General features: G+C 50.8%; 42 protein-coding genes and 1 other annotated feature (2 of these 43 cut by a window edge). Of the genes, 19 read left to right on the forward strand and 23 right to left on the reverse strand.

Annotation, left to right across the window (positions count from 1 at the left end):
* On the reverse strand, window positions 1–351 hold the start of the coding sequence (locus ACFWUL_RS09175) for an ISLre2 family transposase (RefSeq protein ID WP_416176748.1). The gene continues 1,143 nt to the left of window position 1, outside the view; the window shows 351 of its 1,494 coding nt (coding positions 1–351); its start codon is at window positions 349–351; the stop codon falls past the left edge of the window.
* Window positions 352–529: 178 nt separating this feature from the next.
* Here ACFWUL_RS09175 and ACFWUL_RS09180 point away from each other — a divergent pair, with 178 nt between their 5' ends.
* Window positions 530–2,020 carry an ISNCY family transposase gene (locus tag ACFWUL_RS09180; protein ID WP_416176766.1) on the forward strand — a complete coding sequence of 497 codons (1,491 nt, stop codon included), beginning with the start codon at window positions 530–532 and terminating at the stop codon, window positions 2,018–2,020.
* 1,276 nt (window positions 2,021–3,296) lie between these two features.
* Here ACFWUL_RS09180 and ACFWUL_RS09185 read toward each other — a convergent pair.
* The gene (locus ACFWUL_RS09185; protein ID WP_416177067.1) at window positions 3,297–4,535 is read right to left on the reverse strand and encodes an S-layer homology domain-containing protein; all 1,239 of its coding nucleotides are present in this window, start codon (window positions 4,533–4,535) and stop codon (window positions 3,297–3,299) included.
* Between the two features lie 702 nt (window positions 4,536–5,237).
* Between ACFWUL_RS09185 and ACFWUL_RS09190 the strand changes: the two genes are divergently transcribed.
* Window positions 5,238–5,624 (forward strand): endonuclease domain-containing protein, encoded by a 387-nt coding sequence (locus ACFWUL_RS09190; RefSeq protein ID WP_297023344.1) that lies wholly within the window; start codon window positions 5,238–5,240, stop codon window positions 5,622–5,624.
* Between the two features lie 435 nt (window positions 5,625–6,059).
* Here ACFWUL_RS09190 and ACFWUL_RS09195 read toward each other — a convergent pair whose 3' ends face one another.
* Both ACFWUL_RS09195 and ACFWUL_RS09200 read right to left on the reverse strand, forming a co-directional pair.
* Window positions 6,060–7,637 (reverse strand): IS1182 family transposase, encoded by a 1,578-nt coding sequence (locus tag ACFWUL_RS09195; RefSeq protein WP_297020808.1) that lies wholly within the window; start codon window positions 7,635–7,637, stop codon window positions 6,060–6,062.
* Between the two features lie 868 nt (window positions 7,638–8,505).
* Window positions 8,506–13,419, reverse strand: a complete 4,914-nt coding sequence (locus tag ACFWUL_RS09200; protein WP_416177068.1) for an S-layer homology domain-containing protein — start codon at window positions 13,417–13,419, stop codon at window positions 8,506–8,508.
* 68 nt (window positions 13,420–13,487) lie between these two features.
* On the opposite strand from ACFWUL_RS09200, the gene ACFWUL_RS09205 reads away from it, so the two are divergent.
* The gene (locus ACFWUL_RS09205) at window positions 13,488–14,708 is read left to right on the forward strand and encodes an ISAzo13 family transposase (RefSeq protein WP_416176873.1); all 1,221 of its coding nucleotides are present in this window, start codon (window positions 13,488–13,490) and stop codon (window positions 14,706–14,708) included.
* 723 nt (window positions 14,709–15,431) lie between these two features.
* On the opposite strand, the gene tyrS is transcribed toward ACFWUL_RS09205, so the two are convergent.
* Entirely contained in the window at window positions 15,432–16,682 is a 1,251-nt protein-coding gene (gene tyrS / locus ACFWUL_RS09210) for a tyrosine--tRNA ligase (RefSeq protein ID WP_416177069.1), read from the reverse strand.
* 731 nt (window positions 16,683–17,413) lie between these two features.
* A complete protein-coding gene (locus ACFWUL_RS09215; protein WP_416177070.1) occupies window positions 17,414–18,946 on the reverse strand; it encodes a hypothetical protein in 1,533 nt (510 codons plus the stop codon).
* 351 nt (window positions 18,947–19,297) lie between these two features.
* Here ACFWUL_RS09215 and upp point away from each other — a divergent pair, with 351 nt between their 5' ends.
* Window positions 19,298–19,921, forward strand: coding sequence for a uracil phosphoribosyltransferase (gene upp / locus ACFWUL_RS09220; protein ID WP_416177071.1), 624 nt, complete (start codon window positions 19,298–19,300; stop codon window positions 19,919–19,921).
* 146 nt (window positions 19,922–20,067) lie between these two features.
* Here the strand turns inward: upp and ACFWUL_RS09225 are convergent, their stop codons facing one another.
* The gene (locus ACFWUL_RS09225; RefSeq protein WP_416177072.1) at window positions 20,068–21,558 is read right to left on the reverse strand and encodes a hypothetical protein; all 1,491 of its coding nucleotides are present in this window, start codon (window positions 21,556–21,558) and stop codon (window positions 20,068–20,070) included.
* Window positions 21,559–22,196: 638 nt separating this feature from the next.
* Here ACFWUL_RS09225 and ACFWUL_RS09230 point away from each other — a divergent pair.
* The 3 genes from ACFWUL_RS09230 to ACFWUL_RS09240 all read left to right on the forward strand — a co-directional run bounded on the left by ACFWUL_RS09230 (window position 22,197) and on the right by ACFWUL_RS09240 (window position 24,410).
* Window positions 22,197–22,598, forward strand: a complete 402-nt coding sequence (locus tag ACFWUL_RS09230; RefSeq protein ID WP_297020996.1) for a pyridoxamine 5'-phosphate oxidase family protein — start codon at window positions 22,197–22,199, stop codon at window positions 22,596–22,598.
* A 147-nt stretch (window positions 22,599–22,745) separates the two neighbouring features.
* Window positions 22,746–23,636, forward strand: a complete 891-nt coding sequence (gene rarD, locus ACFWUL_RS09235) for an EamA family transporter RarD (RefSeq protein WP_297020991.1) — start codon at window positions 22,746–22,748, stop codon at window positions 23,634–23,636.
* 219 nt (window positions 23,637–23,855) lie between these two features.
* Window positions 23,856–24,410, forward strand: coding sequence for an NAD(P)H-dependent oxidoreductase (locus ACFWUL_RS09240; RefSeq protein WP_416177073.1), 555 nt, complete (start codon window positions 23,856–23,858; stop codon window positions 24,408–24,410).
* A gap of 304 nt (window positions 24,411–24,714) precedes the next feature.
* Here the strand turns inward: ACFWUL_RS09240 and ACFWUL_RS09245 are convergent, their stop codons facing one another.
* The 9 genes from ACFWUL_RS09245 to ACFWUL_RS09285 form a co-directional block, all read right to left on the reverse strand.
* Window positions 24,715–27,849: an efflux RND transporter permease subunit gene (locus ACFWUL_RS09245; RefSeq protein ID WP_416177074.1), complete on the reverse strand. Its 3,135-nt coding sequence runs from the start codon at window positions 27,847–27,849 to the stop codon at window positions 24,715–24,717.
* Entirely contained in the window at window positions 27,846–28,913 is a 1,068-nt protein-coding gene (locus ACFWUL_RS09250) for an efflux RND transporter periplasmic adaptor subunit (RefSeq protein ID WP_416177075.1), read from the reverse strand. The genes ACFWUL_RS09245 and ACFWUL_RS09250 overlap by 4 nt, the downstream gene beginning before the upstream one ends.
* The gene (locus ACFWUL_RS09255; protein ID WP_416177076.1) at window positions 28,910–29,500 is read right to left on the reverse strand and encodes a TetR/AcrR family transcriptional regulator; all 591 of its coding nucleotides are present in this window, start codon (window positions 29,498–29,500) and stop codon (window positions 28,910–28,912) included. Before ACFWUL_RS09255 ends, ACFWUL_RS09250 begins: the two co-directional genes overlap by 4 nt.
* 734 nt (window positions 29,501–30,234) lie before the next feature.
* On the reverse strand, window positions 30,235–31,368 hold the full coding sequence (locus ACFWUL_RS09260) for a tyrosine-type recombinase/integrase (RefSeq protein WP_416177077.1): 1,134 nt from the start codon (window positions 31,366–31,368) through the stop codon (window positions 30,235–30,237).
* Window positions 31,369–31,387: 19 nt separating this feature from the next.
* Window positions 31,388–31,663 (reverse strand): hypothetical protein, encoded by a 276-nt coding sequence (locus tag ACFWUL_RS09265; RefSeq protein ID WP_416177078.1) that lies wholly within the window; start codon window positions 31,661–31,663, stop codon window positions 31,388–31,390.
* A 488-nt stretch (window positions 31,664–32,151) separates the two neighbouring features.
* Window positions 32,152–32,598 carry a hypothetical protein gene (locus ACFWUL_RS09270; RefSeq protein ID WP_416177079.1) on the reverse strand — a complete coding sequence of 149 codons (447 nt, stop codon included), beginning with the start codon at window positions 32,596–32,598 and terminating at the stop codon, window positions 32,152–32,154.
* A gap of 366 nt (window positions 32,599–32,964) precedes the next feature.
* A complete protein-coding gene (locus ACFWUL_RS09275) occupies window positions 32,965–35,259 on the reverse strand; it encodes a VapE domain-containing protein (protein WP_416177080.1) in 2,295 nt (764 codons plus the stop codon).
* Between the two features lie 20 nt (window positions 35,260–35,279).
* Entirely contained in the window at window positions 35,280–35,474 is a 195-nt protein-coding gene (locus ACFWUL_RS09280; protein WP_416177081.1) for a polyprenyl synthetase solanesyl diphosphate synthase, read from the reverse strand.
* A gap of 122 nt (window positions 35,475–35,596) precedes the next feature.
* The gene (locus ACFWUL_RS09285) at window positions 35,597–35,911 is read right to left on the reverse strand and encodes a hypothetical protein (RefSeq protein WP_416177082.1); all 315 of its coding nucleotides are present in this window, start codon (window positions 35,909–35,911) and stop codon (window positions 35,597–35,599) included.
* Between the two features lie 203 nt (window positions 35,912–36,114).
* Between ACFWUL_RS09285 and ACFWUL_RS09290 the strand changes: the two genes are divergently transcribed.
* From ACFWUL_RS09290 to ACFWUL_RS09315, 6 genes are all read left to right on the forward strand, one after another.
* Window positions 36,115–36,912, forward strand: coding sequence for a helix-turn-helix domain-containing protein (locus ACFWUL_RS09290; RefSeq protein WP_416177083.1), 798 nt, complete (start codon window positions 36,115–36,117; stop codon window positions 36,910–36,912).
* Window positions 36,913–37,786: 874 nt separating this feature from the next.
* Window positions 37,787–38,521 (forward strand): LytR/AlgR family response regulator transcription factor, encoded by a 735-nt coding sequence (locus ACFWUL_RS09295; RefSeq protein WP_416177084.1) that lies wholly within the window; start codon window positions 37,787–37,789, stop codon window positions 38,519–38,521.
* 192 nt (window positions 38,522–38,713) lie between these two features.
* Entirely contained in the window at window positions 38,714–40,042 is a 1,329-nt protein-coding gene (locus ACFWUL_RS09300) for a GHKL domain-containing protein (RefSeq protein WP_416177085.1), read from the forward strand.
* Window positions 40,043–40,156: 114 nt separating this feature from the next.
* The gene (locus ACFWUL_RS09305) at window positions 40,157–41,527 is read left to right on the forward strand and encodes a sensor histidine kinase (protein WP_416177086.1); all 1,371 of its coding nucleotides are present in this window, start codon (window positions 40,157–40,159) and stop codon (window positions 41,525–41,527) included.
* Window positions 41,528–41,644: 117 nt separating this feature from the next.
* Window positions 41,645–42,997: a sensor histidine kinase gene (locus tag ACFWUL_RS09310; protein WP_416177087.1), complete on the forward strand. Its 1,353-nt coding sequence runs from the start codon at window positions 41,645–41,647 to the stop codon at window positions 42,995–42,997.
* 253 nt (window positions 42,998–43,250) lie between these two features.
* On the forward strand, window positions 43,251–44,324 hold the full coding sequence (locus ACFWUL_RS09315; RefSeq protein ID WP_416176725.1) for an IS630 family transposase: 1,074 nt from the start codon (window positions 43,251–43,253) through the stop codon (window positions 44,322–44,324).
* Window positions 44,325–44,423: 99 nt separating this feature from the next.
* On the opposite strand, the gene ACFWUL_RS09320 is transcribed toward ACFWUL_RS09315, so the two are convergent.
* Complete coding sequence (locus ACFWUL_RS09320; protein WP_416177088.1) at window positions 44,424–45,065, reverse strand: CpXC domain-containing protein; 642 nt, start codon at window positions 45,063–45,065, stop codon at window positions 44,424–44,426.
* Between the two features lie 265 nt (window positions 45,066–45,330).
* On the reverse strand, window positions 45,331–46,122 hold the full coding sequence (locus tag ACFWUL_RS09325; protein ID WP_416177089.1) for a sigma-70 family RNA polymerase sigma factor: 792 nt from the start codon (window positions 46,120–46,122) through the stop codon (window positions 45,331–45,333).
* A gap of 936 nt (window positions 46,123–47,058) precedes the next feature.
* On the opposite strand from ACFWUL_RS09325, the gene ACFWUL_RS09330 reads away from it, so the two are divergent.
* Together ACFWUL_RS09330 and ACFWUL_RS09335 are read left to right on the forward strand one after the other, a co-directional pair.
* Entirely contained in the window at window positions 47,059–48,189 is a 1,131-nt protein-coding gene (locus ACFWUL_RS09330; RefSeq protein ID WP_416177090.1) for a trans-sulfuration enzyme family protein, read from the forward strand.
* A gap of 222 nt (window positions 48,190–48,411) precedes the next feature.
* On the forward strand, window positions 48,412–49,587 hold the full coding sequence (locus ACFWUL_RS09335; protein ID WP_416177091.1) for a MalY/PatB family protein: 1,176 nt from the start codon (window positions 48,412–48,414) through the stop codon (window positions 49,585–49,587).
* A gap of 66 nt (window positions 49,588–49,653) precedes the next feature.
* Here the strand turns inward: ACFWUL_RS09335 and leuB are convergent, their stop codons facing one another.
* The 3 genes from leuB to leuC are packed head-to-tail and all read right to left on the reverse strand — an operon-like array spanning window position 49,654 to window position 52,480.
* Window positions 49,654–50,727 carry a 3-isopropylmalate dehydrogenase gene (gene leuB, locus ACFWUL_RS09340; protein ID WP_416177092.1) on the reverse strand — a complete coding sequence of 358 codons (1,074 nt, stop codon included), beginning with the start codon at window positions 50,725–50,727 and terminating at the stop codon, window positions 49,654–49,656.
* A gap of 1 nt (window position 50,728) precedes the next feature.
* Window positions 50,729–51,220 (reverse strand): 3-isopropylmalate dehydratase small subunit, encoded by a 492-nt coding sequence (locus ACFWUL_RS09345; RefSeq protein WP_416177093.1) that lies wholly within the window; start codon window positions 51,218–51,220, stop codon window positions 50,729–50,731.
* Complete coding sequence (gene leuC, locus ACFWUL_RS09350) at window positions 51,221–52,480, reverse strand: 3-isopropylmalate dehydratase large subunit (RefSeq protein WP_416177094.1); 1,260 nt, start codon at window positions 52,478–52,480, stop codon at window positions 51,221–51,223.
* 42 nt (window positions 52,481–52,522) lie between these two features.
* Window positions 52,523–52,733, reverse strand: a binding site (T-box leader).
* 453 nt (window positions 52,734–53,186) lie between these two features.
* Here leuC and ACFWUL_RS09355 point away from each other — a divergent pair.
* From ACFWUL_RS09355 to ACFWUL_RS09365, 3 genes are all read left to right on the forward strand, one after another.
* Window positions 53,187–53,516 carry a hypothetical protein gene (locus ACFWUL_RS09355; RefSeq protein ID WP_416177095.1) on the forward strand — a complete coding sequence of 110 codons (330 nt, stop codon included), beginning with the start codon at window positions 53,187–53,189 and terminating at the stop codon, window positions 53,514–53,516.
* A gap of 126 nt (window positions 53,517–53,642) precedes the next feature.
* On the forward strand, window positions 53,643–54,230 hold the full coding sequence (locus ACFWUL_RS09360) for a hypothetical protein (protein WP_416177096.1): 588 nt from the start codon (window positions 53,643–53,645) through the stop codon (window positions 54,228–54,230).
* A gap of 36 nt (window positions 54,231–54,266) precedes the next feature.
* Complete coding sequence (locus ACFWUL_RS09365) at window positions 54,267–54,521, forward strand: TIGR03905 family TSCPD domain-containing protein (protein WP_416177097.1); 255 nt, start codon at window positions 54,267–54,269, stop codon at window positions 54,519–54,521.
* A gap of 94 nt (window positions 54,522–54,615) precedes the next feature.
* Here the strand turns inward: ACFWUL_RS09365 and ilvB are convergent, their stop codons facing one another.
* Entirely contained in the window at window positions 54,616–56,280 is a 1,665-nt protein-coding gene (gene ilvB / locus ACFWUL_RS09370; RefSeq protein ID WP_416177098.1) for a biosynthetic-type acetolactate synthase large subunit, read from the reverse strand.
* Complete coding sequence (gene ilvN, locus ACFWUL_RS09375; protein WP_416177099.1) at window positions 56,277–56,816, reverse strand: acetolactate synthase small subunit; 540 nt, start codon at window positions 56,814–56,816, stop codon at window positions 56,277–56,279. The genes ilvB and ilvN overlap by 4 nt, the downstream gene beginning before the upstream one ends.
* Before the next feature lie 158 nt (window positions 56,817–56,974).
* Between ilvN and ACFWUL_RS09380 the strand changes: the two genes are divergently transcribed.
* Window positions 56,975–57,671: the 5' portion of a LysR family transcriptional regulator gene (locus ACFWUL_RS09380; RefSeq protein WP_416177100.1), read on the forward strand. 233 nt of this gene lie beyond the right edge of the window; only the first 697 of its 930 coding nucleotides appear in the window; it begins with the start codon at window positions 56,975–56,977; its stop codon lies off the right edge, out of view.

Below are 57,671 nucleotides of genomic sequence, written 5' to 3' on the forward strand. Positions count from 1 at the left end.
GCTATAGTGACGGGAAGGCAGAAATCCAAATTTCTTATCTAATGGGTAAAATCCCTGCTTTCCGGCCATCTCCAGCCGCCTCCGCTTGTAGGTGACAGGACCAAACAGGCAGTATATGGTTCTGGAATCCCGCCGGGAAATCCGCCACCCCTGAGGCTTGTAGACCCTCTCATACAGCTCGCCATCGATCATTTCGAAGGCCGTCGCCACAAGAAGGCCAAAGAGTTCCGTGAAGAGGTGCCAGAGAACCTGCTCCATGGCCAGTGAATCCTTGGAGTCCTTGATACTCTTGAGAATTTCCTCCTGAATAAAAGGTTTGAAAAGTTCGATATTCTCTGATAAAATGCTCATTGGGAAGAGTCCTTTCTTTTGATTTGTTGCAAGGAAATTATAACATTTCCATCAAAGGGGACTCTTCCCTTTTCTATCCAGCAGGGGAGAAATCCTCTACCGAGAAACATTTTACACTAAGCACCGCGAAGGCCATCGGCCTATGAACCACAAGTGATATTGTCTCAAGTAACCACAAATGAAAATGTCCCAGTCATGGTACAATCTCATCACAATCTTAACGCAAGTGATGGGAGGAATTTTTATCAGAAAGGTTGAATTAACGATGGACGAGCAGTTCAAATATGAAACAATCAAATCTCTTGTTAATCATCCAGATGGCAACAAGCTCGCAGCAGCAGTCCGGCTGGGGTGCACTGTCCGCACCGTGAATCGGTTAATCCTGCGCTATCGTCAGGAAGGTAAAGCAGCATTTGTCCACGGGAACAGGGGCAGACAGCCCGTAACAACACTTCCAGCCTCACTCAGAGAAAAAATTGTGGCCCTTTACCAGAATGAGTACTATGGCGCCAATTTTACCCACTTTACCGAACTTCTGGACAGACATGAGAATATCCATGTCTCCGTTTCCTCTGTAGCCTCCATTCTTGAGGCAGCCTTTATTCTCTCTCCTAAGGCTACACGGGCCAAAAGAAAACGGATCAGGAGAAAATTGGAAGCAATGAAAAGCAACACGAAATCCAAGAAAAAGCAGATGGAAATACAAGTCAATCTTGTGGCTGCTGAAGATGCCCACAGCCGGCGTCCACGGCATGCTTACTTTGGGGAACAGCTGCAGGGTGATGCCACTCCATATGAATGGGTTCCCGGGAAGATCTGGCATCTCCACCTCTTCATTGATGATGCTACCGGCATCGTGACTGGCGGCTATTTTGACACCCAGGAGACCCTGAACGGCTATTACCATGTCCTCTGGCAGACTCTCAAAGATTACGGAATCCCTGTGGAAATCTTCACGGATAAACGCACTGTGTTCATTTACAAACAAAAAGGATCCCCGTCCATCGACGAGGATACCTATACGCAGTTCGGTTACGCTTGCAGGCAACTGGGGATACACCTTGAGTCAAGCAGCGTACCGCAGGCCAAAGGCCGGGTTGAGCGGCTCAATGAGACGCTGCAGTCGCGCCTGCCGATTGAGCTGAGACAGGCAGGCATCACGACTATTGCAGACGCCAATGAATTCCTCAAGTCCTACCTAAAAGAATTCAATGCGAAGTTTGCACTTCCTCCCAATAGTACCAAATCAGCTTTTGTGACGCAACCGTCAGATGAGAGGATCAACCTGATACTGGCTGTACTTACAGGCCGTACGGTAGACAGAGGCCACTGCATCCGTTTCCAGCGTCAGTACTATCGTATGCTTGATTCAGAAGGCCATCAGGTGCATTATGCCAGCGGAACCAAAGTACTAGTCATACGGGCTTTCAACGGCGAACTCTACTGCAGTGTTAACGATACCAGTATCTACGCACTGGAAGCCATCCCTTTGCGCCAGAAGAAATCTCCTGAGCTTGATGCTGACTATACCAAGCCAAAGCCTCAGAAACACTGGATTCCACCGATGAGTCACCCATGGAAGCAGGCATCTTTCCGTCATTACGTCCTTACAAGACCGCATCATTCCAGACAAGATCCAGAAGAACTTGCATCGCGTAACATATTTTAGTAACATACTGGCCTAACCACTCAAAATAGCCCCACTATTGCGGGGCTATTAAATGACAATTCTCGGGACATTTTCAAAAATGCTTGACAAAGGACCCACCGCGAAGGCCATCGGCCCAGACTTCGGAAATCCTCCCGCAGCGGGGCCTGTCATTTCCTCATTTTCCCCCGCCAATGCAGCAGAAAGCCCCGTCTCTCCGGGGGAGAAGAGACAGGGCTTTCTATATTCTGAATCACTGTCCGGTGTCATGATGGAACACGGGGATATAGGAGCAGAGACAGTGGCTCAGGAGGCGAGTCCATGAAGGGAGTGATATTTCCCTGACCCATGCGGCACACCCACATCACAGAGGGGATCTTCATTTCCTCTGCCATAAGAATAGCAGACCCGGAGGTGCTTTGCCATTTTTTATGCAAAAGTGGTCGTTTTTGTGCAAAAGTGGTCACTTTTTGCAGACTTTAAAGTGGTGAAGAAAAGCAGGATTTCCCTACTTTCCGGATTCTCCCTCTTCGACGCGGATCCGTCTCCCGCCCTTCTCTAAGGGGGCACTTGCTTACCGATTTCCTCAATATGTAGATAACCAATTGCATGCAGCTTTTGCGGCGAAGCCGCAGGGCCTCAACTCTCAACTCTATCCCAATCATACAGGCCCTGGGAGAAGGGCCGCGCCAAAGGCGCAGGATGGATGCGGCGCTGCCGCGGGGTCTCTATTTCCTTCGCTCAAATCCCGATTCTGCTTTTGCTGAATCTCTCTGCTTCGCTGAACCCGCCTCTTCGAGGCGGATCCATCCCCCACCCTTCGGGCTGCCCCCTTCTCTAAGGGGGCACTTGCTTACCGATTTCCTCAATATGTAGATAACCAATTGCATGCAGCTTTTTGCGGCAAAGCCGCGGGACCTCAACTCTCTTTCCTCAGCTCTCAACTCTATCCCAATCATGCAGGCCCTTGGAGAAGGGCCGCGCCAAAGGCGCAGGATGGATGCGGCGCTGCCGCGGGGTCTCTATTTCCTTCGCTCAAATCCCGATTCTGCTTTTGCTGAATCTCTCTGCTTCGCTGAACCCGCCTCTTCGAGGCGGATCCATCCCCCGCCCTTTGGGCTGCCCCTTTTCTAAGGGGGCACTTGCTTACCGATTTCCTCAATATGTAGATAACCAATTGCATGCAGCTTTTCGCGGCGAAGCCGCGGGAGCTCAAAGCTCAACTCTTCCTACGGAGCTCCCATAACAAAAAGAAGCCCCCTCGCGAGAGCTTCCCTTTATGTTCGGAATCCGAATATCAGAACTTATAGTTCAGGGAGACGGTCCATGCATCGTCCAGGTCTTTGTTGTCTGCCTTCACATCGAAGTCGTATTCGCCGTGGAGGTATACGTTCTTCTGGAGAGCCACTTCACCGGTAACGTTCCAGAACTTCACCTTTTCAACGTTTTCATTTTTCTTGAAGGAGTTGTTCATGAAGTCCCTTGCCTGGTTCGTGTAGAGACCCAGGTATGCGTTGTCGCCGACCTTGTTGTAAGTGGCATCCAGTTTCCAGGTGCCCGGTTTCCTGTAGTTGATCTTGCCGCAGCCCAGGCCTGCGTTCCAGGAAGTATCGCCTTTATCGGCGTTGGACTTCCAGTATTCCCCTTCTACCCGGAAGTCCTGGATTGGGATCACCGTATTAATGCCCCACATATCATCGAAGTGGTAAGCCTTCTTGAAGTCATCGCCAGCGAAGTTGATATAAGCGGCTCCGATTTTTGCAAAGCTGCCGTTCCAGCCGGCCTTGGTGAAGAAGAAGTCATAGTCGTTGTATGTGCGGTCTGCGAAGTTACCGCTCTTCAGACGGCCATAGCCTGCGGTAATATCGAAAGCATCCTTCGCGTAGGAAATCTGGGCGCCATCATAGAAATCATCATAAATGAGGCCATTGCCGAAAATTACGTCCTGGCGGCCGAGGCGGGCACTGACATCACCAAAGGAATGGTTCACATAAAGCCGGTCCATGAATGTATCGCTGGTGTCATTTCCTTTGAACTTCATGTTGTTCACCAGGCGGCTCTGGACGTAGGTGCTGTCATTGACCTGGCCATGGACATTGATACGCATACGGCCATCCCATGCTTCGTGGCTGCCATTCTTTTCATAGGAGTTATTGATGTACCGCATACGGGCATCGCCGGACCAGGATATGTTGCCGATCTTCTTTTCCAGGTTCGAAACCCGGACACCCAGGTTAGCCAGTTCATCAGCATATTCACCGGCCAGTTTATCGAGGGTAGCCTTCTGCTGTGCATTCAGCTGGTCTTCCTTAGCCATGAGGCGGGCAATGATCTGGGCCAGTTCGTAACGGGTCATGTTCCGTTCGCCTTTGAATGTGCCATCGGGGTAGCCTTCTACTACGCCCTGGTCAGACAGGTCGGATACGGCCTGGTAAGCCCAGTCATTGGGGGTTACATCAGAAAAGGGGTTTGCTGCGTAAGCGGATACGCCAGCGGCGAGTGCTGCCATGGCAGCGATTGCGAGGATCTTTTTCATGTTCCTGCTCCTTAAGAGAAATATAGGGAATCGATGGGCTGCCCATAATTTCCGGAGCCTGCATCCTGCCTGCGCGAGTGACCGTGTTTCCTCTGCCGCCGTCCGCCTTCCCCGAGGCCCGGGCCTTGACCTGAGTCCAAGGTACCATAGTGCAGTGTATGAATCAATCGTTCGTCGAGTAAATGTTCTGTATTGTTTGTCAGGAATATTGGTCTATATGGTCAAAAAGCTGTCAGTTTTTAATCTTTCATTTACATACTTCCCCTTTCTTCCGATTCTGTAAAGCCCACTAGATTTTTACAATTGACAGTTTTCCAATGAAGGTCATACAGAAAAGTCAGTTTTTCATATTCCTATAAAAAGATTCAATAGCGTGTAAGCAGGTAGAATTCGTTTGTGTACACAACCTTGGCATGACATCTATCTCAACACAAGCCTCCCCCCAAGCACGTAGTGCACCAGGGGGGAGGTGGCCGAAGGCCGGAGAGGGGCCTTCAGATAGATTCTTTCCGTTCATGTAGAATCCCTATCTACTCACTTTGCATAATTTTGTGTATAGGCAACCACCCTAACCAAACCTTCCCCTCAAAGGGAAGGCTTCCTGTTGGCTTCGCCGCCAGTGAAAAAGGTCCTTGCCTCAACCAGTATTTTTAAAATATAATTTATACAAAGCCCCTATGTCCCCAATGAAAGGAGCCTGCCATGAAACGCCCCCTCACCCCTGCCAGTAAAGATCTTCTCCCGATTGCCCGAAAGCTTCGCAAGGAAATGACAAAGGAGGAAAGACACCTGTGGTACGATTTTCTCCTTCACTATGATGTCAAATTTTACCGGCAAAAGATCATAGGCCGTTATATCTGTGATTTCTACTGCCCTAAAGCCCGCCTTGCCGTTGAACTGGATGGCAGCCAGCATTATACAGAAGAAGGCAAGGCCTACGATGAAAAAAGAACTAACTTCTTCCACGAATATGAGATAGAAGTACTTCGAGTATATAACGGAATCGTCAATAATAACTTCCGAGGCGTCTGTCTGGCGATAGACAAAGTAGTCAAAGAAAGAATACAGAAACTGAGCAAAAAGAGATAACAACCCATTCTGCCTTTTCTGTTTTTCTCACTTTGCATGCCTTATGTGCACAAGCAATCACCCTAACCCTGCCCTTCCCCTCAAGGGGAAGGCTTTTTCGGCTTCGCTGCAGGTGGGATTCATTAGAGAATATACCTATTGCATGTCCATTGCCTCTTTACAAGCCTCCCACCAGGCACGCAGTGCGCCAGGGGGGATGTGCCCGTAGGGCGGAGAGGGGCTACCGGTATGGCTCTTTCCGTCAATACGCGTTTCTCAGTTCTCTCACTTTGCATGCTTATGTGTATAGGCAACCACCCTAACCCTGGGGCTGTGAAAAAATGAGAAATCATTTTTATTCACAGCCTCCTTTTTTGTATTCCAGTTAAATATCCATTTATTTTGCTGAAATTGAGTATACTTCCCCCTTTCCCCAGTCATCCCAATTATTTTATTTTATGCTGCTCTTCGCATTCTCATGCGTTTATGGTAATGTTTATTCAGATTTTGGCCTATCGCCATGAGGTAAATCTCTACTTTTACAGGATTCGTACCTCTTCTGACGATTCTCTTGTATCCGTGGTCGTTTTTTATGATTCCAAAAGTACCTTCCGACTGGATGGAACGGTTCATTCTGAGCAGGGCTCCCTGAATACTTTCCAGGTTGGCGATGACTTCTTTATGCATGGAAGTCAGTTCCTGATTAATCTGAACTGTCCGGTTTCTTGGTGTCCTTTTACATTTCTCGGCATAGGGGCATCCGCTACAGTCTTCACACTGGTAAATCTCTTCCTGGCGCCCGTAGTGGTTACCTGGAATCGACTTTCTGTATTGGAGCCTGAATGCCCTGCCGAAGGGGCAGCGCATGATTCCGTTGGCATCAATTGTAAAATTCTCCGCCCGGAATGGGTTATCCCTGTACTTGGCATCGCTTGTCTGTTTCTTAAACATGGGGAATTTCATGAATTTTTTCATGCCATGCTGTTCGCAGTAGATATAGTTGTTAAATGAGCCATATCCCGCATCTGCTACCGGGTATTTCGGATAAAAATGATAGGTCTTATGGAACTTTTCTATCAGGGGAATGAAGCAGTCCATATCTGACCGGCACTGGCTGACATCCAAAACGGCAATATATTCGTCGGCGATGCCAAACTGCACGTTGTATGCAGGAAGAAGCTGGTCATTACCTACATAATCCTTCTTTACCCGCATAAATGTAGCTGAAGGATCAGTTTTCGAGTAGCTGTTTCGATTAGGGCCGCAGATCCTTATCTTTTCTCCATATTCCCTGAGTTTATCCGTATATTGCTTTAGCTTTTCACACATACGCTGGTGTGGAGTCTTGCGATGTCCCGGACCATGGACAAATTCCTTTTCATCCAGATTCCAGAAGCGTTCAAGAGCTTCCAGCTTTTCCTCCAGATAATCCGGAACGTATTCGGTGCTCGTTTCTATTGTTGCTCCTTCTGTTGCCAGCTCGCAGTTAATTTCATTCAGCAGTGACGTAATCTTCTCATACAGGTGATACCGGGATTTTATAGTTGTTTTTTTCCACACCCAGCTGTATTTATTGGCGTTGGCCTCCATTTTGGTGCCATCAATATAAAGATGGTTGAGATCGACGTGGTCTTCCTTGAAGATTTCTGCATTAACCGCATTGAAAATGTCCTCAATACAATTGGCTAGAACTTTGTTGATAAAGTTTGCAAAAGTGCGGTAACTGGGAGCCTGACCGTCTGAGAGGTAAATAAATCGCAGATCTGTACGGCAGGCCTTCTCCAGGCTGCGTAAAGAACAATACCCCAGCATAAATCCGAAAAGCACGAGTTTAAGTAAAATGACCGGATTGTATCCGATGCGGCCTGCAGAGCAGTGGGACTGTACCGGAAGATATTTTCTTAATCCTATAGCCTCCATTAAATGGTCAAATTCAAAAACAGGGTCATCAATTGGCAGATAAGATGCAATAGACAGTGGCAAAAAGCCCTGCCGTGGGGTACAATGATAACTGGTATTTTTGCATTTCATCATAACACTATAATACCACTGAAAAAGGTGTCCGGCTCGCTTGAGTCAGACACCTTTTTTGGCGACTGTTTTAATTCAATTATTTCACAGCCCCTTTTTCGGCTTCGCCGCAGGTGGGATTCGTTAGAGAATATACCTATTGCATGTCCATTGTCTCTTTACAAGCCTCCCCCCAGGCACGCAGTGCGCCAGGGGGGGAGGTGCCCGTAGGGCGGAGAGGGGCTACCGGTATGACTCTTTCCGTCAATACGCGTTTCTCAGTTCTCTCACTTTGCATGCTTATGTGTATAGGTAACCACCCTAACCCTGCCCTTCCCCTCAAGGGGAAGGCTTTTTCGGCTTCGCCGCAGGTAGGATTCGTTAGAGGATATACCTATTGCATGTCCATTGTCTCTTTATAAGCCTCCCCCCAGGCACGCAGTGCGCCAGGGGGGAGGTGCCCGTAGGGCGGAGAGGGGCTACCGGTATGACTCTTTCCGTCAATACGCGTTTCCCAGTTTTCTCACTTTGCATGCTTATGTGCATAGGTAACCACCCTAACCCTGCCCTTCCCCTCAAGGGGAAGGCTTTTTCGGCTTCGCCGCAGGTAGGATTCATTAGAGAATATACCTATTGCATGTCCATTGTCTCTTTATAAGCCTCCCCCCAGGCACGCAGTGCGCCAGGGGGGAGGTGCCCGTAGGGCGGAGAGGGGCTACCGGTATGACTCTTTCCATCAATACTCGATTCCCTTTCTCCTCCTTATTTTCCCCAAGTGAAAACCCCGTCTCTCCGGGGGGAAGAGACGGGGTTTTCTATATCCTCAAATCACTGGCCTTTGTTAAGGTAAATCATCCGGCTTTGGAGGGACAAAGGCCAGTAATGGTTGAGGTCAAGCCTTTTTCTGGGCTGCCATTGCCTGGAGTTCCGGCCGGAATTCTTCGACCAGTTTCTTTTCAGCCTTAGCGCCCTTCGAGAGTGCGTTGTAGATGATTTCAGCCATTTCGTAGCGGGTCATCTGGCGTTCACCGTGGTACTTGCCATCTTCATAGCCTTCCACGAGCCCGTTGCCTGCGAGGCGGGATACCGCTTCGTAAGCCCAGTGATTAGCCGGTACATCCGGGAATTCTTTGGACATATTCGGATTCAACACGGAGAGAAGGGCATCCATTCTTGCGGTGAGTTCGTTCACCTGGGCACGGAGTTCCTTATTCTCTGCGGCCGCTGCCTTCATCTGGGCTTCCTTGGCTTTGTTGCCGCCGTGGCCCAGTCTGACGGATACGCCGCCGCCGAACATGTTCTCGCCGGTACCCATGGAAGCGGAGGCATTGACCATCACGTTTTCATTGGGCCGGTAGAATACGCCTACCGCACTTGCGGTTTCGCTGCCGGAGTTGCCTACGGCTGCTGCGATGTTCCACTTGGAGTCCGCATCGAATTCCAGCGGGTGCAGGTTCGCCATGGCTGCTGCGTTAGCGCCGACCTTATCGATCTTGTTGTCCAGCTTGTCTACCCTGGTTTCTACCTGGGTCACGCGGTTTTCCACGTTGGCAACTCGGGTATTGGTTGCATGGAGCTGGCCGCCGTTCACTGCATCGGTGCTGCCTTCAGAAATGTCTCCAGCGGCTACGTTGGTGATCTTCTGGTTGTTCGCATTGATGCCGTTCGCATCGATATAGGTCTTGTCGCCTACCTTGTAGGAGTCTGCGGTGACCGTATCAGCCGTTACGCCGCCTTTGACAGTAAGCCCTTTGTTCATGTTCACAATGTCATTGAAGGTAGCTGCGCCATCAAATTCAGAGGTCTCGGTTACCTTCAGGGTCTTTGTGGTGGTAGCGCCTTCTACGGTGAGATCCTTCTTCACGGTAGCGTTGCTTTCCATGGTCACATCGCCCTTCAGGTCAGAGGTGCCATTGACGGTAGCACTTCCGCGTACGCCCAGGTCCTTCAGGACTTCTGCGTAATCCATCTGGGTCTTGTGATTGCCAGCTTCATTGGTGAGTTTGGTGAGTCCATCTGTGGTAGTCACAGTAGTGGTGCCCACTTTGTCTTCAATGGAGCTGGTGCTCATGGTACGGCTTACCTTATCGCCTACCTTGTCGGTGATAGAAGTGGTTGCGGTATTGGCAATCTTGTCAGCGGTATTGCTGATGGTGCCGCCGGTTGCGGTATTCGCAATGCCATCTGCCTTCATGACTGTCTTCACAGCTGCATTTTCCCCTTCGCCGATCTGGCTGGTGATGGATTTCTTGCCGATGGCTTTCACGTTTTCAGCGGTGAGTTCGCTGTCTCCGGTGACTGTGGTCTTCTGGTTTCCGCCCACTGTGGTGGTCAGATCCTTGCCAATCGTGTTAGTCATGCTGCCGGAAGCGGTGTTACTGATATCGCCACTGGTAGTATTGGTAATACCCTTTGCATCCCAGGTGGTGGAGGTATCGGAGCCATAGGCTGCCTTGACGCTGTCCGTCTTCACGGCCACCTGGTTCTTACCCACTTCGTTAATGACACTGTTGGTTCCTTTATTGAGGACATCCTTTGCATCATTGGTGATAGTACCGTCCTTAGCGGTATTGGTGATGCCGCCTGCGGTCATTTCGCTCTTTACTTTGGAGCCATCGCCGATTTCATTCACAATGGATTCGGCTGCGCTGTTTGTGATACCCTTAGCGGTCATTGTGGAACCGGTGAGGTTTGTGCCATCGGTGACTGCCGCGCTGATGGTTCCGGTGCTGGAATCTTTCACAATGTCCAGGATGGTGGAGCCATTCTTCAGGGCTTCCTCAGACCTGGTCGCGGTCTTTGTAGATGCGCTGTACTGGGTATCGCTGGCTTTGATGACCTGTGCACTCTGGTCCACGGTGTTGCTGGAACTGTTGGACTTGGTGCCATCGGTGATGGAGGAAGCAATGCTCTTTGCATTCTGGTTCACTACGGTGGTATTGGTACCGTCGGTGACAGAGGAGGCAATCTGGTCTGCTTTCTGCAGGTCATTGGAAGTATTGGTTCCATCGGTGATGTTCGTATTGGTCTGGTCTGCGATGGTATCGATGGTGGTCTTCGTATTTCCGTTTACAAGCTGGGATTTTTCTTCTGCAGCGCCGCGGATGTAGGACGCCTTCTTGCCATCGGCCTGGCTCATTTCTTCCTGGGTCTCACTGGAAGTCTGGGTGGAGGTATTGGTGCCGTAGTCATTGGATACTCTGTTCACAATGGAGCTGGACGCATCGGTTTCCACATCGAGGGCCCTGTTGGTAATCTTGTTTCTTGCGGTGTTATTGATATTTTCAGCGGTGAGGCTGCTGTCATTCTTCACATTGGTTGTGAGGCTGCCATAGTTCTCGTTTACAGATCCTTTGACAGATTCTGTCTTGTTACCGCTCACTGTATTGGTCTGGTCACCGGCTACGACTGTGGACTGGCTGCCTCCGATGTTGGTACTCTGGTCCCCATCGATGGTGGTTGCCTGGCTGCCGTATTTCTCGGTTACTACGCCTTTAACGGTTTCCAACTTATTGCCGCTTACCGTATTCTGCTGGTCGCCGCCTACGATGTTGGTCTGGTTACCACCGACAGAGGTCTTCTGGTCAGTCTTGATGTTGGTGATCTGGGCATTGAAGTTTTCCGTTTCCGTTCCCTTCACATTGACTGTCCGGTCTCCGGATACAGTGACGGTCTGGCTGCCTGTTACCGCATGGGTCTCATTACCGCCCACCTTGGTGGAGAGGTCGCCGCCTACGGTGGTGGTCATGTTGCCGGAAGCTTTGTTCACGATATCCTTTGCATCGTTGGTGATGGTACCATTTTTAGCGGTGTTGGTGATATCTCCGGAAGCGGTATTGACAATGTCTTTCGCTTCGTTGGAGATAGTACCGCCGATGGCCGTATTGGCGATGCCATTGGCATCCATTACGGTCTTCACGGCAGAGCCGTCACCGATCTGACTGGTAATGGAAGTAGCGCCTTTGTTCAGGATCTTGTCCGCATCGTTGGTGATGGTGCCATTGGCTGCGGTGTTGGTGATGTTATTGGCATCCTGCTCGATGGTTGTCTTGCTGTCTCCTTCTTCCACACCCTGGAGAATCTTCTTCAGATTCTGGGTGATATAGGACTTGTTGAGGACATTGCCATTGTCATCTTTCAGGGTAATCTGGGAATCCGTTGTATCCGCGGTGGTCTTTGTAACATTGGACTGGCTGCCTTCCACTACGGAGTCCGTCATTTCGTATTTATTTTTACCATTCTGGGCAATTTCCCGAGAAGCATAATTCGTCGGATTGTCGCCGGTGTCGGAGAGGGACTGCTTCACGCTGTCTGCTGTGATGGTGCTGGTACCGATGGATTCATCATCCCTTGCCCATACGGTGCTTCCGGTTTCATCCATCTTGGAGGAGCTTGCCTGGAGTTCGCCGGTATCGGAGTACTTCAGGTTCTTGGAAGTCACATTGCCGCCGTGGATTTCGGTGTAGTTATTTTCATCGAGCTTGCTGGAAAGGGTCTTCGCGTTGAATTCGCCATTGACAGTCAGGTCCTTTTCAACGGTCAGGTTTCCGCCAATCGTAGCATCGCCGGTAGTTTCCAGGGTACTGGTCTTCACATCCCCAGCCTGTACCGTGCCGGTGGTCCGGATGGTGCCGCTGCCTGCATCAAGACCGGTGGAGGTAATCTTGCCATTGGTATCAACGGAGAACTGACCGTTCGCTGCACTTACGGTTCCCTTGGTGGACAGGTTGCCATTGCTGTCGATGGTAGTATTGCCATTGGCTGCGCTGACTGCGCCGTTGCTGTCAACGGTGAACTTGCCATCCGCCGCCTTGACAGCGCCATTGCTGTTAACCGTGAATTTGCCATCTGCCGCTTTGACAGAGCCGTCAGAGCTCAGGGTAATCTTGCCGTCCGCTGCTTTCACGCCACCGTTACTGTTAACCGTGAATTTACCGTCTGCTGCTTTGATGGAGCCATCGGAAGCAAGGGTGGTCTTGCCGCCGGCTGCGCTGACGCCGCCGTTGCTGTTGACTTTGAAATTGCCATCGGCTACGCTCAAGGTTCCAGCAGACTTGATGTTGCCATTGCTGCTGACAGTCATATTTCCATCGCCCACGTTGAGGCCATTGGATTTGACTACGCCGGTAGCACCGTTCAGTTCGATCTGGTCGTTGACGTTCACCGTGCCATTCGCGCTGTTGACGGTGAATTTGCCGTCCGCCCCTTTGATGGAGCCGTCGGACTTCAGGGCAGCCTTGGCTTCGCTGTAGGTATCGCCGCCGGTGTAGACACCGTCTTTATCCATGACCGTACTGTTTGTGCCGACCATGATACCATTTTCGTTCATGGTAATCTGATTATCGTTCCCTTTGTTCAGGATCATTTCGTTGGCGTCGGTCTTGGAAGTAGTTACATTGCCCTTGGCATCGATGGTGGTGGTGTTTTTCTGGAGGACATTATCATCGCTCAGGCTGAGGCCGCTGTTGACGGCTTCCACCAATTTTGTATCCGCTGCAATGCGGGATTTCTTTTCCGCAGTAATCTTCTTATTCAGTTTCTGGTCTTCCGCTGCCCGGGTAGCTGCTTCGGCATCAATATTTTCCTGCAGTTGTGTATCGGCTGCTTCACGAGCCGTTGTTTCAGTCTGCAGCCCCTGGTCCAGAGCATTCAGGTTCTGTCCCACATAGTTATCCATCTTGACATACTGGCCATCCTGCGTGGTGCCATCAGTGATGCCTTCGGTGGCAGTGAGTTTGCCGTCCACCATGACAGTCTTGGAGTCTTTATCATAGGTAATGGCTTCGGTCTTAGGAATTGTGCGCAAACAATATTTACATTTTAATTGATTAAAAGTGTAAAAAATGCTATGCTGATGCCAAGGAGGAAATCAGCATGGTTAAAGAAGTCCCTGTAGATAAAATCAATAAGATGCTTCCACTGCTTAACGAGGCGCAGAAACGAGTATATCTGGCCTCTGAAGCCGAAGCACTCGGCCACGGTGGAATTACTGCTATCAGCAAAGCCACTGGCGTATCCCGGGTAACCATAACGAATGGCATAAAAGATCTGAATTCTGAACATCCCTATTTATCTCAAGATGCACCTTCCCCTCGTATCCGAAGGGAAGGCGGCGGTCGTAAGCCCATAGAGGTTACTCAGCCGGGAATTATAGAAGCACTTGAAAGCCTTATGGAAAATTCCACTTTTGGAGATCCCCAAGGACCTTTGCGTTGGACGACAAAGAGCCTGCGTAACCTCGAAGCGGAAATGAATGCCCGTGGTTATAAGATTAAATATCGTAAAATCGGATACCTCTTGAAAGATATGGGTTACAGCCTCCAAATCAATCAAAAAATGAACCAGGTTGGAAGCCAGCACCCAGACAGGGACGCACAGTTCCGGCACATCAACGAAACTGCTGAAGAATACATGGAAAACGGGTTTCCTGTTATTTCCATAGACTGTAAGAAAAAGGAAAACATTGGAAATTTCAAAAATAGCGGAGCCGAATATGCCAAAAAAGGAAATCCGGTAAACGTTCTTGACCATGACTTTCCTCTTCCTGACAAGGGAAAAGCTGCTCCTTACGGCGTTTACGATATTGCAGCCAATGAAGGGTTTGTGAATGTGGGAGTAAGCTCAGATACTGCGCAGTTCGCAGTGAATTCGATCCGCTCCTGGTGGGATGAGATGGGTAAACCACGATATCCTGAAGCAACCCGTCTGTTAATTACGGCAGATGGTGGTGGAAGCAATGGAAGCCATAGCCGGCTTTGGAAATTTGAGCTGCAAAAATTTGCTGATGAAAGTGGCCTTGAAATCGAAGTCTGCCACTTCCCGTCCGGAACATCCAAATGGAATAAAATAGAGCATCGACTATTCAGCCAAATTACAAAGAACTGGCGAGGCCGTCCTTTGGAAACGCTTGAAATTATCGTTAATCTGATCGCTTCAACAACTACCGATAATGGGCTTGTGGTTCGGTGTAAAGCGGATACCGCAGTCTACCCTAAAGGCACTAAAGTTTCTGACAAGGAATTTGCTGGCATTAATCTGTTAAGGAATGAATTTCATCCTGATTGGAATTATGTCATCAGGCCATCATATGAATAGCTTAATAATGCACAGATCCTTACTCCTGTGCAGGTTATGCACAGAGTGAAAAATAATGCTGTGGTCCCTGCCATTCTCCAGTGGCTGGGGCCCATACAACCGGACCATCCGGAATTGAACCCTTTCCATTCCGGACCTCCCGGGTGAAGGCGGACGAAATACCGGCTCGCGCCCTTTTCGCTTGCCGGGATTTTCCCGCTCCCATCTGCCCATACAATACCAAAACGAAAATCCTCTTTCCACTTTTTGTGCAAAAGTGGTCATTTTTATGCAAAAGTGGTCATTTTTATGGTACTTTAAAGGAGTAAAGAAATGGTGAAATTGGGCGTTGCGAATTGAAATGGAGTTGTTTAACAGATTGGGGATCTCCGGCAGCGCCGCCTGATTCCAACTATCTATCCTCCGCCCTTCGGGCACCTCCCCTGGCGCACTTCGGGTCTGGGGAAGGCTTGCATAAGCCAATGCTGCGGTTCTGGCATGACGGTTATCCGGATTCCAACTGCGGCAAAGCCGCTATCCATCCTCCGCCTTTGGCGCGCCTCTTCTCTAAGGCTGCATTCTTACGGATTTTCTTACACTAAGCTGCTTGTGTTACGGTAATTCATTCTGCGGCTTAGTCGCTGGCAGATTTCATCCTCGATCTCGGTCTCGATCTGTCCCTCCCTTTCCCACGAAAAAAAGCCCTGAAAAGCGTTTGCTTTTCAGGGCTTCCGATCATCTAACTTATTTCTTCACTTCAATGGAGAAGTAGTTTTTCTTTCCTTTACGGATGATGATGAACTTGCCATTTGTATTCGGATGGGCAGTGACATTGGCTTCGATGTCGCGGATCTGCTGCCCGTTTACCCGGATGGCGCCGTTCTTCACGTCTTCCCGGGCCTGGCGTTTGGACTTTTCTACGCCTGCTTCTACGAGGGCTTCCACGATATTGATGGGCGCTTCATGGACTTCGCCGCCTTTGGTGTTGCGGAAGGCCCCTTCGATTTCGTCGCCGGAGAGTTCCTGGATGTTGCCGGAGAAGAGGGCCTGGGTTACTTTTTCTGCCTGCGCCAGTCCTTCGTCCCCATGGACGAAGCGGGTCACTTCTTCTGCCAGTTTTCTCTGGGCGCTCCGGTGTTCCGGATGTTCTTCCACCTCTTTGGCAAGGGCATCGATTTCTTCGTGGGAGAGGAAGGTGAAGTACTTCAGGTATTTCACCACGTCCCTGTCGTCCTGGTTGAACCAGAACTGGTAGAATTCATAGGGAGACGTCTTCTTCGGATCCAGCCATACAGCGCCGCCGGCGGTCTTACCGAACTTCGTGCCGTCAGCCTTCAGCATGAGGGGAATGGTGAGGCCATAGGCATCATGGACATCTTCGGTCTTACGGAGCAGTTCCACGCCGTTGGTGATATTGCCCCACTGGTCAGCGCCGCCGATCTGGAGCTGCACGTTGTACTTGTCGTAGAGCATCTTGAAGTCAATGGACTGGAGGATCTGGTAGGAGAATTCGGTGAAGGAAATCCCCGTTTCCAGACGGGATGCCACCACTTCCTTGGCCAGCATGGTATTGATATTGAAGAGTTTCCCGTAGTCCCGGAGGAATTCGAGGAGGGAAATCTTAGACAGCCAGTCGTAGTTATTCACCATGGTGAAGCCGTCTTCACCGAAGAGTTTCTTCATCTGGGCGGTGAGGCATTCTGCATTGTGCCGGATGGTTTCCTGGGACTGGAGGACACGCTCCGTCTTCCGGCCGGAGGGATCGCCGATGGAGCCGGTACCGCCGCCGATAACGATGACCGGATGGTGGCCGGCCAGCTGGAACCGCTTCAGGATCATAAAGGGAATGAGATGACCGATGTGCATGCTGTCACCGGTGGGATCGATGCCACAGTAGAGGGAAATGGATTTTTCCCCTACCAGTTTGTACAATCCTTCTTCATCGGTCTGCTGGTTCACAGCGCCGCGCCATTTCAGTTCATCAATAATGTTCATCGAACTCCGCCTTTCTTATTCTATGGATTTTGGGATTCTTCCCTGTTTTTTGTATATGACTCACTATAACACAATTGAAAGAGGATAGGTATAGAGAACATAGATTCTCGCATTTTGGATTACAATGCCAATCGTGCTACATAACATATAGTTTCAAAGTTAGGAGTTAGGAATGAGGAGTTAGGAGTGAAGGTGCGGCGCACAATTCATAGAGCGCCGGGGATTATAAATAGCGGGTTGGCATGTTTTTGTATAGAGCCATTTATGAGCTTATAATGTTCTGTCTCAAGCATATTTGTGCAATTCAAACATCGTAATTCTTATAGAACTGTATGTGAAATTAACCCCAAGCATGCAGCCCCTTGGAGAAGCGCCAAAGGCGCAGGATGGATTACCGTAACGGTTAGACGCTGAATGTGAGATAACCATTCCTTCTGAATACCCTGCTTCGAAGCTTCCGCCTCTACGAGGCGGATCTATCCCCTGCCCTTTGGGCTGCCGCCGTTTGGCCTATAAGGAAGGCGCTTTTATGGACAGGCTAAGCGCCTTTTGTATTTCAGGCCAAACTTGGAAGTCCTATGCAGGACTTCCATCTCCAAGGGGGCACGCATTTACGGATGAGGTCATTTGTCATTTGACATATCCGGTAACTTTAATTACATATACGCCAAATTTACCAACATACCAAAAAATCCCGCGGGAATGATCCTGCGGGATTTCATTTCTTATTTTCAGCCCTGCATGACAGTGCCGTCGGCCAATTTGATGGTGTGGCCATTGTAATTGATGGTGCCCAGGTTGTTCACCGTGGTAGCTTCACTGTCTTCCGTAAGGGTCCAGGTGGAGCCTTCGGAAATGAAGATGTCGGCGTTGGTCTTGTAGGTATCGCCGTTCTGGGCATTCGGAACGATGTGGACTGCACCGGTCCAGGTGGAGCCTTCGGTGAGGTTCACGTTCACATCGGAAATGCGGTCTACCAGGATATTTCCATCGAGTTTCTGGTTCTTGAGGACCAGTTCCACATGGCCGCCGTTGCTTCCGGGATTACCCCAGCCGAAGCTGCCGTCGTTACCGGTGACCGTAAGCACCGGAAGGGTATTGTCCTGCTGGATAGCCGTATTTTCAAGGGTAATCCGGCCATGGGTGCTGGTGACGTAGAACATGCCGCCCTTATGGGAAATGAGGGTGGAGTCCTTGGCGTTGAACTGCTGGGTGCCCATGGTACCGATGGCTGATTCATCGGCATAAAGGACCACATTATAGGGAACGGAGTTCGTTTCATTGCCTTCCAGGGTAGCGCTTTCGAGGGTCAGGGTGTTATTTCCTTTGATAACCGCTGCTTTCGTAGCTTTGGCGTTCACGGTGCCATTGGTAATGGTAACATCCCCATTGGTGTAAACGCCGTGGGATTCCTGGCCGGTGGTGGTGAAATTGCTGTTTTCCGCCAGCAGGATGCCGCCGTTCTTGGAGACCTTGATGGCCGGGGAGCCGTAGCCCGTGGTGGATACGGTGCTTCCGGACAGTTTCATCATGGCCTTTTCAGAAAGTTCTACGGCAGGAGCGAAGTTTCCTGTAGTATCTACGGTGGAGTCGGTGAGATTGATATAGGTGCCTTTGCTGTACCCGTAGGCGCCGGTGGCTCCGTTGCCGGTGGTAGAGATCTTTGCCTTCGTGAAGGCGCCGTGGCCGCCGTGGCTTACAAGGAGGGCCGCATTCTTTCCGTAGAGATCGGAATTATTGACATCGTCCACGTCGCCGGATTTTGTAATCATATCGCCGGTGGCGCTGATGTAGGCCATGGATACGCGGAGTGCATTTTCATTATTTTTCTGGGAAACGTAGGTCTGGCCATCGTAGGTACCATCGCTGGTAAGTTCATTGGCCGTGTCCCCCTGGTCAGCTGTATACTTTGCTGCCGGCGCCGGGGTGGGCTCCGGTTCCGGCTCCGGCTCAGGTTCCGGTTCCGGAGTCGGTTCTTCTACCGGCTGTTCCACAGGCTGCTCTACGACGGGCTTCGGTGCTTCCGGGGACAGGTTCTTGAATGTGCCGGATTCCACGGATTTTTCTACATCCGGAAGAGTCAGGGACAGGCCCTTCAGCAGGGCATCGGTGTAATTCACTTCCGGTGCCTTGGCTGTTTCTCCGGCTGCCGGAGCTGCTTCACCTGCCGGTGCTGCTTTCGCATCCTCTGCAAAGACAGAAGGCGCTCCCACTCCGGCAATGGCCAGGGCGCAGAGCAGGGCAGTGATTTTGCTGTGTTTCATATATTTCCTCTTTTCTCACGATGGATTCAGAATTCAAATCAATGTCTTATAAACCTAGGATATCATAGTCCAATAATCACATTTTACAACAAATGGGAGGAATTGTCATGTAGTAAAGGATAGAGTTGAGAATTGAGTGAAGAGAATTGAGGCCCCGCGGCTTTTGCCGCTTTATCCCTTCAATCCATGCTGCGGATTTGGTGCTCCCCGTTTGTCTGAAGAGTGTATTCTTCGCCCTTCACTCTTTTCTCTTCACTCTTCTCGTATAACCAATGGGATTCTATCGGCAGGTGTGCTAAAATAGGAACGGTAAATTCGTTTATTCTATAAGTATATTACAGGGAGGCACCTATGCAGATTCATATTATTGACCATCCGCTGATCCAGCACAAACTCACCATCATGCGTTCCAAGTACACCAGTTCCGGCGAATTCCGCCGGCTCCTGAAGGAAATCACCCTTCTCATGGGCTATGAACTGACCCGGGACCTGCCGCTGGAAGATATCGAAATCGAGACACCCCTGGAAAAGGCAAGGGGTAAACGGGTAGCAGGCAAGAAAGTGGGCATTGTCCCCATTCTCCGTGCCGGTTTCGGCATGGTGGACGGCCTGCTGGACCTCATGCCCTCCGCCCGTGTAGGCGTCATCGGCCTGTACCGGGATCCGGAAACCGCAAAACCCGTGGAATATTACTGCAAGCTCCCGGAAGTGGAAAACCGTGATTTCATTCTCGTGGACCCCATGCTGGCCACCGGCGGCAGTGCCGTGGCTGCTATCGATATGATGAAGAAGCGGGGCGTAAAGAATATTAAGTTCATGTGCCTCGTGGCCGCTCCGGAAGGGGTAGAAGTAGTGAACGATGCCCATCCGGATGTGCCGATTTTCACGGCCTCCCTGGATCGCAAGCTCAATGAGCACAAGTACATCCTCCCAGGCCTCGGGGATGCGGGGGACCGCATTTTCGGAACGAAGTAAGGTACCATTTTGCATGGTAATGGATAGAGTCACCGGAGCGGGGCAGCTAGCTGCCCCGCCGCCAATGACTCTATCCGTATACATGAAGTACCACACGTAAAAAGCACCGGTGAGTTCTCGATCATCGGTGCTTTTTTGTACCCTGTTTACTTCTTCAGTACTGTCAGCTTATAGCCGTGGGTATTGATTTTCCCTTTGTTATTCAGGGTGGTGACGGTGGAGTCGCCGGTGAGGTCCCACTGGGCCCCTTTTTCCAGGGTGAGGTGGATGCCGGTGTCATTGGAACTGCCCTTTTCATTGGTGAGAATTTTTGCCTGCCCCTTCCAGGTACTCCCCTGACCCAAAGTCATGGTGAGTGTGGAAATGGTATCTGCCGCAATGGTGCCGTCCAGTTTCTGGTGGTCCGCCGTAAAGACCGCCTTGCCGCCGTTGCTGCCGGCTTTGCCCCAGCCCCGGGATGCACTGTTTCCGGCAACCCGGAGAAGGGTGCCGTCTTTGTCTTCGTTTTTGATTTTTACATTGTCCAAGTGAATGGTGCAGTCCGTATTGGTCACATAAATGACGTCGCCCTTATGGGATGTGAGGCTGCCTCCTTCCATGGAGAAGGAAGACTCCCCCTGTTCCGCATCGCCACTCATGGACTGGTAAAGCATGACGGTGTGGACATTTTCTTCTTTAATGGTCTGCTGCCCCATGACCCGGGTATCATCCATGCTGCCTTCGAGGCTGCAGTTCTTGAGGGCTATCTTATTTTTTCCTTCAATCACCGCCCCTTCGGAATGGAGTGCTTTGAGAGCGGCTCCTTCCACCGCAATGTCGGCAGTGGAATAGATGGCTGGGGACCCGTGGCCGGAGGTGGCAAATGTACCGCCCTTCACCCGCACCGTACCGCCGCCCCGGTCGGAGCGAATGGCGGCGGAGGAATCGCCGGAAGTGGCAACGGTGAGATTTTCTGCATCCGTCTCCCCGCCGCCGGTGGTCTGGATACCGCCGGAATTATGGCTGGTGGTGGTGATGGTCACATTCTTCGCCGCCACCTTCGTGCCTTTGCCGTAACTGAAGAGTCCATTCCCATTGGCCGCAGAGCTGTGGACCGTGGAGTCTTCAATGGTCACCTGGGCCCCGTCGGTGGCAAGGAGGGCTGCATTCATGCCGTAGAAATCGCCACCTTCGGTGCTGGAGGATTTCCCTTCCTGCTTATCGATGGATACGTCCTTCAGTGTCACCGAAGCACCGGTGATACGAAGGGCATTCTCGTCATCCCCGGTGAAACCGAAGACCTGGTCCGTAATGGCCGTATTTTCCGTAATATTTCTGGCTGCCGTACCCTGGGTCACATGGTCCGGAGGATTGAATCCGCCAGGCGGTGGCGTCATGGTGCCATTGCCGGAAGGCGGCACTGGCGGCATATGATTGGAAGGCTGTCCGTTCCGGGCTGCAGAGCTATTGGAAGCGCTCTCCACGGGGACAGCCACCTTGGTCACCGTAATGTCCTGGGGCCGGTTCTGGAGGTTCCAGGTCATGGCATCGGAAAACCGCTGGGGCAGCACGCTGTCCACTTTCTTGTCCGCTGCCTGGGAAACGCCGCCCAGGAGGCACAGGGCGCAGAGCAGGGCTGCTGTTTTTGTATATTTCATAGCAATCACTCCTTACTTTCAGTAACTAACTGGTGATGGCCCTATTATAGCACAGAGTTTCCAGTGGCGTTTGCTGTTTGGCATGCTGATGGGGAAGCCGCCATATTGCGGTTTGACGAGCTGTTGGTGTTCGGTGCTGGTGGGTAGAGTCATCCGAATGGAGCTTCTAGCTTCTAGCGGCTAGCTGTTAGGAAAGCGGATCCGCCTGCGACGCTTCCAATGGCACCCCTCCACCGCAAGCGGTCCCCCTCCCCTCTAAAGAGGGGAGGTTGGTGTGCATTGGCGGCTTCGCCGCAGTTGGAATCCTAACGACTCTAGCCATAAAACATGCAATTGACTCTGCAGGAGGCTCCTTCCTTGGGAAGGAGCTGCCCACGGGGCTGAGGATAGCTGATGGGACATGTAGAAAGCGCCGCAGGCTGGCCGGTTTTCCTAGCAGCTAGAAGCTAAAAGCCAGCAGCTCCGTGTGAGTGACTCTACACGCAAGCATACTAACCGCCAAACCTAACAGCTCACTGAAATTGGCAAGTGCTGTTCCTTTTACCCGCCCTTTCAACCTGCTTCGCAAAGAGTTATAATATATACAGTCGTTTAATAATAATAATAATAATAATAATAATAATAAGGAGGCTCCCCAAATGGATGAAAATGTAAAGAAAATTCTGGAGAATAACCTGTGGGAAATCGCTACGGTCTGCATCAAAGGATTCCCGAATGTAGTGCCGGTGGGCTTCAAGGCTGTCCTGGATGACGGAAAACTGGCTGTGGGCGATGTATTCCTGAAGCAGACCCTGGCCAACGTGGAAGCAAACCACCGTATTGCCATTTCCGCCTATGATCCGAAGACAAGCGAAGGGTACCAGGTGAAGGGCACCGCTGAATACGTAACCGAAGGACCGGTGGTGGATCAGTTCAAAGCCATGGCTAAAGAACTGTTCCACGGCGCCTGCGATGCCAAGGGAGCCCTCATCATTACGCCAAACAAAATCGTCGTTACCACACCGGGTCCGGACAACAAGAAAGTCCTCATGGGAGAATAATTGAAAATTCCGGGAGCTGCAGAATTTCCTGCAGCTCTTTTTTTATGTCTTTCTCTGCCGGGTCCCTCCTGTCCATGAAGAAACTGCCTGTCTTTTTAAAAGAAACAATGGTATGATAATTCTCATCAAAAAGAAAGGAGACGCGTCATGGCAGAAAGAAAAGAGGGACTTCTGGCAGCCCTTGGAGGATACCTGCTCTGGGGCATACTGCCGCTGTACTGGAAACTACTGGAAGGGGTAGGGGCCTATGAAATCCTGGCCCACCGCATCCTGTGGTCCTTTGTCTGCATGGTCCTTGTCCTGGCCTTCCTGAAAAAGGAAAAAGAATTCCGGGACACCGTTTCTGCGCTCATGGCCCACAGGAAGCGGGGGCTCCTCATGATTTCCGCTGCCCTTCTCATCACCGCCAACTGGTGCCTGTTCATCTGGGCCGTCACCCATGACCATATCGTGGATTCCAGTTTTGGCTATTACATCAATCCTCTTGTCAGTGTATTTCTGGGGGTTCTCCTTTTCCATGAACGGCTTTCAAAGCTGAAATGGATTTCCATCGGCATCGCCTTTCTCGGTATCCTGGTCATGAGTTTCCTTATCGGCCATTTCCCGGTGGTCTCCCTGGGACTGGCTATCACCTTTGCCCTCTACGGCGCCGCCAAGAAGGAGCTCCATATCAGCCCCTTCATCAGTATCACCCTGGAAACCCTGCTGGTGCTTCCCCTGGCCCTGGGCTGCGTGCTGCTCCTGCAGGCGAATGGCAGCAGCCATTTCCTGGCAGGAAACAGCCAGTTCACCCTGTGCCTCGCAGGGGCCGGCATTGTGACAGCCCTACCGCTCCTCCTCTTCTCCGCCGGAGCAAACCACCTGCCATTGAACGTACTGGGATTCTGCCAGTACATTTCCCCCAGCCTGTCCCTGGTCATCGGCCTTTTCCTGTACCACGAACCCTTTACAGGGATCCAGCTTTTCGGCTTCGCTGCCATTTGGATTTCCCTGGTACTGTTCACCATTTCTGACTTTCGGGAAAACAGGGAGGGGTAGAGGTCGAGACCGAGGCTGAGATTGAGGTTATCCTCTCAAATTAAAAACATAGACTCATCCCCAAAGTGCCGCTGCCAAACCACTCAATCACAGTCCGCAGGACACCACTTTCCCGACAGGCCAAAGCCCTGTCTCTCTTTATCTTTCCTTTACTTCCCTGTGTTACAATAAGGACAGTATGGTATCCGTTATATTTACCCCTGTAAGGAGGTCTTTACCATGGCAAAAATTCTTGTTGTATCCGGTCATCCCCATTTGGACAAGTCCCTGGCGAACCGCACAATTCTGGAAACCCTGAAGGAACTGGGACCGGAATTTACGCTCCACCGTCTCGATGAAATCGGCTGGGAATTCGATGTGAAAAAGGAGCAGGAACTGCTGAAGGACGCCGATGTCATTGTCTTCCAGTTCCCCATCCAGTGGTATTCTTATCCGGCCCTCATGAAACACTGGGTGGAAGATGTCTTTGCCCATGGCTTTGCCTACGGCACCGGCGGCACGGCACTCAAAGGGAAGAAATTCCAGCTTTCCTTCACCACCGGCAGTCCTGCCAGCGCGTATCGCACAGGCGGTCCCAATAACCATCCCATCGAGGATTTCCTGTACAATTTCCAGCAGATCGCAGCGCTCTGCGGCATGGAATACCAGGAACCCATCTATACCCTCGGCTGCGCCTACATTCCCGGTTTGAGCCCGGACTCCGTGAAGGAACGGGTCATCAGGGACTGCAAGGCCCATGCAGAAAAGCTGTCGGAACGGCTGAAAGGATTCTGAAAATGGCAGAATTGAGATTTGAGTGAAAAGGATTGAGGTCCAGCGGCTGCGCCGAAGAAGATAGATTTGAGAGTTGAGATTTGAGAGTTGAGAGTTGAGGTCCCGCGGCTTCGCCGCCGTTAGTACCCCAAGTATACCGCCGTTGGCGGTGAATGTACTTTACGCCCCGGCCAAAGCACCCACAACCTCGGAAGCAAAGCACAGTGCAGCTTCCGCCACAATCCTTATGCCCCATTCAACTTCCGCTTAGATTCATTACAACAACAACAAAATCCCCGTCCGGGTTTACCGGATGGGGATTTTGTTATTTCTTACGGGCTTCTTTCGCCTTTTTCTTTGCTTCTTTCCGTTCCTCTTTTTCTTCCTTTTCTTCTTCGAACTGTTCTACGATTTCCTCCGGTTCCCTGACTTTGAACCAGAAAGAATAGAGTGCCGGTACGAAGAGGAGACCCAGAGGGGTTGCCACGGAGAGGCCGCCGATGAAGGCCGCCGACATGGGGCTCCAGAAGGGGTTCGGGAGAAGGGGAATCATGCCCAGTACTTCAGCAAAGGAGGTGAGCATGATGGGCCGGAAACGGAGGACTGCGGACTCAATGACCGCATGGTAGGGGTCCATGCCGCTTTCCAGATGCTGCCGGATCTGGTCCAGGAGGATGATACTGTTTCGTACCACCATGCCGCCGATGGCCAGCATGCCGATAATAGCCACGAAACCCATGGGCTTCTGGGTCACCACAAGGGTGAGGATGCAGCCGATCATGCCAAGGGGCGCTGAAATGGCAGCAATCACCATGAGACGGAGGTCCTTCAGCTCAAACATGAGCACCATGAGAATAATGAAGATCATAATAGGCAGGGTGGCCATGATCTGGCCCATGGACGTATCGCTTCGTTCCAGGGTGCCGTCTTTTTCGAGGGTGTAGCCATCGGGCAGGTTATTCCGGAAATCCTTCAGGGTCTTGTCGTAGAGAGCGGAGGCCACGGAGTCGCTGGTGACGCCGCCGGTCACATCGCTTCGGATAGTGATGCAGGGCTCGATATTTCTCCGCCAGATAGTACTTGTCTCGTTCTGGTAGGAAATATCCGCAAATTCACCAAGCGGCACGTTGCGTCCATTTCCTACATGCACCGGCAGGGAGGAGAGGCTGGCCATGCGGGCCGTGTTGTCTCCTTCCAGGCGGAAGGAAATAGGTACCAGCTGGTCTCCCTGATAGGATTCTGCCACTTTGTATCCCGACAGCTTCACGTAGAGGTCCTGGGATACGGCATAGTTATCGATACCCAGTTCCCGCACCTTATCCTGGTTGATGGTGAGGTGGATGGTCGGTGTCTGCTGGGGCCAGTCCAGGGACGCATTGGTGACGTTCGGATGCTGTTTCACCAGAGCCAGTGCCTCTTCCGCCAGGGCCGCCGTCTTACCGGCGTCCGGGCCCCGGAGACGGAGCATCACAGGGTACTCCGCCGGCGGACCGGTCTGGATAAGCCGGGTGTGGGACCGGACTTCCGGATACCGGTCGGCCAGCATGGTTTCCACATCTTTCCGGAGCGTGTCCCGGGATGTGGTGTCCCTGGCTACAATAATCATCTGGCCATGGTCATCTTCCGCTGCCTGGGGATTGAAGAGGAGAATGAATCGGGGCGCCGTATCGCCGATGTAAGTGGAGAAGGAAGATACCCGGTCATCGCCGTAGAGGCTGTCTGCCACGGCGGACATGACTTTCTTCGTATCCTTGATGGAAGCGCCGGAGGGAAGGTTCACATCCAAAATGATTTCCGGCCGCACGGAGGATGGGAAGAATTCATGGTTCACCAGGGGCAGCGTCATGAGGGCAAACACAAAGAGTGCCCCTACGCCGATGATGGCGGTCTTCCGATAATGGACGAACAGTTTCACGGCTCTCCGGAATGCGCCATAGGCTTTGTCCTGGATTTTCACCTTGATGGGGTTCGGCTTCCCCAGTTTGATGAACTGGTATCCCAGCACCGGACTCACGAAAATGGAGGCAATCCAGGAAAGGAGAAGGGTGGAACCGATGACCCAGAAAAGGGAATTCGTATATTCCGTAACCTGTCCTTCTGCCAGTCCTACGGGAATAAAGCCGGCCGCCGTAATGAGGGTGCCCGCCAGCATGGGGGCAGCGCAGGCCTTGTAGGCCCCTTCTGCCGATTCCATGCGTCCGCAGCCGTGTTCCAGCTTCACCTGCATCATTTCGATGACGATAATGGCATCATCCACCAGAAGCCCAAGGGATACGATCAGGGACCCCAGGGATACGATGTGGAGGTCGATGCCCCGCCATTTCATGAAAAGAAAGGAGGCACATACCACCACCGGCACGCACATGGCCAGAACCATGCCGCTCCGAAGGCCCAGGGACAGGAAGCTCACCGCCATGACGATGATAAGGGCTTCGATCAGGGCTTCCGTAAATTCGGCAATGGAGTTATTGACCACCTTCGGCTGGTCTGCCACCAGGTCCACATCCATGCCCGCCGGAAGTTCGGATTTCATATTGTCCACGGCGGCCTGGAGATTCTTCCCCAGGGTGAGGTTATTACCGCCATCCGCCATGGCTACGGCGATACCGATGGCCGGCTTGCCGTTGAAATACATGAGGGATGTTTCCGGATCCGTGTAGGTCTGGGTGACCTTCGCCACGTCGCCTAAGTGGAAATTCCGCTCACCCACATGAATCGGAATATTTTTCAGAGCTTCCGTCGTGCCCAGGAGTCCTTCCACCCGGATAGCCACGTTCCGGGAATCCGTGTGGATAGTACCTGCCGGCATCATGGCGGACTGCTGTTTGATGATGCCGTAAATATCGGAAGGAGACAGGCCAAAGGATGCCAGCTTGTTCTGGTCCATTTCCACATAAATCATCTGCTCCTGCACGCCCAGGAGTTTCACCTGCTGCACGTCCGGCACCAGCACCAGCCGGCGGCGGATGTCTTCCGCATATTTACGTTTTTCTTCGTAACTGTAATCGTTGCCGGTCAGGGCATAGATGGATCCGTATACGTCATCAAAACGGTCGTTGATGACGGGGCCCTGTACACCGGCAGGCATATCACTCCATACATCGGTAATGGAATTTCTCACGTCATGCCAGCGCTGCTGGACTTCCGACTTCGGCACGTTGTCCTTCAGGTCCACGTAAATGACGGTTTTCCCGTCATGGGTAAAGGACTTGATATAGTCCAGGCCCTTTGTATCCTGCAGCTTCCGCTCCAGGGGATAGGTGACCTGGTCCGTGATCTGCTCTGCCGTGGCGCCGGGCCAGGCAGCGGCGATGACCATTTCACGGATGGTGAAATTCGGGTCCTCGCTGCGGCCCAGACGGAAGTAGGAAACGAGACCGCCGATGATGATGGAAATGATGAAGAAATAGACGATCTGCTTGTGGCGAATCGCCCATTCCGCCAGGTTCACCCCTTTCATGTTCTCACCTCTTCCCCTTCCGTGAGCTTAGAAGCTCCGGCGGAAACGATGCGGTCCCCTTTATTGATGCCTCCGGTGATTTCTACCGTATCTTCTCCGTAGCGGCCGGTGGTCACTTCTGCCAGATGGACTTTATTGTCCTTGACTACCCATACCGCCGGCTTTTCACTCTGGGTGGCCATGGCGGAGAGGGGAACCATGAATCCTTCTCCCTCATTTTGGCTGCCGAATTTCACTTCTGCCGTCATGCCTACGACTACGGAGTCCGGCGGGTCAATGAGCGTCACTTTGGCATCGTAGGTGCCGGTATTCGTATTTGGGGAAGCGGCGATATCCCGCACCTTTCCTTCCACCGTCACACCCGGGAGGGCCCAGAAGGTCACCGTGGCCGGTGTGCCCACGGCGTAGGACTTGTACTGTTTTTCTGTCAGGGAAATATGGACATCCTTCCTCGAATCATCGATGATGGTCACCACCGGCGTGCCGGCAGAAACCACCTGCCCCACTTCATACATAGTGGAGCCGATGACCCCGTCCCGGTCTGCCGTAAGGAGAGTGAAGCCCAGATTATTCTGCGCCCGGGCCAGCGCTGCCTGCGCCGAGTCCAGCTGAGCCCTGGCCAGGTCCGACTTATTGGCCACCTGGTCCATGGTGAGATCGGAAATGGCATTGGCCTCATGAAGCTGCCGGTACCGGGCTTCCGTGGAATAGGCCAGGTCCGCCGATGCCTGGGCGGAGGTCAGGGCACTCCGGGCAGAGGCCACCTGTTCTTCCGCATCCTTGGAATCCACTTTCATCAGTACGTCTCCCGCAGAAACCCGCTGGCCCTGGTCCACGTACCGGGCCATGATGCGGCCGCCAGTCTGGAAGGCCAGGGGCGATTCGAAGTACCCATGGACGATGCCGGAGAAGGTGGTCTTTTCCCCTTTCATCGATTCACCGGCCACCACCGTCTTTACCAGCGGCGCCTGGTGGGATACCGCCGCCTGCTGGCCGCAGCCTGCCATAAGGATGGATGTGCCAAGAAGGCCTGCGCATATCCATTTCTTCCAGTTCTTCATCATTTTTCCTCTCCCCCGTTAGTACTGCCTGCCGGTTCTTTCCTTGCTTCCAAACCTTTCAGCATGATATCTTCCAAAAGCTCCAGCACGTCTTTGCCGGTCATGTTCATCTCTTTCAGGAATTCGGGATCCGTCAGGCCCTGGGCCGCATAAAATACGCACTGCCGCACCACGGGAAGGTTTACTTTGCGATATTCCCCTCTGTCCACGCCTTCCTTGAGGAGGGCCATCATATCGTCGAATTTGCTTTCCCTGTATTGGTTCCATTCCTGCCAGATATCTTCATACCGGTTCTGGAGATCCTCGTTCACCGCGTCCGGCAGGTACCAGAATGTCTCAAAGAAAAGGCCGCAGAACGCCATAAGCCGGCTGTTCACGGAGCCCTTCCCGTGGACGAGGGACTCCGCCCGGCTGTCGAACCGCTCCATAGCCCAGTGCATCACAAGATGGACCAGGTCTTTCTTGGAATCCACGATTTTATAAATAGAGCTCTTACTGGCATGGAGCTTCTTTGCCAGGTCGTCCATCGTAAATTTGAGGGACCGGGACTTCATCTCCTCCAGTGTCGCCTTCACCAGTCTGTCTTTCATAGTTACCTCCAGTACTGATTCAGTTTTTCTAGTACTGTACTCATTATAAAAAAAACGCGCGGTCCCGTCAATGGATATATTTATTATGAAAGAAAACAGAGGCTTCCCATAGCCTGCCACAGTCCCGATGGATTCCGTAATTCTCATGGATTACGGAATCTTACATCTTTTCTGGCCGAAATGAGAGGTAAGGCCACCGGCACCATGTACTGTCCCTTCACATAGGGCATTCCTGTATGTACCCCCATTTCGACGATTCCCCCACTCGCCCGGCCGCGAAGGTGGGCAGAGTCCCATTTTTCTGACTCCCCTTTCAAATCATTCTTTTTTTCCGTTGTCACCACAGTTTTCGATGTAATGTTTTTTTGTTCCTATATGGCACATAATGGATACTGGTAGAAATGTGAAAAGCTCGATAATATCTAGCTAAAATTATAATATTGTTTCCATAGTCTTCTGCCATTCTCTACCAACAACTATTCTTGCACAATCTGCCATGGGGTACTAATTGGGGTATTTCGTGGGGTATTTTGAAAAGGCTCCCATGCTCGATACTCTCTAGCTCTAACGGCACTTTCTGAAAATCCATAATCCTATGCCGTGGGGTATTTCCCATACCCCTTTACAGGATAGAAAAAAGGCACGTGGCGGACGCTGGAACTCTCCAACGATATAGTTACCATTGGTTCTGCTCCGGCGGCGCTGCGTGCCGTTTATGCTTTCTGTGGCCATGGTCACAAGTTGATAGCGTCCAGTGCTTGCATGGCTTTCTTTTTATCTTCCTGGCTCACGTGTGCATAGAGATCCATGGTCATGGCCAGGGAAGAATGGCCCAGAATTTCCTTTAAGGTATTGGGTGGCATTCCTGCCCTAATCGCTCGACTGGCAAAAGTATCACGAAAGGCATGGGTGCCAAAATTGGCCAGTGTCTCTCCGTGCCTGTTTGCTTGATTGACAATGTTTTTCACTACTGAAGCCGTTTTCTCTTCTGTTACCCTTTTTCCATTAGGTGATGGAAAGACAGGATCATTAATTTTTATCATCTTCCCATGGGTGCCGGTGTAAAGCTCCCATTGTTTTGACAAGATAGCACGGATATTGGTATTCATGCCTATGGCCCTGTTTCCGGCCCTTGTCTTTGTAGTGGCTCCCAAAGTGAAATGGCCGTTTTCCTTCCTTGTCATTGTACGGCGCACGTGTATAACATCATTTTTCCAGTCAATATCACGCCATTCAAGGCCGCCCACTTCCCCTACTCTCATACCTGTGTAAAGCATGAAATGAAATAAAGAATCACAATATGAAGTACTGGAATACTTGAAAATTATCTTCAACTCTTCATCGCTCAATTCACGATGAATGGTTTCCCGTGCCGGCCGTTTAGTCTTATCCGTGATTTTCTTCACGCCATCCGCAACATTGCGGATCAAAATTTCATCTTCCATAGCCGCCTTGAAAAGCGTTTTCAGAAGTACTAGCGCATGATTAGCCGCCGTTATTCCAGCATTTTTATTGGCCTTTTCCTGAATGGCCAGCACTTGCCGCCGCTCTACATTCTTCATGTTCACACTGCCAATATAAGGTTCAATGTGTTTTGTAAATATTACCTTATAATTGCATATGGTACTACCACGGATATGGGGCCGCCGCCGTTCCAGCCATTCATGGAAATACTCGCTCACCGTGATTTTCTTATTGGCCTTATATATACCGGCCTTAATCTCTGCTTCTCGCTCTTTCTGCTTGATCTTCAGTTCCTCAATGGTGGGCGCTCCAACTGAAGCTCGTACACCATCAACAGTAAACCGCCATTCATAGCCACCGCCAGGGCGCTTCCTCGCTCCGGCCGGTATTTGTACCCTTGCCATACTAACCGCCTTTCCCTTTCTATCTGCTCACACTCTGCGCCGGTTTCGCTCCGGCGGCTTTCTTTCTGATTTCCATGCCATGATTGACTGCTTCATCATATGCTCCTGTTACTGTGGCCCTGTGGCCCATTTCGTAACCATAGCGGAAAAAGTAGGAAGCAACAGACAGGTAGTCACACCGGTAACCGTCTTTGCTGGTCAGGTCAAAAATAGCTTGAATTTCCCCAGCGCTCATATCATACCGGCTTGCAATGGTTCCAATAGAATCATCAATAATCTTCTTCACGTTCCTCATGCTACTCATCCTTTCTGTGATACCGGTTCACTGTTTACAGGATAGAGTAAAAACCGCCGTTTTCCTATGGCAGTTGGTGATAAATCAAACACACAAAACAGGCCAAAATAGAATCAAATCATATCAAAATGACGTCAAAAACCGTCAAAACTGAAAATTGACTTTCATCTTTTTTAGCACCTGGTGATAATGGGATCGCCGCTTTTCTGCTATAGAAATCTTCTTGTTTAATTTCTTTCGACTGTCTATAACCCACTTTGCCCTGCTTCACCATTCTCAATTATTGTCAACTATTATCAATTAAGAAAAACAGACAACCCATCCGCCGAATGCGATAGAGGGCCGCCGGAATTTCCGAACATTCCCCCACTGCACCGGCGCTTTACTAGCTTTCATTCTGTGATATAATAAAGCTAGGTACTAACCGCCCTAACCGGCACGTTTATAGGACTTTCCCATTCTATAGGCGTGCCGGTTTTCCTTTGCCCTCATTCCCTGCTATCCGGTGAATAGTCACACGGCAAAGAATCAAGGTAGATTAGTGCTTTCGATTTCTTCTCGTAAATTGTGGTACGGCTAAAGTGTAGGATCCTCGCCGTTTCCTGTGCCGCATGGCCCAGGGTGAAGAGATTATATAAAACCTCTTCACCATCCGGATCAGAAAGGCCGGTTAGCTTTCGCTTCAGGTAGCTTTCTATACTGGTGATACGGTTATAGAGGGCCAGCAGCTTCCTGGCACTCCGTTCCTTGCGTTCATCCAGTTCAATCAGTAAATCAGAAATATCCTTAGAATCGCCGCCGGAAACATGGGGCCGTGAATAGTCTACCGATTTCAGAAAGTCCATTTCCTTTTCCATATCTTCCTGTTCCTTTTTCAAGACGTTATACCTGCGGCGCAGTCTTCCCATTTCCTGTGCAAGTTCAGAATTTTTCATGATTCACCTGTTTAGCTTTCATTACAACCATGTACCCCTCTGCGCTAGTGCTGCACACTCACAAGAGAAAGAGTAATACCGGTTCTTCTTCCTGGTGCGCTATGCTTTCCTGCTCCGGCATGGGGTACCCTGTGTACACCCTTTGAAATCCCTACTTTCCCCTGTATTTATCGTGCTTTGTACACCCTGTTCACCCTTAAACGGCCATTTATATATACGTATATTATATATATACCCTATAGTATCTATTAATAATTCATATATATTTTTGTGTGTTTTAGGGTGTACAGGGTGTACAAGCTCCGATAAAATCTAGCTTTTTCCGCTATGCGCAAGGGTGTACGTGGGGTACCCCAAGGGTGTACATCATCCCTGCTTTCCGTCTTGAGTATTGCCGGCATTTTTGCGGCCCTTGAAAGGCGGTACATAGTACCCTTTGCGCTTTGTGAATTTAATACGCTTATCGTTGCTCTTCATTTGCGTTAAGGCAGATCCTACATTGGTAGGTGAGTACTTGTCGTAAGGGTTCAAATAACCGTTCAATTCCTGCGCCATTATAGTTGGTTTTTTCCAGCCCCATTCCCTTATAGGGCTATTCCAATCGTAATTATCCTCAACGGCCATCTGTGTATCTGTCTTTTGGGAATGCTCCACGTTCAGTGCCTGAAGCCGGTCATAGTCACCATTCTTTTCTTCAAGGTATGGCTTCACGGTTCCATCCTTCCATAACTTCATAGCCTGTCCCCATAACTGCCTGGCGTTGAAATCTTTTTTTATGTGAATAGCTTTCAGGGCAATGGGCCAGTAACGGCGGTTCCCTGTTTCATCACGCAAGAAATTACTCTCGTTAGACGTTCCAAACATAATGGTTGTACGTGGCCATTTCTTTGCACCAACGGCATAAGGCGGCCGGATACTGTCGTACGGTCTATCAATATACCGCTTGAAATCGTTTTGCATTTCCTTATTTCCAGATTCGTTATAATCTGCCAGTTCATAGATCCAGAAGCTCCATAGTTCTAAGGCGTTATCCTTGTTATTGGGGTTAAACTTTTGACCTACCCCCAGCCATTCCGGATGATCTTTTAGCAGCATTTCACCAAAAAATCGTGTTTTCCCTATGCCAGGGTTTCCGATAAATACCAATACCCCTTCTGTAGTGTAGAGGTTTTTCAGTGTATTGAATGCAATTTGCACGGCGGCTACAAGCCATTTTTGAAAGAGAATATACAGAAATTTCGGATCTTGCTCAACATCCGGATCAAGCTCCAGCATGGAAAACAGTTCCTTCATATAATCTTTCCCGTCATACTCTTGATAACACTCATCCAGATAATCACAAACAGGGGAATACTGATTCATGGCCGCAAGGGTGTTAAGCTCGCTCAATACTTCCCTAAGGGTATAGCCCTTGATTCCGTATTCCTGCAATTTATCCTTCACCCTCTGTCCATAGAAATCAGGATCCGGATCAGATTCATTATTTGCAAACTGCTTTGCACCATCGCCGCTAAATTCCACTTTTTTGGAAACGGTGTTCAGTCTCACGGTAACGTGAAGAACATCCTCAAGGAAATACCGCAAGTTCTCTGTGTGGGGGTAAGGTACGCTAACCTTTTTCCCGTCACGATTCATTGTACGAACGTACGGCCATGCCAATTGATCCTCGCCGCCGGATACATCGCCATTCTTTGCGGTTTTCTCCTGCTCTTCAGCCTGTTTCATGGCCGCATAGGTTCTATTCTTCCAGCCGTACTGTTTTGCCATCTTAAAAATGGTATTGCCTGTTACCGGCTCGCCCTGGTTCTCTTCCTTGAATGATTCCCATTTCTTCTCGCACTCCCCAGGCTTAAAGCGTTCAGGATCCTTTTTTGACCATTCCACCCATACAGAACAGGGAATGCCTTCATGTTCCAACGCCATTCCTACATTGCGCCATTCTTCATAGGTTAAATCCTGTGGTGGAATGTACCCCAGGGCCTCTATGATATCGTCATTGCGCTTTGTGGTTACGGCGGCCGTGGTCTGCGGCACATTCCCTGCCACGTTCTTTGCTCGTGCTGGTGCGCTGCCTTTCAGGTGAAATTCCTGAATCATCTTTTCAATGGCCGGTTGAATCATAGCTAATGGAACATTGTTTTCAGCCCAGGGGGCTTCTGTTACCGTTAGAAAATGGCTATAACTGTAGATTTCAATATATTTGCTTTCTTTCGTTTTGGGGATATTATACCCAGGGGAATTTACTTTCAGCTTTCCCCAGATGTGCAAGCCTTCACCGGATGGGCTAACCTCTATGTAGGTCTTGCCGCACGTTTCAGTAATAATCTCTACTACTCGCCGTGCCGTTCTTCCTGCTTCATCATCCTTGAATTGCTTTGTTTGGGGATCAAGGCAATGGTCACAATCAACGCATACAACATAACAACCCTTTGAAGTTACGAATCCGACTTTTGCGCCATCGTAATGACTGGCTACTTCCCGTGCGGCTTTATAGTCCCGTTCGTTTTCCGGCTTCTGCCATCCTGTAGGCTGCGGAATATTATAAGAATTAATTCCCCATGGTGCTTTGGGGGATTTATCCCTTCTCCGTGGGGGAATAGGCAGATTATAAAGCACCCACCGGCGCTCTTCTGCCAGTTCTTTGGTTAATTCATTGTCCATTACTAACTGCCCTCACTTTCTTATTCCTGTTTTTCCGGCGGCATAGAATCAAGTACCCTGTCAATGACGGCACGATCATAGAGAACACGGCGGCCGATGTGCTTCACGGCTCCATTGGTCTTTGCCCATTCCTCTGCCTTGCACCGGCCCAGGCCCATATATTTACAAAATTCATCTTTGTTGAGAAGTCTCTTCCCAATAAATTCATTGTTCATGGTTATGTTTCCTCATGCTTTCCCCATGCCATGCATGGAAATGGTGGTTCACCGGCCACCGGTGCTATCTGCGGCAATGGTGGCCAGTACTCACCTGTGAATCTGAATGAAATGGAATAAGATTATTCATCACCGTTACGCAAATCTACGACAACGGCTACATCTTCATACCCTGAAAGAGGTTTATCATCGATAACATACAATTCATTTTCAAGCAATGCACTTCTATAACCTTCAGAAAATGCATACTTCAGGGCTTCCCTTACTGTCTCCGGTGCGTCCTTCCGCTGCGCCTTGCGGATAACTTCCAGTGTAAAGCAGTCCAGCATAGCAGAATTTTCCCTGTTGCCCTGCCTTGAAAACATTCTTTCAGCCGCTTCATTGGCCATCCTCTTGCAAACTTTTTCTTTGTGCTTATAAATATCTTCTTTGCTCATTCTGTCACTCACTTTCTACGACTAACCGCCAGCTAGCTACCAAACATCTAAGCACTTGTGCTATTATTATGATATCTAATACAGATGAATATTCCTATCTAGCAATATAATATTAAAAAATATCTGAAATTCAGATATTTTATTAGATCTTTGAAGCATTAAGTCAATTTCTATCTGTATTTGTGATGAAAAGGCGGCGTACTATGGGAAAACAGGGGAAAAATATCGCAAAAAATTATGAAATAGCTCAAGGCAAGATTGATTGGAACAAAATAGGGAAACGCATTTTGCAGATTCAAAATGAATTGAAAGTTCAGCACGGCGGCCATTTCTCCCAGAAGAACATGGGGGAAATATGCGGCCATAGTCAAAGTGCCATTCATGACTACATAACAGGTGACAAACATCCTGATCTAGAAACGCTCGACAGGTTGGCACGCTTTAGCGGCCATACTTTATCCTGGCTGGTGTATGGTGAAGAGGAAACGCCGGCCGGCAAAGAGGGCATGACCATCAAGGATATGTTGACGGCCTTTTATGAGATCCTGCGAATCACCGGCGCACACGTTGAGAAAGTTGGGGAACAATCAGCGGCCGGTTTCAGTGATATGAGAGTCACGTTTTCCCCTCATGGTTTCCCTGCGGATCCTTTCAATGGACTAGTCAATATTTCTGATTTAGTTCCTGCTTTTGATGAAAACGGCGATCCTACTGGCGAACAATACTATAACTACACATCATGGGAAACGTGCCGGTTACTTGAAACATTCATGAAAATTAATGGTTCAATCAATGCCATGGCAACACATCAAGATATTTTTGATACTGATTCCTACAACGATATAAGTAAAATGCTTTCCGATCGAATGAATCACTTTCTTCAGGAACTCCCAGGGCTAACCCCTATGGCTGCAAAGCAAAGGGAAGATAACGCCCACGAGTATGACAAAACATGGAAAAAAGAATCTTTCGGTTTCGCATTGAGAAAAGACGGTCTGTAACTCAATAAGGAAGTATTGGTTCACGGCGCACGAAAAAGCGTACTGCCTTTTATGGTGGTACGCTTTTCACGTGCTTCAGGTAGATTCATGCCGTTTTCAAAAAATCCAATGTGCGGATACGGCACGGGGTAGCCGACCACCGCACGGGGTACCCCTGTGGTAGTACCTTGCTTGCTCGTGTCTTACCGTGAATGGCCGTGAATCTTCCTGCCATCGGAAAAGTCAAAATAGTGGTTCCAACAAAATAGAGGTTCTGCCATTGGTCTATTCCCATTGCCGTATTCTTCAGCAAGAGGGGGGCCATGCCGGTGACTATCCCTTTAAATAGTTGGGAAATTGCGGAAACAGTCCAGAAGCCGCCTATAGTATCAAAACGATACCGCTTTAAAATCGCCTACAAGGGCCTTTCTCGCCTTGCCATGATAAAATTACATGGGCCGGTTTCTGCGAATCCCTTATAGACAAGCCTCGTGCAAGCAAAATAAAAAGACGGCCGGTGCTATCTTCATCTGCCGTCTTTTCCTGTGTCCATCCTCTCCGGTTCAGTCCTTGCCAAGGCGATCCGCTGCGCCATGCTCACAAGTCTGTGTTCAAGTACCGTATCCGCTCCGGTTCCTGTTCTGCCATCCATGGTGCTGGTGGCCATCTGCTCACCGGCACGGCCGCCGGAAAATCCGGAAACAGAAATACTTTCCTAAAATTCTAATAGGGGTATTTAACGGGGTATTTGCATTTCTTGCGGTTCTCTATACCCTGTATTGCTCGATAATATCTAACTTTTCTTCTGTTTGTATTATAATTTTCGATGAAGTATAATAAAGAAAATTCACTTACTATCGATAAAATTTACTTTTATTTCCGGGGGACTTTCATTATGATTCGTATTGCTCTGATTGACGACAGCCCGACGGATATTGAAATCGGGCAGCGCTTTGTGAAATCCTATTTCGAATCCCGCGAGGACGCCAAAGATATGGAAATCTCTATTTCCACCTATCTGGATGGCCCCTCGTTCCTGTCTGAGTTTGAAGAGGGCAAATTCGATCTTATATTTCTGGACATCTACATGCCCGACATGGATGGTATCGAGACAGCAAAGAAACTCCGGCAAAAAGATGGGGATGTGAAAATCCTTTTTCTCACCACCAGCCGGGAACATGCACTGGAAAGCTACCAGGTCTTTGCCTCCGGCTATATCCTGAAGCCCCTCATCAGCCACAAGGACGATCTTTTCGCCGCCCTGGACCGGGCCCTGCCTCCGGGCGCACTGAAGCCCGCAGCCCTTATCCTCCGGATTCCGGGGAACGAAACCCTGAAGTTTCCTTTCAGCCGTATTATGTACATCGACTGCAACAAGAGCCGCACCGCCACGATTCACATGAAGAACAAGGAGGCCCCCACCCGGGAGATGTTCCAGGAAGTAGCGGAGAGCCTGTCGGAGGACCGCCGGTTCTTTGAGTGCTACCACAAGGTGCTCCTTAATATGGATTTCATCGAATCCATGGATGATGAGTCCTTCCGCCTCACCGATGGCACGGTAATTCCTATCAGCCGCCGGAAAAAGAAGGAAGTCAAAAACCATTACATGCAGTACCTTCTGTCCAAGTAGGCAGGCCGCTGTATGTCGTATTCTCTATTTCTACAGTCATCCCTTTTCCCCTTTACTGTTCTTTAACGGCCACTGACTGCGATTTTCCCATCTGCCAAAGCCCCTGCCCTTCTCCACCTGTAAAGGGGCTCCGGCAAACCATGAACCCTTTATGCCAGTTTTATACTGTTTTTCCAATCAAGGAGCTTCATCATGGAAAATGCCTTTTCACTGGCCCTGTGTACAATGGTCATTCACCTGGCCGGCCGTTTTATCTGGTATGAATCATTCCGAGACTACATATCCAAAAGGAAACGGAACTATGCAGCCCTGTCTTTCCTGGCCCTGGGCCTTGTGAACCTGCTGCTTTTTACGTACCTTTTTTCCCAACCCGGCAGGCTGATTCCCATGTACAAGACAGCCCTTACCCTGGGATGGCTTCCCTATTTCCTGCTGTCCTTCCTGTGGCTGCCGCGGATGGTGGCCCAACAGGTTTTCGTTCTGGGCATGCAGGGACTGTGGATTTCTTTTCTCCACACCCTGAGCATGATTTCTGTCATGGCCATGGTCCAAGACCTATCCCTTGTCGACAGGTTGACCATGGAACTCATCGGATACATGGTTGCTTTTATCCTGACCTTCCCTATCACTCTTCATATATTTCGCCATATGTGTCCATCGCCGCAGCTCATCAATGAAAAGTCCTATGGCTATTACATTGCTTTCCTGCCCATTATTATCTCCCTCATGCTGATTCCCATCAGCATGGACGATAAACTGTGGAGCCCTGACAAGCTGGCGGCCCGGTTCATTTCTGTCTTTGCTTTCTACGCCCTGTACCGCTATGTGTACCTGGAGGCCCAGGACCTGGAGGGTATGGTACTTCTCCGGAGTGCCGATGAAATCAGGGATAAAGCCATCCGGTTCTTCCAGAACTACACCATCCTCGTCCAGGATACCATGAAACAGGGTTCTATCCTGCGCCATGATGTGCGCCACAATATCCATACCATCTATAAACTGGTGGCTGCAGGGAAACAGGAAGAGGCCCTCTCCCTGCTGGAAACTTACGATGATGATCTGGAAAAATCGGTCGTCCATCCCTATTGCCTGAATCCCTATATCAATGCCATTGTGTCCGTTTATCTTCACAAGGCAAAAAATGCGGGCATCCCCGTGTCCCAGCGCATCAGTTTTCCGAATAACATTCCGGGACTCCAGGAAGAACTGGGGCTGCTCCTGGCCAATCTTCTCGAAAATGCCATCCGCGTATCGGAGAAGGAAGATCCGAGGCACCGTTTCCTCCGGCTGAACCTGCAGCAGAAGGGAAGCCAGGTCATCCTTGCCGTAGAAAACTACTGCGAAAAGCCCCTTCACTTCGATGAAGAAGGGTATCCCCAGTCATCGGAGCCCGGCCGGGGCACCGGCATGGCTTCCGTCCACCGGTTCATCAAGCGGTACGGTGGTTTCAAGAATTTTACGTGGAACGACGGCATCGTCCGTTTTGAAATTTATTTCCGGCTGCCTGCAATGAAAAAATAAGGAAAGCACCAATCCAATCTGACAGCGGTAATCCAATTGTGCTTCCTGTCCATCCCGACATGAACCGGGACATTCCAGGCCGCCTGTATTTCTATTCCTTCAGGGGGCTGTCAATTGGAACTTACCATGCTGACTATCCTGATGCCCGTCACTGTAACAATCACCCATCTCATAGGGGCGCTGATCCGCTATGTTCCTTTCCGTGACGTGCTCAGCAAAAAGCAGAAGCGGGGCATGCTTGTGTCCTATCTGGTCATGGCTGCCATCATGTTTCCTGTATACCTGCATGCTTTTGCAGATCCATCCACCCGGGTACCTTACCTGAAAATCGCATTTTCCCTGGGCGTTTTCGTTTACGTGGCGGCCGGCCTCTTCTGGTTTCACACCCGCATAGCCCAGCAGCTGTATATTTTCGGCATGCAGGGGCTCTGGGTCAGCACCATCCATACCTTCGCAGGCATCCTTATCTATTACGTACTTCACATCGATACAGGCCAGGACCAGCTTTTCACCATTTCCGTGATTGATCCCCTCTGTAACCTGCTGCTCCTGCCATTCAGCCTGTACCTGTTCAGCCGGATGCGCCCGTCCTCCCTGCTCATGGGGGATAAGCCCTATGGCTATTATATGGCCCTTCTGCCGCTGGCCATTGTCTTCATCCAGATTCCCCAAAACCTTAACATGGACCAGTTCTTCTGGAACGCAAACCGTATTCTCATGCGTGTCATTACAGCAGTGTGCTTCTTCATCATGTATAAAGGTGTCCGACTGGAAGATGAAAACCTGGCCAGTGAAATCCACCTGCGAAGTGTGAATGACACCCAGCGGAAGACCATCCACTTCCTCCAGAGCTATACCCTCCTCGTGCAGCAGGGATCAAAGAAATTCTCCATTCTCCGCCACGACATGCGCCACCATATCCAGCTGGTGTACGCCCTCATCCATGATGATAAAAAGGAGGAAGCCCTGAAGGCCCTGGAATCCTTCGACACCCAGCTCGATAAGACCGCCATCCGCCCTTACTCCCTGAACCCCTATATCAACGCCATCCTGTCGGTGTACATTAACAGGGCCCAGGAAGAGGGATTCAAAGTCACCACCCAGATCAACTTCCCGGAAAACGTTCCGGTCCTGGAAGAGCAGCTGTCGGTGGTGCTGGCAAGCCTCATGGAAAACGCCATCCGTGTCACCTCCCGGGAGCCAAGGGAAAAGCGGTTCCTGGAAGTCCATCTGCAGGCTAAAGGAAAGCAGGCGGTACTGGAAGTGGAAAATTACTGCTCCAAACCCCTCATCTTCAATGCGGAAGGATTCCCTTCCACCACGAAAAAAGGCCATGGCATCGGCATGGTCTCCACCCGCCGGTTCATCGAACAATATAAGGGGTATAAAGATTTCAGCCAGACCGATGGCCACGTAAAGTTCATCATTTACTTCCGCATGGACGTGCCGAAGAAGCCCTGCGAAAAAGAAAGCGTTGAGAGTTGAGATTTCGCGGCTTTGCTGCTCATTCTGTCTGGCCGTCTGGCGTCTCCACAGCCCGGGGAAGCCTCCTGCGCCAATGACTCTATCCATAAGCAGTAAATCCCAAAAAGGTGGTGACCTATGGAACTCGCATATCTCCTTGCCGCCAGTGTGACCTTTACCCACCTGGTGGGTGCCCTGCTCCGGTATGAACCGTTTCATGATGTCCTTTTCCGGCGCACGAAGGTAAAACTTTTCTGGTCCTATCTGGTCATTGCCATCCTTATGTTTCCTGTGTATGCACTGATTTTCCAAAACTCCGACACCCAGGTGCCCTACCTGAAGGCCGCCCACTCCCTGGGAGCTTTCTTATACGTGGCAGCCACCTTTTTCTGGTTCCATACCCGTATTGCCCAGCAGATTTATACCGGCGGCATGCAGGGGCTCTGGGCCAGTACCATTCATACGATTTCCGGCATTCTGGTGTACCATCTTTTCGGGATCGATATCAGTTCGGACCAGGTCCTTGCCATCGCTGCCATCGATCCCCTGCTGAATGCGGCCCTGCTTCCCGTGGGAGTCTACCTTTTCCGCCGTATGCGTCCTTCATCCCTCCTCATAAGCGACAGGCCCTACGGCTACTATATGGCTGCCCTCCCGCTGGTCATCCTTTTTATCCAGTACCCCCAGAATCTGAATATGGACCAGTACTTCTGGGCTCCTGACCGCATTTCCATGCGCATCATCACAGCGGCCTGCTTCTTCCTCATCTATAAAGGGGTGCAGCTGGAAGACGAGAATCTGGCCAGTGAAATCCACCTGCGAAGCATGAATGATACCCAGCGGAAGACTATTCATTTCCTCCAGAGCTACACCCTACTCGTACAGCAGGGAACGAAAAAATTTTCCATTCTCCGCCACGACATGCGCCATCACATCCAACTGGTGTATGCCCTCATCCATGACGATAAAAAGGAAGAAGCCCTGAAGGCCCTGGAGTCCTACGATTCCCAGCTCGATAAGACAGCCATCCGCCCCTATTCCATGAACCCCTATATCAACGCCATCCTTTCTGTATACATCAATCGAGCTAAGGAAGAGGGATTTAAAGTCACCGCCCAGATTAATTTTCCTGAAAATGTACCGGTACTGGAAGAGCAGCTGTCGGTGGTGCTGGCAAATCTTATGGAAAATGGCATCCGTACTACCTCCCAGGAGCCGAAGGAAAAGCGGTATATGAACATACAGCTCCAGACAAAGGGGAATCAGGCCGTACTTTCCGTAGAAAATTACTACTCCCAGCCCATCGATTTTGATAAGGACGGATTCCCCAGGGCCACCCGCAAGGGCCATGGCTTAGGAATGATTTCCATCCGGAAATTTCTGGAACGATACAAAGGATACAAGGACTTCACCCAGACTGATGGACAGGTAAAGTTCGTTCTCTACTTTCGCATGGATGCACAGAAGCAGCCATGTAAAAAGGACGCATAGATTGTCCCTTTCAGTTTGCCAGGTTAATGGATAGCGTAACTGGAGCGGAGCTTCCAGCAGCTGGAAAGGCCGGCCAGCCTACGGCATGTAAGACCTATTGAGGAAACTGCAGGAAAGCGCCACAGGCGGATCAGTTTTGCTGGAGGCCTGCAGCTAGTGTCTAATTTCATAAATAATAGATTGTATTGCCGGACACAGCAAATAATGGTATACTTATTCCAGATAAATGCAAATTGCAGGGGGGGATAACGTTATGCCAAAAGTTGCTAAGCAAATACGCTGCTCCGAAAGCGAACGCATAGAACTGCATAAAATCGTAAACTCTCAAAAAACAGAGCATCGCATTGTAAGACGTGCAAAAATGGTTCTTCTATGTCTTGATGGAATGCAAATCAAGGATATCGCGGCTAAGTTGGGGGAACGCCCCAATACCGTTAGCCTTTGGCGGAATCGTTTCGCTGAACAGGGCATCCCTGGACTACAGGATAAGAAAAGGCGGGGCCGTACTGCTCAATATGGACCGGAATTCCGCGAAATGGTGTTAAATAAGCTGAAGGAAGCGCCTCCAGACGGGCTAGCACACTGGGATGGTCCTACACTGGCAAGAGTTCTGAATGTCTCAAAGGCTGCCATTTGGCGACTTATGAGAAAGGAAGGAATACAGCTGGCAAGGCAGCGTTCCTGGTGTGTCAGTACTGATCCGGAGTTTACTAAAAAGTCTGCTGATATCGTGGGACTTTACTTGAACCCGCCAGAGAATGCTGTCGTAATCAGCGTTGATGAGAAACCATCGATACAGGCCTTAAGTAGAGCCCAAGGATATGTACTTACTCATAACAAGAAAATTGTGCGCGGGTTGAAAAGCACATATCGGAGGAATGGAACAATAAATTTATTCGGTGCACTGGAGGTAGCTACCGGACAAATTTATGGAAAGACAACAAAGAGAAAAACCAGAGAGGACTTTGAAGAATTTTTAGATGACTTATTGAAAAGTGAGCCGGGTGGAGACAAAGTGCAATATCATATTATTGTCGATAATTACTGCACGCACAAGCGCTTAAACGACTGGCTGGAAAAGCATCCTAATGTCCATTTTCATTACACACCAACGTCAGCAAGCTGGCTGAATGAAGTGGAAATATGGTTTAACATTATGTCGCGAAAAGTGCTCCGAGGGGCAAGTTTTGACTCTGTTTCGGATCTTGTGTCAGCGATTAAAAAGTTTATTGCTGCCTACAATGAGCATGCAGAACCGTTCCGCTGGAAAAAACGTGAGGTCAAGGGTTCGCAACTTAGGGATACAATCGGAAACTTACGAAATTAGACACTAGAAGTTAAAAACCCCATGCCAATGACTCCGTCCATAGGCATCGCATAAAAAAGGAACATGGAACCCTCGGTTTCCATGCTCCTTTTTTGTCTTTTATCCCATACGGGTAACGATATTTTTCGCCCATTCCCGGTTGATGATGAGGTCCCCCCGGGACAGGACGTCGATTCTGGCCTGTGCCGCCTCTTTGATGGCGTTGTACAGGGACATATCAAACTCCATGGACGCAATCATTTTCCCTTCCTTCCGGAAGAGGAATCCATGCTCCCCGTCTTCGTTGGTGGCGAAGTAGATTTCATCAATGTGTTTGTCTTTGTACTTTTCATCCACATTGTCCCAAATGGAACTCTTGATGATTTCCACAATCCGGTCATCCAGGCCGGCGTCCAGGATCAGCAGCTTTTCCTTGAATTCATTATAGGAGAGGACGATCCGCTTCAGATAGCTATCGAAGGCATTGCCCCGGCGGGAAAGGATCTCCTCCATTCCTTTGGGCGAAGAGCCATCGGCATCGACAAAAATAAGGATTTTATCTTCCTGCTGGTGGTAAAGGAAATTGTAATTCAGGAGGGATGTGGCCCCGCAGTCCGGACAGCGGTACCGGAAGGCTTCATCGTTTCTCACCTTTTCCTTCATTTCCGGATGTTCCATAGTATTGATACTGTCCCAAACGGTGAATGGATGTTTTTTCCCGCATTTGGGGCAGGTAATTTCCTGCATTGCGCTCTGTGACATGTATGACCTCCATAGGAATACGGTATGTACTGCATCAATTATAGCACAGGGAACAGGGCTTGGGTGGTACGACGGACAGAGTCACTGGCACGGGAGCTGCCAGTTTCCAGCGACTGGCTGTTAGAAAAACTGATTCGCCTGCGGCGCTTCCATCCGATATTCCCAATTGTTCCCCATGCCGCAGACAGTCCAACCTTCCTGGCTGCTATAAACTGACAGCTGGAAGCCCTCGCCCGTTTGCACGTTCATACAAATGCCCCAAAGCTCAAGTCATCCGCTCTTTTTCCATAACCTTCTTCAGCTTCCGCCGGGCCCCCTGGAGAGCGTCCCGGACGGAGGTAGGCGTAATGCCAAGTTCCCTGGCCGTATCGGCCTGGTTCTTTCCCTCAAAATATACCTTCTCAATGACCGCCGACTGCCGCTCCGTAAGCACTGCTACCGACAGAAGGCGGCGGATGTCCTCCCTATTCCGATACTGCTCGTCCCATTCTTCTATGAGTTCCAGGGTTCCCCGGGATTCATCGGCGGTAAGATCAATGACCTCCAATTCCTCATCCATGGGATTATCCACCGGCGTATTCAGGGACAGTACCTGCCTTTCCCGATAGGTCTTATTCCGGAAATATTCTTCCTTCATGGCCCCTTCCAGGGAAAGGCGGCAGTACGAGAGAAACCGTACTCCCTGTTTCCCGTCATACCGGCCCACGGCCCGCTGGAAATTCTCAAAAGAACAGCTAATGAGGTTATCCGGGCTCTCTTTAGGATACCGCCGGGCCAGCCGCACAATAAAGGGAAAATTCCAGGCCCACAGGATCTCTACGGCCGTTTCTTCACTGATTTCCGCCCGGTCCCTGCCTCGGAATACGTCTTCATTCGTAGGATACCGTTCTCCCCATTCCTCTTTCTGGCTTTTGATAAAGCCATTCATGGTATCCAGAAAGGCGTCCCAACCGGAAAGGCCGTAGGATTCCCCCGCCTCCAGCAGAAGGCCCTCTTTAAGGTCCTGCAGTTTTCTTTTCCACATTTCCATAAAGGAAACCAGGCGAAATCCTTCCATAGCAGCCTCCTATGTACAATGGGTAACTGTTTTTTTCATTTTACGATAGAAGACAGAAGAAGCGCAAGGGAGAGCAAGATTGAGATCGAGATCGAGGTCGAGATTGAAATTCTCTGCCACACCCCTTTGTCCCTGGAGGCTAGGGAAGCGCTGATTAATTCGCAGAGTCAGATTTCATAAGGATTTTTATGCACTGCTTCGTCATAGCTCGGCCAAGGATAAAAGGAAGGCGCTTTTATGTGCAGAGAAAGCGCCAACTTACCTTGGCTCAGCAGTCCTATGCAGGACTGCTGCCTTAAATGGCTCGCTATTTGGGTCGAGCTATTCCTCGCATTGCATAAAAATCCAAGAATGAAATCCGACAACGATTTAATCAGTGCTTCCCTAGAAAGATTTCTCCACTCCTCGAAGCTTCAGGGATTCATGACTTCATCACCACTTTTCCGCTTACACCGGTCGAAATGACGGGAATGGTATATCAAAAAGCGGCGCTGTATGAATTGTGCGCCGCCCATCCACTCCTCACTCCTCCCTCCTCACTCCTCCCTCCTCACTCCTCCTTCCTCACTTCTCACTTTTGCCTGTTTCCGTCACTTTACCTGCCTTGACACCATTACCCTTCCGTGTTATCATACATCTAATTTCACAGAAAGCGATGAGAAGAAGAGTACGTCCTTTGAACCGGCAAAGAGAGCTGCGTATGGTGAAAGCAGTGCGGAGAGAAGAGCGGAAGATGGACTTTGAGCTTCCGGGCCGAATCATGAAGCCCGCCGGGACTGCCCGTTACAGCAGCAGGGTCTTTATGGCTTTGTCCGGCGTACCTGGTAAGTCCTTTACCGGTGACGGGAAGGAGAAACAGAGTGGTAACACGGTTATATATCGTCTCTCATTTTTGAGGGACGATTTTTTTATTTCACAAAAAGGAAGGTCATTCATATGGATATCAAAACAATCTGCATTCACGGCAGTGACTGGAAGGATCCCACCGGCTGCATTTCTGTCCCCATTTTCCAGAGTGCCACATTCGGCCATCCGGAACTCGGCGAATCTACGGGCTACGATTACACCCGGGTCCAGAACCCCACGAGGGAAAGTGCGGAAAAGGTGGTAGCCGCCCTGGAGCACGGCTGTGACTGTACCAGCTATTCCTCCGGCATGGCCGCCATTTCCATGGTCATGGAACTTTTCAAGCCGGGGAATACCATCATTTCTTCCGATGACCTCTACGGCGGTTCCATCCGTCTCTTCCGCTTCGTGAACGAAAAGAACGGCATCCGGTTCAAATTCGTAAACACTTCTTACCCGGACAGGGTGGAAGAAGCCTTCGATGATACGGTGAAGGCCCTCTACATCGAGACTCCCACGAACCCCATGATGCAGGTAACGGACATCCGGAAAATGGCAGAAATCGCCCATGCCCACGGCGCCCTCCTCATTGCGGACAACACATTCATGAGCCCCTACTTCTGCAACCCCATTGACTTCGGTGCTGACATCGTCCTTCACAGCGGCACCAAGTACCTGGCCGGCCACAACGACACCCTGGCGGGATTCGTGGTATGTAAAGATAAGGAAATCGCGGAAAACGTCCGTTTCCTCTACAAAACCGTAGGCGGCTGCCTGGCTCCCTTTGACAGCTGGCTCGTGACGAGGGGCATCAAGACACTGGCCATCCGCATGGAAGCAGCCCAGAAAAATGCAGAGGCCCTGGCGGAATGGCTGGAAAACCATCCGAAGGTGTCCAAGGTCTTCTATCCGGGCCTCAAGGATTTCCCGAATCGGGATGTCCACTTCCGCCAGTCCCGGGGCGCCGGCGCCATGCTTTCTTTCTACACCGATACCCATGAAACGGCGCTGCAGGTATTGAAAAATGTAAAACTCATCCGCTTCGCCGAAAGCCTGGGCGGTGTAGAAAGTCTCATCACCTACCCCGCCACCCAGACCCACAGTGACCTTTCTGAAGAGGAACGGCAGTCCCGGGGCATTACGAACTGCCTCCTCCGCCTGTCCGTGGGCATCGAAGATGTCAACGACCTCATCGCCGACCTCTCCCAGGCATTGGGCTGAGAATTTCTGGCGGATGGAGCCAGTTATCCGAGAGCCTCTAGCTTCTAGCCTCTAGCTTTCAGGAAGACTGATTCGCCTGCAGCGCTTTCCTGTCAATAATTTCCGTAAGCCATCCATGCCGCAGGCTGGCCAGCTTTCCTGGCTGCCAGGAGCTAAAAGCTAACAGCCCCGCGCTGGCAGCCCTGCCCATCAGCACCCATTATTTACTATAAGGAGTATCCTATGAAACTTTCTGACTTAGATACCGTCATCGACCGCCGGGGAAGCGGCTGCCTGAAATATGATTTTGCTGTGCAGCGGGGAAAACCGGCAGACGTGCTGCCCTTCTGGGTGGCAGATATGGATTTCAAAGTGGCCGATCCCATCCTGGAAGCCCTGGAAGCCCGGGTGCATCATGGCATCTTCGGTTATTCCGAATCCGGGAAAGCCTATTTCAACGCGTTGGCCCGCTGGCAGGAAACCCATTTCCACTGGACCATCCGTCCGGAATGGCTTATCAAGACCCCCGGCGTAGTACCAGCCATCAACCTGGCCGTCAAGGCCCTCACAAAAGAAGGGGACGGCATCCTCATCAACCAGCCCGTGTACTACCCCTTCCTCAATGCGGTCATCAAAAACGGCCGGAAACTGTTAAACAGCCCCCTGGTCCTGAAGAACGGACACTATGAACTGGACTTCGAGGACCTGGAAAAGAAAATCGTAGAGGGAAACGTGAAGCTCGCCCTGCTCTGCTCTCCTCACAATCCAGTGGGCCGGGTATGGACGAGAGAAGAACTGGCCAAATACGCCGATATCTGCCTCCGGCACGGCGTAAAAATCGTGGCCGATGAAATCCATGAAGATTTCACCTATCCCGGCCATCCTTTCACCGCCTTTGGCACCCTTGGCGAAGAAGCGGCCAATGATGCCATCATCTGCACCGCCCCGTCCAAGACATTCAACATCGCAGGCCTCCAGAATTCCAATATCCTTATTCCAAGCCCCGCCATCCGGAAAGCTTTCCAGGAGGAGCTGGATGCCTTCGGCTACGACCAGCTCAACGTCATGGGCCTCACCGCCTGCCGGGCGGCCTATGAAAAGGGGCAGGAATGGCTGGATCTGGTACGGGAATACATAAAGAATAACCTGGACTTCACAAGGCAGTACCTGAAGGACAACCTTCCGAAGATGAAACTCATCGAGCCGGAAGGAACCTACCTCATCTGGATCGACGCCTCCGCCTATGGCCTGTCCAATGAAGACCTGGAGCATAAAGTGCTCTATGACTGCCACCTGTGGCTGGACATGGGCTATGTTTTCGGCAAAGAGGGAGAAGGATTCCTCCGCTTCAACCTGGCCTGCCCGAGAAAGACCCTGGAGCAGGGACTCCGGCAGCTGAAAGAGGGATTTGAAAAGTAATGTAACCAATAAAAAGCGGTAAAAATGGAAATCCATTTTTACCGCTTTTTATTGGGTCCTTTTCTCTTATTTTAAATGGTCGAGGATGGCTTCAGTCATTCCTTCTCCATTGACCTTCTTCATTCCATTCCTGTAAATGTCTCCGGTGCGGAAACCATCTTCCAGCGTTTCATTCACCGCTTTTTCAATGGCCCCTGCTGCTTTATCTTCATTTAAAGAGTAACGGAGCATCATGGCTGCAGAAAGAATGGTGGCAATGGGGTTGGCAATGCCTTTGCCTGCGATGTCGGGAGCGGAGCCATGAATCGGTTCATAGAGGCTCGTTTCCTCTCCGATGGAAGCAGAAGGAAGCATACCTACGGACCCGGAGAGAACTGCCGCCTCATCGGACAGGATATCTCCAAACATGTTGCTCGTCACCACCACATCGAAGAAAGAGGGGTGAATGGCAAACTGCTGGGCACAGTTATCTACATACATATGGTCCAGCCGTACATCGGGGTATTCTTCCTCCTGCACCCTGGTGACGGTCCTTCTCCAGAGACGGGAAGAAGCAAGAACATTGGATTTGTCCACGCTGGTCACATGGCCGTGGCGCTTTCTCGCCGCTTCCATGGCAAACCGGGTAATCCGTTCCACTTCCGGTACCGAATACTTTTCCACATCCCAGGCCTGTTCTGCGCCGTCCACGATTTCCGATTCACAGCGTTTCCCGAAATAGATGCCCCCTACCAGTTCCCGGACAATCATGATGTCCGTACCTTTGGCAATTTCCGGTTTCAGCGGGGAATATTCAATCATGGAATCTGCGATTTTTACAGGCCGGAGGTTCACATAGAGGCCCAGGGATTTGCGAAGGCCCAGGATAGCTTTTTCCGGCCGCAGTGCCGGTTCCAGATGATCCCACTGGTCGCCGCCTACGGCGCCGAAGAGGATGGCATCCGCCTTACGGCATGCATCCACCGTATCTTTCGGAAGTGGCACGCCGTACTTGTCATAGGCCGTACCGCCGGCATCTTTCCATTCATAGGAAAGGTCCATATGATAGATTTCATCTGCTTTTTTCATTACTTCCACGGCACCGTCGGTGACTTCCCTGCCGATGCCATCCCCCGGAATAACTACAATGTGCTTTGCCATATTACCGATACTCCTTTACATAATTGATGAGGCCCCCGGCCTTTGCAATGTCCTGGATGAATCCGGGCAGCGGCGGCGCCTGGAATGTATCGCCTGTGGTGATATCTGTAATCTTTCCTGTAGACAGATCCACGGAAAGGCGGTCACCGGCATGGATCTTTTCCACGTCTTCCCCGATTTCCAGAAGCGGCAGTCCCACATTGATGCCGTTCCTATAAAAGATACGGGCAAAGGAAGCGGCAATGATGACCGGTACACCGGACGCTTTGATAGCCACCGGCGCATGTTCCCGGGAGGAACCGCAGCCGAAATTTTTACCGCCCACCATGATGTCCCCGGGCTTCACATTCTTTGAGAAGGTGGGATCAATGTCCACCATGCAGTGGGAAGCCAGTTCCTTCGGGTCAAAGGTATTCAGGTAACGGGCGGGGATGATGACGTCCGTATCAATATTGTCGCCGTAGCGCCAGACTTTTCCTTCTAATACAGCCATTTATTTTACCTCCTTTGGAGCGGCGATCCGTCCCATGACAGCACTGGCAGCAGCCACCTGGGGGCCTGCCAGGTAAATCTCAGAATCCGTGGGGCCCATGCGGCCGATGAAATTACGGTTCGTGGTGGATACGCATTTTTCTCCGCTGGCAAGGATACCCATGTATCCCCCAAGGCAGGGGCCGCAGGTGGGTGTGGAAACAGCGCAGCCTGCATTGATGAATGTGTCAATGTACCCGGCGTGCATGGCAGCCAGGTAAATGGCAGGAGTAGCGGGAATCACGATGCACCGCACCCGGGGATGCACCTTGTGCCCCTCAAAGATGCGGGCCGCAATGGCCAGGTCCTCCAGCCGGCCATTGGTGCAGGAACCGATGACCACCTGGTCAATGGGAATGTCTCCAAATGTACCGACTACCTTTGTATTCTCCGGCAGGTGGGGGAATGCGACCACCGGCTTCATGGAAGAAAGATCAATGGTCACTTCCCGGCAGTAATGGGCATCTTCATCAGGCTCCACCACTTCATAGGGCTTATGGAACCGGCCCTCGATGTAGGTTTTCGTCTTTTCATCCACCGGGAAAATGCCATTCTTGCCACCGGCTTCGATGGCCATATTGGCAATGGTGAACCGATCCGCCATGGACAGGGAGGCGATACCGGGTCCTGTAAATTCCAGGGATTTATAGAGGGCACCGTCCACGCCGATCATGCCTATAAGGGTAAGAATCACGTCTTTGCCGGTGATGTCTTCCGGCTTCGTCCCTGTCAGTACCACCTTGATGGCATCGGGCACTTTGAACCAGGCTTCCCCGGTGGCCATGGCAACGCCCAGGTCCGTGGAACCTACGCCAGTGGAAAATCCGCCCAGCGCCCCATAGGTGCAGGTATGGGAATCGGCGCCGATGGTTACCATGCCCGGCCCTACCAGTCCTTTTTCCGGAAGAAGGGCATGCTCGATGCCCACCCGGCCCTGCTCAAAGTAATTGACAATCCCGTTTTCCCTGGCAAAATCTCTTACGATTTTGGCCAGTCCCGCGGACTTGATGTCCTTGGCCGGCTGGAAATGGTCGGGAACAAGGACGATCTTATTTTTGTCAAATACAGGGCGGCCTACTCTTTTGAATTCCGCAATGGACGGCGGCGCCGTAATATCATTGGCCATTACCAGATCCAAGCTGCAGTAAATCAGGTCTCCCGGCTTTACGGAATCCAACCCGGCGTGTTTTGCCAGGATTTTCTGTGTCATTGTCATACCCATAGGAATGCCTCCCATTTTCCAAATAAAAAAAGTCCTCCGTCTCCAAGAGACGAAGGACTCGCGGTACCACTCTTATTCATGCCATTGGCATGCACTCATGCTGATAACGGTCAGATGCCGGCAGGATCTACTGCAAAAAGTTCAATCCTGCAGCTCAGGGACGAGTTCGAAATCCGCTTCCGTCATTTTTCACCATCCAATGACTCTCTGGGGGTAAGTGGGGACTTCTATTGCTTCCCATCAATGCTTTTTTGAATTTAGGAATACTCTACCACAACTTTTTCTTTTTTGCAAACCGGATTTTGAAGATTTTCCCTTTCAAGACAGTTTTTGTCACAGAAATGAAGTACAATGGAAATAACTAAGCGTTGAGAGTTGAGGTTCCGCGGCTCCGCCACTGGACGGCGGAACAGACAATTTCAGTTTATCGGGCTGTTAGAGCGAGCGGTTTGGCATGGTGTTGGACAGAGTCACTAGCACGAGGCTACCAGCTTTTAGCTTCTAGCTGCCAGGAAAGCTGGCCAGCCTGCGGCGCTTCCCATCCGGTATTTCCGCCAGTCATTCGTGCCGTAGGCTGTAGAGCTTTCCTGGTTGTTAGAAGCTAGCAGCTAGAAGCCCCCACGCGAATGACTCTATCCATCAGCACCGCTCCAACAACTCGATAAACCGCAATAGTCTTGCACTCATTTTTCTACAGGAGGCTGCCATGAAAAAAATCATTGTCCTTTTAGCCACATTGTTCTTCTTCCTTTTTGCCGGGGCTCCTTCCTTTGCGGCAGGTCCCATCAATGCCGATGGATATTTCAAAAATATCCGACTCGCCGGAAAGGTGCGGGTGGTGGATTCCTTTCCCGATATCCGGGTACAGGTGGTAGACTCCTTCCCGGACCTCAAGGTGAAAGTGGTCTCCGCATTTCCTGATGACATCGGAGAATGGCAGTTTGTGGACTACGGCGAGGACTTTACCATCCAGTTTGTGGACTCCTTTCCGGATATTACCATCCAGTTCGTGGACTCCTTCCCCGGAGTCTGCTGAAAAAAGAAATCCATAATCCCCCAGGTTCATGGACTCTTTTTTAAAATTTCCATTTTCCTCTTTAATGTTCCGTGATATGATAGATATAAGAACAGGTCCCATGGAGCCGGGGAAGGAGGGATGGCCTTGCGAAAAACATTATTTGTGGTATCGGCCAAGCCGGATGCCGGACTTTCCAATGAAATTCTCCACCTCATCAGGGAGGACGAAAAGCAGCGGGTCGACGGACTTACAGAAGAGAACCTGCGGATCATCGTCATGAACGAGGACCAGTGGAATCTCCACAAAAGCGCTGCCCGGCCGGAAACGAGGGTACTCTTCATCGGACCGGTAAAGGCAATCACCGAACCGTCCGAAGCATTCCGCATCCGGTTCCACAAATACGGTATCCGCTATGGATTTGACGGTCGTCGTGCCTTTCTCACGGTCAACGAAAAAGCATTAAAGGACCATGAGGAATACGACCGCTTCCTGGAAGAGCTGAAGTCCCTCTGTACCCTGGAAGATATCATCCAGAGTCCAAAACGGCTTGATGCGCTGCAGCTCATTGGCATGCTCTGCGTAGCGCTCCTCGTCCCCTTCGGCAGTGTCCTTGTGGGCGGCAAGCTCATCAAAGACTGGTATGCCCATGATACACTTGTCAAAAAGCAGCAGTATGTGTACGGCATTTTCCATCTGTACCGGAATCACCTGAAAGAATTTATGGAAGCCTGAGGCTCCGAGATCATAAACCATGGAAAGGAAGAACTTATGAAAAGTTATCGCTTTACCCCCAAGGGGGTATGCTCCCGTCTCATTACCTTTGACCTGGATGAAGAAGGTAAAATTCACAGCCTGAAATTCCAGGGCGGCTGTCCTGGAAACCTGGCCGCCATCGGCAGGCTCCTGGAAGGACGGTATGCCAGGGAAGCGGCAGATATCCTACGGGGCAATGACTGCGCCGGAAAAGGCACTTCCTGTGCCGACCAGCTTTCCAAAGCTTTGGATGAGGCCCTTGCGGAATAAAAACTTTCACAGAAAGTTGATGGAAATAAAAAGAGCCGGACCATCAGAACTCCTGATTTCTGATGGTCCGGCTCTTTAACATGGTAAGAATATGTTATCTCTTCCCCAGTCCTTCGACAAAGTCATCAATTCCCTTTCCTGCAGCCACCATGGGAGCCACCATGTCCCGTGGATCCATGGCCACTTCAATCACATGGGTATGGTCCAGGGAGAGTGCCTTTTCCACGGCCTTTGCCAGTTCCTCCGGCGTGGAAACATGTTCTCCCGTAAGGCCGAAGGCTTCCGCATATTTCACGAAATCCACATACCCCGGCAGGTTGCTGGCCATGAACCGGCCATGGTAATTGGCCACCTGCAGCTGGCGGATCATGCCGAGGCCGCTGTTATTGAAGACAATGGCCACCACAGGAATATGATTGCTGGCCAGGGTAAAGAGTTCGCTTCCCGTCATTTTGAATCCGCCATCTCCGCTGATGGAAATGACCTTTGTATCGGGACGGGCCAGCTTCGCTCCCATGGCCGCCGGAAGGCCGAAGCCCATGGTGCCAAGGCCGCCGCTGGTAATCATTTCACGGGCGTATTCCAGCTTCAGGTGCTGGGCGGCAAACATCTGGTGCTGTCCCACATCGGTGGTAACGATGTAGGCTTTTCCCTTGAGAATGGGGTTCAGGGCTTCCATGAACCGGGGCGTACTGTTGGGTCCAAAATCCTTATCCGGTGCCGGCCAGCCCAGGATCCGGTCCCACCAGCTGCTGAGGTCCTGGGGTTTCACTCCCCCATCAATCATGCGAATGGCCTCTCTCATGTCTCCGGCAATGGAAATGGCGCTATGAATATTCTTATTCAGTTCCGCCGGATCAATGTCGATATGGATAATGGTCTTGTGGGCACTGTACATTTCCCGGTTTCCGGTGACCCGGTCATTGAACCGGGTCCCCAGGGCCAGAATTACATCCGCCGATGCCAGGGCCCGGTTTGCCCGGATGTGGCCGTGGAGGCCGCTCATGCCCAGAAATTCTTTGTGGTATGCACTGATGCAGCCAAGTCCCATAAGAGTGCTGGCTACGGGGATATCCAGTTTTTCCGCCAGATGGAGGGCTTCCTTTTCCGTGCCCGAAATAGCCACGCCCCCTCCCACCAGCATCACTGGCCGGCGGGCGCCATTTATTGCGGCAATAGCTTTTTCTATGAGTCCTTTATCCGGTATGGTAATGGGCATCTCCTTCTTAGGAGAGGGTTCATAGTCAATGAGAGCAGTCTGCACATCATTGGCCACATCCACCAGCACCGGGCCCGGCCGACCGCTTCTGGCAATCAGGAAGGCCAGACGCATGGTCTGCTCCAGTTCCTCCGGCTTTGTCACCAGAAAGGTCTGCTTCGTGATGGGCATGGCAATGCCGGTGATATCTACTTCCTGGAATGCATCGTGGCCGATCATGGAGCTCTTCACCTGCCCCGTAATAGCCACCAGGGGCACAGAGTCCAGGAACGCATTGGCCAGTCCGGTGACCAGGTTCGTAGCCCCGGGGCCGGATGTAGCGCAGCATACGCCCACTTTCCCACTGGCCCGGGCATAGCCGTCCGCTGCATGGGCGGCCCCCTGTTCATGGGCTGTCAGGATATGGCGGATATCTTTTGTGTCCCGGAGGACATCATAGAAAGGAAGGATGGCCCCGCCGGGGTAGCCAAAAATCACAGAAACTCCCTCTTCTTCCAGGCATTTCACCATCACCTGGGCACCGGTCATCTTCATAGTCATACCCCTCCTTTCAGATTTTTTTCGTCCGGCCATTCATACCGGGGATGATCCACGGTCATCCCTTCATCGCCCCGCTCCAGGGCAATGATACCGGTCTGTATCATTTCTACCACTCCGTACCGGCCAAGGGCCTTTGCAAAGGCAGTGAGTTTTTCTTCGCTTCCTGTATTGATGAAAGTAATGCTGTCGCCCGTCACATCCACGGCGTGGGAACGGAAAGCCGCCGCCAGCTGGAGCACTTCCATCTGCCGGTCTCCGGCATGGACCTTGATGAGCAGCATGCTGCGGAGAGTACTTGTTTCTTTATGGAGTACCTTAATCCGTTCCACTTCGCTGATCTTTGCCACCTGGCTGCAGATCTGCTGGATCGTATCATCATCGGCATCCACGGTAATCGTAAGGCGGACGTAGCCTGGAATCTTCGTGGTACCGCTCATGAGGCTTTCAATATTGAAGCCCCTCCTGGAAATAAGCCCGGAAATTTTTGCCAGCACACCGGGACGGCTGTGCACTACAACGGCCAATATCTGTTTCATTTTTTCACCTGGTATTCTTTACCTGCAAAAGCAGATGAATCTTATTGCTCCTTATCGAAGAATGGAGAAATGTCTTATTTACGTGCCTTTACTATACCGCCCTGCAGGCATATAATCAATTTTATAGGATTAATAGTTCCATAAAGGAGATTTATATAATGGAATTAGAGAAAACATATATTTACCAGGTCTACCTGAAAGGCAGCTTTTCCAAGGCCGCTGAGGCCCTCTTCATCACCCAGCCGGCCCTGAGCATCGCCATCCGCAAAGTGGAAAAGGAAATCGGCGCCGCCATTTTCAACCGGGGACAGCGGCCCCTCACCCTGACCCATGTAGGAAAGATCTATATTTCCCATATAAAGAAGGAGCTGGTCCTGGAGCAGGAACTGAAGCAGCAGCTCGATGACCTCCATGGCCTGAAGACCGGGGAACTTTTTATCGGCGGCACGAACTACATGAATGCCTACATGCTGCCTCCCTATATCAGCCGGTTTACGGAAAAGTACCCCAATATCTCCATCACCATGTCCGAGACCAGTTCCGACCAGCTCATTGAACTCCTGAAGGAAAACGAACTGGATTTCACATTCAGCTGTGATGAAGAGGTCATCAGCTCCTTTGAAAGTTTTCCCAGTTTCAGTGACACCATCCTTCTGGCGGTGCCGGAAACATTCTTCCTTCCGGAGCGGCTTTTGGACAGGGCCCTCTCTGCCTCCGATGTAGCCCAGGGCCGGCATCGGTCAGAAAGTACGACAGCCGTAAACTTCAAGGATTTTCCCGCCTTCAATTTCATACTCGTCGATGCCCACGTAAACCTGGGCGCCCGGACGCTGAAAATTTTCGAAGAAGCCGGTG

It is taken from the genome of Dialister sp. (assembly GCF_047832375.1).
In the GTDB taxonomy this organism is placed as follows: Bacteria; Bacillota; Negativicutes; order Veillonellales; family Dialisteraceae; genus Dialister.

Excerpts from the sequence above, each read along its gene's own strand:
- ACFWUL_RS09355 (WP_416177095.1), top strand. The coding sequence starts at position 53,187 with ATGAAAAAAATCATTGTCCTTTTAGCCACATTGTTCTTCTTCCTTTTT.
- ACFWUL_RS09335 (WP_416177091.1), top strand. The coding sequence starts at position 48,412 with ATGAAACTTTCTGACTTAGATACCGTCATCGACCGCCGGGGAAGCGGC.
- ACFWUL_RS09240 (WP_416177073.1), top strand. The coding sequence starts at position 23,856 with ATGGCAAAAATTCTTGTTGTATCCGGTCATCCCCATTTGGACAAGTCC.
- ACFWUL_RS09280 (WP_416177081.1), bottom strand. The coding sequence starts at position 35,474 with ATGAACAATGAATTTATTGGGAAGAGACTTCTCAACAAAGATGAATTT.
- ACFWUL_RS09325 (WP_416177089.1), bottom strand. The coding sequence starts at position 46,122 with ATGGAAGGATTTCGCCTGGTTTCCTTTATGGAAATGTGGAAAAGAAAA.
- upp (WP_416177071.1), top strand. The coding sequence starts at position 19,298 with ATGCAGATTCATATTATTGACCATCCGCTGATCCAGCACAAACTCACC.
- ACFWUL_RS09270 (WP_416177079.1), bottom strand. The coding sequence starts at position 32,598 with ATGAAAAATTCTGAACTTGCACAGGAAATGGGAAGACTGCGCCGCAGG.
- ACFWUL_RS09275 (WP_416177080.1), bottom strand. The coding sequence starts at position 35,259 with ATGGACAATGAATTAACCAAAGAACTGGCAGAAGAGCGCCGGTGGGTG.
- ACFWUL_RS09215 (WP_416177070.1), bottom strand. The coding sequence starts at position 18,946 with ATGAAACACAGCAAAATCACTGCCCTGCTCTGCGCCCTGGCCATTGCC.
- ACFWUL_RS09285 (WP_416177082.1), bottom strand. The coding sequence starts at position 35,911 with ATGAGCAAAGAAGATATTTATAAGCACAAAGAAAAAGTTTGCAAGAGG.
- ACFWUL_RS09230 (WP_297020996.1), top strand. The coding sequence starts at position 22,197 with ATGGATGAAAATGTAAAGAAAATTCTGGAGAATAACCTGTGGGAAATC.
- ACFWUL_RS09205 (WP_416176873.1), top strand. The coding sequence starts at position 13,488 with ATGGTTAAAGAAGTCCCTGTAGATAAAATCAATAAGATGCTTCCACTG.
- ACFWUL_RS09315 (WP_416176725.1), top strand. The coding sequence starts at position 43,251 with ATGCCAAAAGTTGCTAAGCAAATACGCTGCTCCGAAAGCGAACGCATA.
- leuB (WP_416177092.1), bottom strand. The coding sequence starts at position 50,727 with ATGGCAAAGCACATTGTAGTTATTCCGGGGGATGGCATCGGCAGGGAA.
- ACFWUL_RS09245 (WP_416177074.1), bottom strand. The coding sequence starts at position 27,849 with ATGAAAGGGGTGAACCTGGCGGAATGGGCGATTCGCCACAAGCAGATC.
- ilvN (WP_416177099.1), bottom strand. The coding sequence starts at position 56,816 with ATGAAACAGATATTGGCCGTTGTAGTGCACAGCCGTCCCGGTGTGCTG.
- ACFWUL_RS09180 (WP_416176766.1), top strand. The coding sequence starts at position 530 with ATGAAAATGTCCCAGTCATGGTACAATCTCATCACAATCTTAACGCAA.
- ACFWUL_RS09185 (WP_416177067.1), bottom strand. The coding sequence starts at position 4,535 with ATGAAAAAGATCCTCGCAATCGCTGCCATGGCAGCACTCGCCGCTGGC.
- ACFWUL_RS09195 (WP_297020808.1), bottom strand. The coding sequence starts at position 7,637 with ATGATGAAATGCAAAAATACCAGTTATCATTGTACCCCACGGCAGGGC.
- ACFWUL_RS09290 (WP_416177083.1), top strand. The coding sequence starts at position 36,115 with ATGGGAAAACAGGGGAAAAATATCGCAAAAAATTATGAAATAGCTCAA.
- tyrS (WP_416177069.1), bottom strand. The coding sequence starts at position 16,682 with ATGAACATTATTGATGAACTGAAATGGCGCGGCGCTGTGAACCAGCAG.
- leuC (WP_416177094.1), bottom strand. The coding sequence starts at position 52,480 with ATGGGTATGACAATGACACAGAAAATCCTGGCAAAACACGCCGGGTTG.
- ACFWUL_RS09365 (WP_416177097.1), top strand. The coding sequence starts at position 54,267 with ATGAAAAGTTATCGCTTTACCCCCAAGGGGGTATGCTCCCGTCTCATT.
- ACFWUL_RS09250 (WP_416177075.1), bottom strand. The coding sequence starts at position 28,913 with ATGATGAAGAACTGGAAGAAATGGATATGCGCAGGCCTTCTTGGCACA.
- ACFWUL_RS09320 (WP_416177088.1), bottom strand. The coding sequence starts at position 45,065 with ATGTCACAGAGCGCAATGCAGGAAATTACCTGCCCCAAATGCGGGAAA.
- rarD (WP_297020991.1), top strand. The coding sequence starts at position 22,746 with ATGGCAGAAAGAAAAGAGGGACTTCTGGCAGCCCTTGGAGGATACCTG.
- ACFWUL_RS09190 (WP_297023344.1), top strand. The coding sequence starts at position 5,238 with ATGAAACGCCCCCTCACCCCTGCCAGTAAAGATCTTCTCCCGATTGCC.
- ACFWUL_RS09310 (WP_416177087.1), top strand. The coding sequence starts at position 41,645 with ATGGAACTCGCATATCTCCTTGCCGCCAGTGTGACCTTTACCCACCTG.
- ACFWUL_RS09295 (WP_416177084.1), top strand. The coding sequence starts at position 37,787 with ATGATTCGTATTGCTCTGATTGACGACAGCCCGACGGATATTGAAATC.
- ACFWUL_RS09330 (WP_416177090.1), top strand. The coding sequence starts at position 47,059 with ATGGATATCAAAACAATCTGCATTCACGGCAGTGACTGGAAGGATCCC.
- ACFWUL_RS09255 (WP_416177076.1), bottom strand. The coding sequence starts at position 29,500 with ATGAAAGACAGACTGGTGAAGGCGACACTGGAGGAGATGAAGTCCCGG.
- ACFWUL_RS09260 (WP_416177077.1), bottom strand. The coding sequence starts at position 31,368 with ATGGCAAGGGTACAAATACCGGCCGGAGCGAGGAAGCGCCCTGGCGGT.
- ACFWUL_RS09300 (WP_416177085.1), top strand. The coding sequence starts at position 38,714 with ATGGAAAATGCCTTTTCACTGGCCCTGTGTACAATGGTCATTCACCTG.
- ACFWUL_RS09345 (WP_416177093.1), bottom strand. The coding sequence starts at position 51,220 with ATGGCTGTATTAGAAGGAAAAGTCTGGCGCTACGGCGACAATATTGAT.
- ACFWUL_RS09265 (WP_416177078.1), bottom strand. The coding sequence starts at position 31,663 with ATGAGGAACGTGAAGAAGATTATTGATGATTCTATTGGAACCATTGCA.
- ACFWUL_RS09225 (WP_416177072.1), bottom strand. The coding sequence starts at position 21,558 with ATGAAATATACAAAAACAGCAGCCCTGCTCTGCGCCCTGTGCCTCCTG.
- ilvB (WP_416177098.1), bottom strand. The coding sequence starts at position 56,280 with ATGACTATGAAGATGACCGGTGCCCAGGTGATGGTGAAATGCCTGGAA.